Origin of the sequence: Rathayibacter sp. PhB152 (assembly GCF_003751395.1) — a bacterium.
Taxonomy (GTDB): domain Bacteria; phylum Actinomycetota; class Actinomycetes; order Actinomycetales; family Microbacteriaceae; genus Rathayibacter; species Rathayibacter festucae.
Map to the genome: position 1 here is coordinate 1 of NZ_RJUT01000001.1, position 56,656 is coordinate 56,656.

Genomic DNA, 56,656 nt, shown 5'->3' on the forward strand with positions numbered 1-56,656 from the left:
AGAACTCAACACCCGCCCCCGCAAAACCCTCGACTGGGCCACCCCCGCCCAACGCCTCGACCAACTCCTCGTTGCAACAACCACTTGACCACAAGGGGTCTCGATACGCCCCTTCGGGGCTACTCGACCAGCATGCAGCGCCGGGCATACGGGCCCGCGCCGTCCATGCACTCCCGGGCATGCGTCCTCCCTGCTGATCGCGCACTCCCGGGCACGCCCCCTCCATGCTGATCGAGTAGCCCGCGCAGCGGGCGTATCGAGATCCACAACTGCCAGAAGTCCGGTCCATCGAGAGGCCGCCCGCCGCAGCGTCGTACATCAGCCCGATGTACAACGTCGCGCGTGCAACGGGAGCCGGAACGGCGTCCCCCGCGGAATCACCTCCGGAAGGGGGATCTGCAAGGGGGTTCGCCCGGAGCGGCCGCGTTCTACGCTCGGCGCATGCCCCTCCGCAGTGCTGCGAGCGCCCCCGCCGTCCTCCCGCGGATCGCCGCGCCGAGCGCCCGGCAGCGGGCGGCGGCCGAGGTGCTCGGGCACGTCGTGGTGGCTCTCGCGGTCGGATCAGCGCTGCTGCTGCTGGCGTCGGCGAGCGTCGCGGGGCTGCCGTTCCTGGCTGGCGAAGGCCGCCTGCCGCCGTTCGAGGCGTGGTCGCTGATGCGGACCTCGGCGACCGTGCAGATCGGCGCCGCCGTGCTCGCCGCCGGCCTCGCCGCGCTCGCCCGAGCGGGCGGCTGCCGCCTCCGCGCCGACCGCTGGTGCCTCGTCGCAGCCCTGAGCGCCGCCGCCGGCGCCGTGCTGCTGGCGGCGCCGCCGCTCTAACGCCGCCGAGGCGTCCTCGAACGGTCGAGACGTCCAGGTGGAACGGGACGCCTCGACCGGAACGGGACGTCTCGGCGAGCGCCCCTACGCCGGGGCCCCGATCGTCGAGTCCTCGTAGTCCTCCGTGAGGCCGTGGGGCGTCTTCTCCCACTTGTGCGGGCTGAAGACGATCTGCCAGGCCGCGCGCCAGGCCGAGATGGAGTGCAGCACCCAGTAGACGGGGTTCAGGATCGCGAACGCCGCGACCCGCCAGTTGTAGCGCTTCCAGGCCGCGATCCCCGAGACGACGATCATCAGCGTGTTCGAGAAGAGCATGTTCGTCGTCCCCGCGACGATCAGCCACTCCGGCAGATCCAGCCCGAGGAACTGCACGCCGATGTAGGTGATCACGGTGAAGCCGAGCACCAGCGGGTAGAGCAGGAAGGCGACCGGCGTCCCCATGATCAGCGCCACCAGGCTCAGCGAGCCGAGCACCCCGTTCACCTTGAACCAGCGGATCGGGTGCCGCGTGTTCACTCCCGCGGTCATCATGTAGCCCTTGATCCAGCGGGTGCGCTGCTTGATCCACGCGGGGACCTCGGCGCACGCCTCCTCCCAGGTGTTGGAGTCGACGACGCCCACGCGGTAGCCGTGCGCGGCCACGCGCAGGCCGAGGTCGGCGTCCTCCGTCACGTTGTACGGGTCCCAGGCGCCGAGCTCGCGGAGCACGCGCGTCTCGAAGTGGTTCGAGGTGCCGCCGAGCGGGATCGGCAGGTGCGACTGGTCCAGGCCCGGCAGCATCGCGCCGAACCAGTGCGCGTACTCGACCGCGAACATCCGGGTGAGCACGTTGTAGTCGGCGTTGAAGTAGCTCAGCGCCCCCTGCAGGCAGACGAGCTGCTTCTGCTCCGGATCCACGTGCTCGCGCTCGAACGCGTCCTCGCGGAACAGCCGCACGCACTTGCGCAGCTGGTCGGGGTCGGGCCGGTCCTCGGCGTCGTAGATCACCACGAACTCGCCGCGGGCGAAGCTGAGCCCGTAGTTGCAGGCGCGCGGCTTGGTCTGCGGGCCGCCCGGGGGCACGATCACCATCCGCACGTACTCCGGCGGGCTCATCCGGCGCACCGCCGAGATCGTCTCGTCGTCGTCGGCCTCGAGCAGCACCAGCACCTCGAGCTTGGCCTTCGGGTAGTCGAGGGCGCCGAGGTTCACCAGCAGCTTGCTGATGATGTTGGCCTCTTTGTAGGCGGGGACGAGGATCGTGTAGATCGGCAGCTCCTCGTCGGTCATCCGCGGCGGCGAGACGTCCAGGCCGCGGCGGCCGCGCTCGATCGCCACCTCCTCCTCCCACGCCTTCACCGAGCTCTGATTGAGCGGCGCGCGCAGGCCGGCCAGCGCCTTGAAGGCGATGTTCATCAGGAAGAGCAGGTTGGCCGCGGCGAGCACGATCACGAAGGTCAGGCTCGGCGCGAGAACGGCGCCGACGATCACGATCGCGGCGACGACGAGCGGAGTGATCACCTGCCAGCGGCGCAGCCCCGACTTGGCCGACTCGTCGCCGCTCTGCACCGCGAGCGAGTCGGCCGCGCCGAAGAGCAGGGCGGCGCGGCAGGCGCTCTCGACGGCCTGGAAGATGTCCCAGTCCGTCGTGGTCCGCACGGTGACCACGTCGACCTCGAGCATCGCCCGCGCCTCGGCGAGCATCTCCTCGGTCGGCGGGACGGAGGTCGCGATGACGCCGGTCCCGTCGGGCAGCACCCGCCAGGGCACCCAGCCCGCGCCGACCAGGGTGGAGGCGCCGATGCGGGCGAGCAGCGCGGCCCCCGGCGGCTCCTCGACCAGGTCGAGCATCGGCGCGTCCCACTGCTCCGCGAGCGCCCCGTACATCTCGCGCCGGGTGACGGCGCCGTCGATGACGAGGTGCCGGCCGAGCAGGCCGCCCTCGCGCGCCTGGCGGCGCAGCGCCTCGTCGAGCTGCTCGGCCGTGATCAGTCCGCGGGAGAGCAGGATCTCGCCCACCCGGGGCGTCGTCGTCGCCATGGTCAGCCTCCGAGCCGCTCGTAGATGACGTAGATCCCCTGCGCGAACACCGGCCGGTAGCGGGTGTCGAAGGAGGAGTCGCGGGTGATCGCGTCGTAGACGAGGTCGGCGACGCCGGTCTCGCTCAGCTCGGGGGCGTCCGCGGTGGTCACGAAGACCCACTTCGCGTGCGTGTACGGGGCGGCGAGCGCCTCGTCGAACAGCTCGCCGGCCGAGCGGTTGTAGTACTCGGCGAGCGGCACGCCGATCTCGGGCAGCAGAGCGTTGCCGGCTGCGCTCTCGTCGATCAGGATGCCGCCGCCGTCGTAGTTCTCGCTCAGGAACCGGGCCGCCGCGGTCGCGCCCGACGCCTCCTTGATCGAGACGTAGCCGGTCGCCTCCGCGATCACCGCGTTGCGGTCCAGGTCCTGCACCCACCAGGCCGTCTGCGCGCCGAGCAGCACCAGCACGAGGCCGAGCGCGCCCGCGCCGATCCGCGGCACCCGCCGCAGCGCGTCGACCAGCACGGCGCCGAGCACCGCGAGGAACGGCAGCACCGACAGCGCGTAGCGGTTGTTCCACCAGTTCGTCGGCAGGGTCTGGTCGTTGTTCATGTGCGTCTGGCCGAGGTAGAGGCTCAGCAGCGAGAAGGCGTAGGAGACGATCATCAGCCAGATCACGAGGGCGTCGTCCGAGATCCCGCGCCGCCAGGCCAGCACCAGCGCACCGGCCAGGCCGAGCGCGACCGTCAGCAGGCCCGAGGTCTCGAGGACCGCCCAGTTGTACGACCAGAGCGTGAGCCCCGCGTTGCCCTGGTAGGCGAGCAGCCCCGCGTCGGCGACCGCCTTCTGCAGATTCGCCGCCGAGTACTGGCCGTTCATGAACTCGAGCGGGTTGCTGTAGACCGCGAAGTTGTAGACCAGCCACCAGACGATCGCGATCAGCGGCAGGATCCCGAAGGCGCTCGCCATCTTGATCGCGTAGACGAAGGACCGCTTCTTCCGCCAGGCGACGATCAGCACCACGAACGTGCCGCCGAAGACGAGCACCCAGCCCTCGTAGCGCGAGAGCGTCGCGGCCGCGGCGGGCAGGCCGGAGAAGACCATCATCTCGCCGGCGCTGAGGTTGCGCCGGCTGGTGACCCAGTGCGCCAGCCCGGAGAAGCAGCCGACCATCGTGACGATCAGCACCGGCTCCGTCATCGCCGTCGAGAAGGCGTAGAGCACGCCGGGATTCGCCAGCACCAGCAGCACCGCGGTGAGCCGGCCGGCGCGCAGGTGGCCCACCCGCGCCGAGATCCGGTAGACGCCGCAGGCCGTGCCGGCCAGGCAGATCATCCCGAGCAGCCCGGCCGCCCAGCCCGTGTGCCAGAGCCAGAGCGACTGCACGAACGGGATCAGGATCAGGCTCGGCACCGGCAGCCAGACCGTGCCGAGCTGGGTGAAGCCGGGCGCCTTCGAGTCGAAGATGCGCCGCGAGATCGAGAGGTGGCTCTGGGTGTCCGCGTAGGCGAGGTTGATCCCGGAGGAGGTGGTCACCAGGCAGGCCGCGAAGCCGACCAGCAGCGAGACCACCAGGATCACGACCGTGCCGGGCACCTGCCGCCCGGTGACCGGCCGGCCGAGGCGCTCCCACGCCTCCCGCCACCAGGGGAGGCGGGCGGGCGCGCCGGCCACCGGCGGCGGGGCGGCGATCGTGCTGGTCATCCGCTTGTCAGTCGGTCGAGGAGTGGCGCGCGGCGGGGTGGTCGCCCTCCGCGGCCGGCGCGGAGGCGGGCGCAGCGGCGGAGTCGGCGGCCGCGGGCTCGCCGGCCGCCCGCTCCTGCGCGTCGACGTAGGCGGCGACCTTCCGCGACCGGCGACGGCGCGCCAGCCAGCCGAGGAGGATCAGCAGGCCGATCACCACGACCGCGATCACGAACCAGATCGCGTAGGAGGAGTAGTCGTCCTTCACCTCGTCCTGCGGGGTGATCTCGTTGCTGTCGATCGCGACCGGGTCGGACTCGGTCGAACCGGAGACCGCGAGGTTCCCGGACAGCGAGGTCCAGCCCTCCTCCGCGGCCCAGCCGGCGATCGAGGACTGCAGGGCGGAGGACGCCGTCGCGTCGCCGTCGGCGCTCCAGCCGCCCAGCAGCACGATGTCGCGGCCGTCGGTGGTGAAGGCCTCGAGGGCCGCGTAGGGCGCCTCGGTGCCGACGCCGTAGCTGAGGCGCGAGGCGTCGATCGCGGTGAAGGAGGCGAGGCGCAGCGGCGTCTTCAGCGCCTCGGCCTCGTCGGTCCCGGCACCCACGACGATCCCGGAGCGGTCCGAGTCGACGAACTCGTCGACGCTCACGACCGAGACGGCGAGGGGGTCGGAGTCGACCCGCTGCAGCGCGGTGACGAGGTCGCCGGCGCTGCGCAGCGCGTCGGCACCGCTCGCGGAGCCGCCGAACGCGACGGCGAGCTCGCCGCCGAAGGCCTGCGGGAAGCGGCCGAAGCCGGGCGCCGCGGACTCGCCGCGGACGCCGGTGACACTCGAGCCCGCGCCGTCGACGAAGAACTCGATCGGCACGGAGTCGGCCGAGCCGATGCAGGCGCCGTCGCTCTCGCGCACGGCCGAGAGCGTCACCGAGAGGCCGTTGGACGCACTGAGCTGCCCGGTCGGCACCGGCAGCGTCATCGCGACGTCGGTGTCCTGGCCCAGCACCGTCGAGCCGATCAGGAAGTCGTTCCAGTAGACGTTCGCGGTCGCGGTGATCCCCTCGGGGACGGCGGAGTGCGTGCCGACCAGGTCCAGCTCGACGCTCGAGACCGGCCCGCCGAACGCGGACTGCGTGATGGTCGTGTAGCTCGTCGACGCCCCGGTGCTGCCGAGGGCGATGCGCTCGGTGCCGAAGTCGGCCAGCGTGTGCTCGAGCGAGCTCGAGGGGACGACCTTCTGCGCGAGACCGGTGGTGGTCGCGCTCGAGGCGAGGCCGGCGTACTCGCTGCCGAGCGCCGCACCGGCCGCGGCGAGGTCCGCCTCCGCGCCGGTGAGGGTCAGCTCGGGCACGCCGCCGGCGTCGCCGATCGCGCTGACGACGTCGCCGTCCCCCGACGCGAAGCGCACGATGCGGCCCTGCGCGGCGTCCAGCGCTGGGCGGCCCTCGGTCGCGCTCTCCTCCGAGACGGTGATCGCGGTGCCGGAGGAGTAGCGCGAGGCGAGCGAGGCCGCCGCAGAGAGGCCCGCGGCGCGCAGGGCGTCGTCGGCGCCGTCGGGCACGACGATCGAGACGCCGGTGACCGCGTCCGGGAAGAAGTCGCCGACGGTGGTCGGCGCGGTCGGGGTGCCGTCGACGACGACACCCAGGCCGGAGACGCTCAGCACCTCGCTCCCGACCTCGCAGAGCGCGCCGCCCGAGTCGCCGGAGCCGCCGAGCTGGAAGCCGACCGCGAGCACGCCGTCCACGACGTCGGAGGCCTGGACCGGCGCGTCGATCGCGGTCGCGGTGGCGGCGTCGAGCGTCTGCACGACCCGGCCCGACACGATGACCGAGAGCGTGCCGGTGAGCGGCTCGAGCGGAGCGAGCGACGCGATCACCCGGGTCGGCACGACCCCGTCGGCGACCGGGACGGTGACGAACTGCGGCTCGGAGCCGGCCGAGACCGAGACGACAGCGTCGCTCTCGAGCCCCTGGACGACGCCGCCGGTGGCCGGATCGACGAGGTCGGCGGCGGACGCGGAGGTCGCGCCGCCGAGGACGAGACCGAGGCAGAGCACCGGGGCGAGGACCGGGACGAGGGCGCGTCGAGGCAGGAGCGGAGAAGCCATGGGGCGGGGTTCCGATCGGCATACGGGAGTCCGGGAGGTCCGGCGCTCGAGGATGGAGAGTGGAACGGTCGTGCACGAAAGCTCGGCGGAGAACCGCGGAAGTGCGGGGGAAACGCCCCGTTCTCGCGTCAGTCTAGGCAGTCGCTGACACCCGAACCGGTGGTGAGCAATCGGTGCTCCGCCCCCGTCCGAGTGTCAGGCCGGCCGTAGACGAATCCCTGCACATCGGTCACTCCGAGCTCGCGCAGCACCGCGACCGTCTCCTCGTCCTCCGCCCCCTCGACGATCATCCGCACCCCGACCGCGACCGCGAACGACTGCATCGCCCGGACGATCTCGCGCTGGCGCAGCTCGGTCGTCAGGTCGGCGATCAGGGCGCGGTCGAGCTTCACGACGTCGAGGGGGAACGTCGCCACGGCGAGCGCCGAGGAGCCCTCCGTGCCGAAGTCGTCCAGCGCCAGCAGCACGCCCGCGTCGCGCAGGAGCTGGGCCTGCGCGCGCAGCTCGTCCGTCGCCGCCGCGAGCGACCCCTCGCTGAGCTCGAGGCAGAACCGCAGGCCCGGGAAGCGCTCGGGCACGGCGGCGAAGTACGGGCCGAGCCGCTCGTCGGCGAGCTGCTCCAGGTCCGCGTTGACGCTCATGCACTCCACCCCCGCACCGGAGTCGCGGAAGCAGGCGGCGGCGGACATCGCCTTCTCCACCACCTGCACGGTCAGCTCGTCGAGCAGGCCGGCGTGCCGCACCGTCCGGATCAGCAGGGACGGGTCGATCCGCCCGAGCACCGGGTCCTCCAGCCGCACGAGCGCCTCGTAGGCCCAGATCCGGTCGGTGCCGAGGTCGACGACGGGCTGGAAGGCGAGGTCGAGGGTGCGGTCGCGGAGGGCGCGCGACGCCACCTCGCGCACCGGGTCGGTCAGCACCGAGGTGACGTCGAGGCTGCTCGAGCGCCCGCGGCCGCTGCGGCCCCGCCCGCGCTTGAGCGCGAGCATGCTGCGGTCGGCCTCGATCACGATGGTCGTCGGGTCCGTCTCCTCGTGCGCCGAGAACGCGACGCCGACGGTCACCACCGGGGCGAGGGTGTCGCCGTCGACGGTCGCCGGCTCGCTCACCCGCTCGACCAGGGTCTGCGCCCGCCGGCGCGCGTCCTCGGCCGAGTCGAGTCCGCGCAGCACCAGCGCGAACTCGTCGCCGCCGACCCGCGCGGCGACTCCGCCCTCGTCGGCCACCTCCGCGAGCCGCTCCCCGACCAGGCGCAGCATCTTGTCGCCGACGTGGTGCCCGCGGCCGTCGTTGAGGTCCTTGAAGTCGTCCAGGTCGAGGAAGAGCACCGCGATGCCCTCGAACGGCCGCCGCTCGCGGTTGGCGACGGCGAGCGCCGACTGGAACACCCGCTGGTTCGGCAGCCCGGTCAGCGCGTCGTGGTCCACGGAGCGCCGCAGCGACTCGACGTCGTGGCGGGTGCTCAGCGTGTCCGCGCCCATGTGCGCGAGGGCGTCGAGGATCTGCTCGTCGTCGTCGTTGAACGGGATCGCGCTCACCCGCTTCGACGCGACGACGTACCGGGTCCGGCCGTCGGGCAGGAGCATGGCGGAGGCGATCTCCCGTCCGGAGGCGGGCTCGTCGCGCACCTCGATCGCGTCCGCCTCGATCGAGGTCAGCGCGTGGCGGACGATCTTCCGCTCCGCCTGCTCCACGGTCCCCCAGGGCAGCGCGAGTGCCGCGTCGAGCACGCCGGCGAGCCGGCGCCGCACTCCGCGCACCTCGATCCGCTTCGCCACGCCGAAGACCAGCGCGCCGACCACCAGGACGACCATCGGGCTCTGCTCGATGGCGGGGTCCCCCGCCATCGCCGGCACGACGACGGCGTCCAGGAGCCAGACGGCCGTGCTGAGCAGCCAGACGAGGGCGAGGTAGAAGCCGACCCGCTTGAGCGAGAGGGCGCCGAAGCCCCGCTCCCACTGCATCCCCCAGCGGCCGCGCTGGCGGAGGAGGTCGACGAGCAGGATGACGGCGAGGAAGAGCGCGCTCGCCGCGAGCAGCGCGATCGGCGGCGTCAGCACGGCCCTCCCCGCCTGGAAGACGGTGACGTAGAGGAGCGCGGCGAGGGACCCCAGTCCCGTGACGTAGCCCGCGACCGCGAGGTTCCTGGTCTGCAGCAGCTGGGTGACCAGGCTCGCCGCCGTCCAGACGCCGAGCAGGCGGAACGGGTCGGCCTCCGGCTGCATGATCACGAGGAGGGTGACCGTCAGGCCGGCGACCGGCATGCCCGAACGGCGGCCGAGGGCGATCCGGAACGCCGCAGTGAGGGCGACGGCCACGCCGAACGCGGCGACGAACGCCCAGCTGACCGGCGGCGTGATGATCAGCAGCGCCGTCGCGCGGGCGATGAGCACGAGCGCGAAGAGGCTCAGCACGCCCGCGATCGCCAGATCGAGGAGGCTCAGCTCGCGCGTACGGGGCATGGTGGCATGCTAGGCCGTGGGCCCTTCCGCGCCGCCTCCGCCGGACTGTCGACGATCCCTGCGGCCCCAACGCCCCACTTCGGAGGTCGGCGCCGCCTCCCCGACCGGTCGACTGTGAGCGGATGCCCCCTCTCACCGCACTGACCGCCGACCTCACCCGTCGCAGTCTCCTCGCCTCCCCTCTGGGCGCCGCCGCGGCCGGCACCGCCCCCTCCGACCCCGTCCTGCACTCCGAGATCGCCTCCCCGGGCGGAGTCGCCGGCCTCGACTCCACGGCCACCGTCCCCGTCACCCAGCTCCCCGAGGCGGTGCGCACCGTCTCCGGCGAGCGCCCCGTCGCGAAGGGCGAGCTCGTCTACAACGTCCAGGACTACGGCGCGACCGGCGACGGCAGCACCGACGACCTGCCCGCCATCGACGCCGCGATCGACGCGGCCGTCGCCAGCTACGGCGGTGTCGTGTACTTCCCGCGCGGCATCTACCGCATCGCCGGATCGATCGGCCGCGCCGAGGGCCTGGCGAGCATCGCCTTCCGCGGCGCGGGCGAGCTGTCCACCCGGATCCGCTCGCTGACGAACGCCCCCGTCGTCACCGGTGCCTTCTCCGCCTGCCGCTTCGACAACCTGATCCTCGACGCGAACGGCCTCGGCTCGCCCTGCGTCTCCGCGCACCTGGACAAGACGGTGCTCGACTCGCTGCAGCTCTACGGCTGGACCGACTACGGCATGCGCCTGAACGACGGAACCTTCGGCGACCTCGGCCTGCTCAACCGCATCCAGCGCTGCAGCATCGACCAGTGCACCGGCACCGGCATCTGGACCGGCTACCGGATGATCGACTCCTGGATCGTGGAGAACAACATCGGCGCGAGCTACGCCGACCTCTCGATCGAGGGCGGCCCGATCCGGATCCTCGGCAACCACCTCGACGGCTCGCCGCAGATCAACATCGAGCTGCGCGGCAACCGCCGCATCACCATCGCGAACAACATCATGGAGGGGGCGCGCCGGCAGTCCCTCGTCTACACGATGCCGCCGTGGCTGACCGAGGACCTCGCGCAGATCCAGATCGTCGGCAACGCGATCAGCAACGGCGGCAAGGCGGCCGCGAACACCTACCCCGCCATCGCGATCCTCGGCGTCTCGCCGACCGCCCGCACCGTCGGCTTCAGCATCACCGGCAACATCTTCGCCTGCGAGGACGCCGGCTCCGGCTGGACCCACTGCGTCGAGGCCCTCAACGCCCGCGCCGTCTCCGTCCTCGGCAACCAGTGGGCGACCGGCCACGTCAACGCCAAGCCCGTCCGCGCCGTCGGCAGCACCGCCTACGAGGTCATCGGCAACCACGGCGACAACGCGGTGAAGACCACGTAGCCGCCGATCGAGCGGCTCCGCCGCACAGGGGGCGTGTCGAGCACATGCTGGTCGAATAGCCCGCAGGAGCGTATCGAGCACATGCTGGTCGAGTAGCTCCGCAGGAGCGTATCGAGACCCACCGTCCCCGCAACGCCGGATCTCGATACGCCCGCTCCGCGGCCTACTCGATCAGCATGAAGGGCCCCGCGCCCATGCTGGTCGAGCACCCCCTTCGCATGCTGGTCGAGTAGCCCCGCAGGGGCGTATCGAGACCCACCCACCCCCTTCGCATGCCGGTCGAGCAGCCCCGCAGGGGCGTATCGAGACCCACCCACCCCCTTCGCATGCCGGTCGAGCAGCCCCGCAGGGGCGTATCGAGACCCACCCACCCCCGAACCTCTGCCACCGTGTCCCCATGCCCCGTCTCGCCGCCGCCACCACCGCGCACGTCGACGCGATGCACCACCCGCGCCGCGAGCAGATCGAGCGCACGCGCGAGGCGGTCCTCGCCGCCGACGAGCGCCTGGTCGAGTCGGTGAAGTGGAACGCCCCGAGCTACGCGATCGGCGCCCACCTGGTGACCCTCCGCCTCCGCCCCGGCGACCGCGTCGAGGTGATCCTGCACCGCGGCGCCGCGCCCCTCGCCGGCCCGCCCCCTGCCGACGCGCTGTCCGACCCCGGCCACCGCCTCGACTGGCGCGCCCCCGACCGCGCCGTCCTGGCACTCGCCCCCGGCGAGGACCCGTCCTGGCTCACCCCCCTCGTCGCACAGTGGCTGGCGGCCGTCGCCCCGCACTGACCCGCTCGCCCCTCACCCGACCTCCGGCACGCGAAACCACCTCCGGCACGCCGGAACCGCCCGATCTCACGAGCCCGACCCCGTTCCACGAGCCGAACCCGACCCCCGGTCGACCTTCGGCACGCGGAACCGCCTCCGGCACGCGAGATCTGCGCGATTCCGCGAGCCGAACCTCACCCCGCGAGCCGAACCGACGCCGCCCGACCTCCGGCACGCGAAACGACCTGTGGCATGCCGGAACCGCCCGATCCCGCGAGCCGTACCCGATCCCGCGAGCCCGAGGTCCTCCCGAGCCGCGCACCCGCCCCGCGCGTCAGCGCCAGGCCAGCGCCGACCTCTCGGCCCAGTACTCCCTCGGATCCCGCGCCGGCAGCCCCTCCGGCACCCCGCCGGCCCGCGCGCGCACGTTCTCCCGCAGCTGCGCCGGAGTCGCCGCCCCGCTCAGCACCACGTCGGCCCACGGCTGCCCGAGCGCCGCACCGAGCGCGAGCTCCTCGGGAACCCCCGGCAGCCCCCGCAGCACCGCCGGCGCCCGGTCGCCGACCAGCCGCCCGTTCGCGAGCGCCTCCTTGACCACCACGGTCCACCCCGCGTCGTGCGCCTCGGCGAGCGCCGCGCCGGCCGAGCGCTCGAGCAGGTTCCACGTCGTCTGCACCGTGCTGAACGGCGAGTCCGGGATCGCCAGGGCGAGCCGGATCGTCCGCGCCTGCTCCGGTCCGCTCGTCGACAGTCCGACCGCGACTCCCGACCCGGCGAGCCCGCGCAGCCGGTCGAGCAGCGCCCGGTCCACGAGCGCCGGGCTCTCCGGCGTGATCGAGTGCACGAGGTAGCGGTCGGGCGCGCTGCCCAGCGCCGCGAGGGTCGCCGACCACTGGCGCTCGAGCATCGCGACCGAGTGCTCCTTGCGCTCGTGCACCTCAGCGTCCATCGCCCAGTCGCCGACGTACTCGTAGCCCCACTTCGACTCGACGGTCAGCTCGCCGCGCCGCTCCGGATGCTCCGCCAGCCACCCGCCGAGGAACTCCTCGGCCCGTCCGTACGACCGAGCGACGTCGAAGAAGCGGACGCCGAGACCCCACGCGGTGTCGAGCAGCTCGTGCGTCCGCACGCGGAGGGCGTCGACGCTGCGCCCCTCCGGCGGCCCGAGATCGCCGTCGCGCCCGGCGGTGATGTAGGCCGGTCGCCCGACGGCGGCCAGGCCGAGGCCGAGGCGGGGAGTGCGGGATGCCATGGTGCTCGTTCCGTCCGGGGGGGGTGCCTCCACCGTAGCCACCGCCCGCGCACCCCGCCCGCCCCGCTACCGTCGAGCGGGTGACCACCGCCGACCGCCGCACCCTCGACCGCAGCATCCTGCGGCTCGCCGTGCCCGCGCTCGGGGCGCTGATCGCCGAGCCGCTGTTCCTGCTCACCGACTCCGCCCTCGTCGGCCACCTCGGCGCGGTGCCGCTGGCCGGCCTCGCCCTCGGCGGCGCGGTGCTGCAGACGATCGTCGGCCTGATGGTCTTCCTCGCCTACAGCACCACGCCCCGGGTCGGCCGCGCGCTCGGCGAGGGCGACGAGCGCCGCGCGGTCGCGGCCGGCATCGACGGCGGCTGGCTCGCGCTCGCCCTCGGCGCGGTCATCGCGGTCGCCGGAGCCCTCGCCGCTCCCGCCCTCATCGGCCTCTTCGGCGCGGAGCCCGCGGTCGCCGACGCGGGCGTCCGCTACCTCTCGGTGAGCATGGCCGGCATCCCCGCGATGCTCGGCGTCTTCGCCCTGACCGGGCTGCTCCGCGGCTTCCAGGACACCCGCACTCCGCTCATCATCGCGGGCGGCGGATTCGCGGTGAATGCGGCCCTGAACGCCGTGCTGATCTACCCCGCCGGCCTGGGGATAACCGGGTCCGCCCTGGGGACGGTGATCGCCCAGTGGGGCATGTTCGGTGCCTACGCGGTGATCGCCCTGCGGCTCGCCCGCCGCGTCGGAGCGCCGCTGCGCCCGCACCCGGCCGGGCTGCGCACCTCCGCCGGCTCGGGCGGCTGGCTGCTGCTGCGCACCGCCTCGCTGCGCGCCGCCATCCTGCTCGCCGTCGCGGTCGCCGGCTCTCTCGGCGCGGAGGAGCTCGGCGCGTTCCAGGTCGCGATGACGCTGTTCTCCACGGTCGCCTTCGCCCTCGACGCCGTCGCGATCGCGGCGCAGGCGCTGCTCGGCCGCCTCCTCGGCGAGGGCGACCCGGCGCGCGCCCGAGCGGTCGCGAAACGCTGTGTGACCTGGGGAATCGGCGCCGGAGTCGCCCTCGGAGCGGTCATCGTCGCGACCAGCGGAGTGCTCCCGTTCGTCTTCTCCAGCGACCCCGAGGTGCTCCGCCTGCTCCCCGCCGCCCTCGTCGTGGTCGGCCTGACGGCTCCGCTCGGCGGCTTCGTGTTCGTCCTGGACGGCGTGCTGATCGGCGCCGGCGACGGCCGCTACCTCGCCCTGAGCGGCCTCGTGAACCTCGCCGTCCTCGCCCCGCTGGCCCTCCTCGCGCCCCTCACGCCCGAGGACTGGCGCCTCCTGGCCCTCTGGATCGCCTACGCCGTCGGCTTCCTCGGCGCCCGCGCGCTCACCCTCGGCCTCCGCTTCCGCGGCGACGTCTGGCTCCGCTGACCCTCGAACGAAGTTTCGAACACCCTGTGGACAACCCTGTGGACAACTCCCGGCGCCCCCCCCTCTCTCCCCCCCTCCGCGAGATGCCACTTATGAGCACGACACGCCGCAGAATCCGCTCATAAGTGGCATCTCGCGGGAGGGGTCAGCGCGGCGGTGCGCTCGTGGTGCCGCGGTGGAAGACGGAGGTGAAGCGCACGGGCTCGGCCTCGTCGCCGGCGATCAGCGCGAGGACGGCGCGGGCCGCGGCCCGGCCCTTCTCCACCGCGGGCTGCGCCATCGTCGTCAGGTCGTACTCGGCCGCGAGCCCCGGCACCTGCACCCCGTCGAAGCCGACCACCGACACGTCGGCCGGCACCCGCAGTCCGAGCTGCTCGGCCGCGAGGATCACCCCGGCCGCCAGCAGATCGCTCTGCGCGATCACGGCCGTCGGCGGCCGGGCGGCATCGAGCAGCACCCGCCCGGCGGCGACCCCCTCGTCGACCGTGCTCGCCCCCGCCGCCACGACCTCCGGATCGCCGAACACGTCCCGCGCGCCCAGCAGCCGCTCGACGGCCGTGATGCTCGGGCTCGAGCGCCAGTCGGCCGGGATCGGCCCGCGGCGGCGGTCCTTCGCGAACGGCAGCGAGACGACGGCGACGCGCTCGTGCCCGAGTTCCCGCAGATGCTCGGCGAGCGTCCGGGTCGCCTCCCGGTTGTCGAGCGAGACGACGGCAGCGCCGAGATCGGAGACCCCCTCGACCACCACGACCGGCACGCCGCGGCGCCGCAGCACCGCCACCGAGTCGTCGACGGAGGGACTGCAGCCGACCAGGATCATCGCGTCCACCGGCGCCGTCGCCAGCAGCCCCGAGCCGCCCTCGGTCTCGGTGAGCAGCAGGATGCCCGCGTCGGCCCCGCCGAGCACGTCCGCGATGCCGTCGAGCATCGCGATCTTGATCGGGTCGCGGAAGGCGTGCAGCACGCGCTCGTCGACGACGACCCCGACGATCCCCGAGCGCCCGCGCCGGAGCGACTGCGCCCGCGGGTCCGGTCCGGCGTAGTCGAGCTCGGCGGCGGCCTGCAGCACCCGCTCGCGGGTCGACGGCGCGACCGGTCCGGAGCCGCTGAACACGAGCGACGCCGTCGACGGCGACACCCCGGCCCGGCTCGCGACCCGCGCGAGGGTCGGGCGCGACGTCGGCGATCCACCGCTCTTCGACTCCACGGCCTTGCTCGACTCCACGGTGCTCCTCGTCCCCGACCCGGAGGGCCGGCGCCCGGCGACCCGTCCTTGACCGGTCCCGGCGTTCCGGATAGCTTAGACCGGCCCGCATCGAATCGATTCGATTCCCCTCGATCAGGCCTCTCCGACCGCCCCGCGATCAGCCAGGACCCCGCATGCCCTCGACCACCGCCCTCAGCCGCCCGCAGCTCGTCGCGTGGCGCAACGCCGTCTTCACGATCTTCGTGCTGAGCGGCCTCTCGATCGCGACCTGGGTCTCGCGCACTCCCGCCATCCGCGACGAGCTGCAGCTCCCCACCTCCGGCGTCGGCCTGCTGATCCTGTCGATGTCGATCGGCGCGATCGTCGGCCTCAGCCTCTCCACCGCGATCATGTCGGCGCTCGGCGCCCGCCGCGGCATGGTCGCCGGACTCGTCGTCTGCTCCTCCGGCCTCGCGCTCCTGGGCCTCGCGGCGGACGCGTTCGGCTCGCTCCCCCTCGCCTTCGCGGGCATGGTGCTGCTGGGCTTCGGCAACGGCGCGGTCGACGTGATGATGAACGTCGAGGGCTCCGCGAACGAGAAGGCCTTCGGCAAGACCCTGCTCCCGCTCTTCCACGCCTTCTTCAGCCTCGGCACCGTCCTCGGCGCGATCCTCGGCGCCGCCGCCTCCGCGCTCGCCGTGCCGGTGGCCGCACACCTCTCGGGCGTCGCCGTCGTCGTGGTGATCACCGTCTCCGTCGCGATCCGCTTCGTCCCCGTCCGCGACGAGCTCGACACCTCCGGGGTCGCCGTCGTCGCGAAGGCGCCGGTCCGCGAGCGCGTCGCCGCCTCGCTCGGCGTCTGGCGCGACCGCCGCCTGGTGCTGATCGGCGTGATCATGCTGGGCATGGCCTTCGCGGAGGGATCGGCCAACGACTGGCTGACCCTCGCGATGGTGGACGGCCACGGCACCGACAAGACCACCGCCGCCGTCGTCTTCGGCGTCTTCGTCGCGGCGATGACCGTCGGCCGCGTCCTCGGCGGCCCCGTGCTCGACCGCTTCGGCCGCGTGCCGGTGCTCCGCGCGTCCGCCGGGCTGGCGATCGTCGGCATCCTGCTCTTCATCCTCGCGCCGGTCGACGGCCTCGTCATCGCCGGCGCCGTCGCCTGGGGCCTGGGCTGCTCGCTCGGCTTCCCGGTCGGCATGTCCGCCGCGGCCGAGGGCCCGCACTCGGCGGCCCGGGTCAGCGCCGTGGCGATGCTCGGCTACGTCGCCTTCCTCGTCGGCCCGCCCGCGATCGGCTTCCTCGGCGAGCACTTCGGCCTCCTCAACGCGCTCTTCCTGGTGCTCGCGCTCGTCGTCCTCGCCGGTCTCGCCTCACCCGCCGCCCGCCCGCAGAAGGAGCCCTCGGAGCGCGTGCAGGACGGAGCGTCGGCGTGAGCGCCCCCGGCCTCGAACCCTGCCGCGTCGCCGTCGTCACCGGCGCGAACCACGGTATCGGCGCCGCGATCGCCGAGCGCCTCGCCGCCGACGGCCTGGCCGTTCTGGTCGCCTTCCTCGCCGAGGAGCTGCCGGAGTACGAGCCGGAGCGCCAGCGCCTCGCCCACCGGACCGACGGCGAGCAGGTCGCCGAGCGGATCCGCGCCGCGGGTGGCCGCGCCCGCGCCGTCTCCGCCGATCTGCGCGACGCCGCCTCCGCCGCCCTGCTCCTCGACGCCGCGGAGGAGTCGCTCGGCCCGGTCGACGTCCTCGTGCACAACGCCACCGGCTCCGTCATCGACACCTTCCGCACCCGCCCGAACGACTGGATGGGCCGCCCCCAGCGCCGGGTCGACGCCGCGAGCATCGACCGGGTGCTCGACATCGACGCCCGCGCCGGCGCGCTGCTGATCGCCGAGCTCGCCGAGCGGCTGGAGCGCCGCGGCGGCCACGGCGGCCGGATCGTGACGCTCACCTCGGGCGGCGAGCGCGGCTTCCCCGGCGAGGTCTCCTACGGCGCCGCCAAGGCCGCCCTGGTGAACTACACGATCTCCGCCTCGCTCGAGCTCAGCCCGCTCGGCGTCACCGCCAACGCGGTCCACCCGCCCGTGACCGACACCGGCTGGGTCACCGACGACGTCCATGCCGCCGTCGCCGCGAACGACGCCTTCTTCGACGTCGCCCGCCCCGACGAGGTCGCCGACCTCGTCTCCTACCTCGTCTCCCCCGCCGGCCGCCGCGTCACCGGCAACGTCCTCCGCATGGCCTGACCCGCTTCGACCCCGCAGGGGCCCCCTTCATGCTGGTCGAGTAGCCCCGCAGGGGCGTATCGAGACCCACTGCCCCCAGCACGACGAGCCTGCAATCCGCCCTGCTGACGCCGCCGGATCTCGATACGCCCGCTCCGCGGCCTACTCGATCAGCAAAGACCGCGGCCTCACCCGTCATGGGGAGTCCGCCGCCCCCCTCATGCTGGTCGAGTAGCCCCGCAGGGGCGCATCGAGACCCACCCGTCCGACCGCCCCCGACCACCGCCGTCTATCCTCGACGGGTGCGTCTCGTCATCGCGCGCTGCTCCGTCGACTACACCGGCCGTCTCAGCGCCCACCTCCCCCTCGCCACCCGACTGCTGCTGGTCAAGGCCGACGGCAGCGTCCTCGTGCACTCCGACGGCGGCTCCTACAAGCCGCTGAACTGGATGAGCCCCCCGTGCATCCTCAGCACCGGCGAGCCCGACGAGGACGCCCGCGCGGCCGGCGTCCACGAGCAGTGGACGGTCACGCACCGCAAGACCGGCGACGCCCTCGTCGTCTCGATCCACGAGGTCCTGCACGATTCCGCGCACGAGCTCGGCGTCGATCCCGGCCTGATCAAGGACGGCGTCGAGGCGCACCTGCAGCGCCTCCTGGCCGAGCAGATCGATCTGCTCGGCGAGGGCCACACCCTCGTCCGGCGCGAGTACATGACGGCGATCGGACCGGTCGACATCCTCGCCCGCGATTCGAGCGGCGCCTCCGTGGCGGTCGAGATCAAGCGCCGCGGAGAGATCGACGGCGTCGAGCAGCTGACCCGCTATCTCGAGCTGATGAATCGCGATCCGCACCTCTCTCCGGTCACCGGAGTCTTCGCGGCGCAGGAGATCAAGCCGCAGGCGAGGACCCTCGCGCAGGACCGCGGCATCCGCTGCGTCGTGCTCGATTACGAGTCGATGCGCGGCGTCGACGACTCGCACACCCGCCTCTTCTAGCGCTCGCGTCCCCCTTTCCAGGGGCTCTGCGAGAATCCACGAGCGGTCGTGGAGAACAGCACGCGAAAGGCCCCGTCGACGGATCGACGGGGCCTTTCGACGATGCGGGCGCGACCTCTCGGTGCGCCCGGCGCGGCTCTACTTGTGCGCGGCGGCGTAGGCCGCCTGGACCTCGGCGGGGATGCGACCGCGGTCGGACACCTGGTGTCCGTTGGCGTTCGCCCACTCGCGGACGGCCTTGAGCTGCTTGGGGTCGCTCTTCGACGCCGAGGCGACCGACGTGGCGGCAGCGGGGCGCGAGCCGACGCGGCGGCCGTTCGAGACGAACTTCTCGAGCACGGAGTGCAGCTCGGCGATGTTGTCCGGACCGAGGTCGATCTCGTAGTTGGCTCCGTCGATGCTGAAGCGGACGGTGCCGCCGTCCCCGGAGTCGATAGGGGTTCCGTCGATATCGTCGACAAGCGTGATCTTCTGGGCCACTTTTCCTCCTGGATGTCACTGACAGGAGGAGACATTACCCCTTCTTGTCGGCGGTCGAGCACTTATCGGCGCCATTCGCCCGATTCTCTGTCGTCATCTGCGCCGATACTCAGGATAAGCGTCGCAATCCGCCTGAGAATCGGCTCATCTCTCCGGCATCCGTCGTATAGCGCACTCGGACATCGAATGCGCGCGATTGTCGCGATGGATTCGAGAGATGGCGCGAACCCGGATACCGTGAAGACATGCCACGGAGGAACGGACCCCCTGCCCGCCCGTCGCGACCCGGCCCGTACCGCAACACCGCGGCGCGCGAAGCGCTCGAGGCACTGGTCGCCGACGCGACCGCGGAGGGGGTCGAGCGCCTCCTCGCCGCCTGCCTCGAGGGCTCGCTCGTCGTCGATGTGACCGGCTCGCAGCCCGGTGGCGTGCCGCACGTGCGCGTGGTCGCGACGACCACCGGCGAGCAGGTGCTCCCGCTGTTCACCTCGACCGACGAGCTGCGCGCCGCCGTCCCCCGGCAGCAGCACCCGCGCGTGCAGATGCTGGTCCTGCCCGGCCGCGAGGCGTTCGCGCTGATCCGCACCGCCGACTTCGTCGCCGTCCAGCTCGACGCCGGCTCGATCGCCCAGGTCGTCACCCGGTCGTTCATCGAGCAGTCCCTCGACGCCCCGGCACCGTAGAGTGTTCCCCCCGACGGGGCACACCGCCGGGATCACGACGTCCCTCCGAGGGCAGGAGCCCGCCATGTCCGACACCACTCTCGCGCCCGACGCGCAGCCCGGCATCGCAGCGACCTGGAGCTGCATCCTCTTCGACCTCGACGGCACGATCACCGATTCGGCGCCCGGCATCACCGGCACACTCGTGGACACCTTCGTCGAGCTCGGCCGCCCGGTGCCCACCCCCGTCGAGCTGCTCGCCTACGTCGGACCGCCGCTGCTCGACGCGTTCCGCGAGCTCGGCGGGATGAGCGTCGACGAGGCGCAGGCCGCCCTCGTCGTCTACCGCCGCCGCTACAACGCGGGCGGTCTCTTCGACTCCAGCGTCTACCCCGGTCTGCCGGAGCTGCTGGCGGGCATCGCCGCCGCCGGCATCCCGCTCTCGCTCGCCACCTCGAAGCCGGAGTCCGCCGCGCGCCGGGTCCTCGAGCACTACGGCCTCGCGCAGCACTTCACGATCATCTGCGGCGCCTCCGAGGACGAGGTCCGCAGCGCCAAGGCGGACGTCGTCGAGGAGGCGCTGCGCCGCCTCCGCGAGATCGGCGTCGACCTCTCCACGCCGGTCATGGTCGGCGACCGCGAGCACGACGTGCACGGCGCCGCCGCGCACGGGGTGCCGACGATCATGGTCGAGTGGGGCTACGGCTCCCCGCTCGAGGCGGTCGGCACCATCGCGGTGGCCTCGGGCGCGGGCGAGCTGCGAGCGCTCCTGCTGCCCTGACGCCGGGCGCCCTTCCGCGTCCTGCGCCCCGTACGATGAGGGCATGACTGGTCTGGGCGTCGTCCTCTCTTTCGTGCTCTTCCTCGGCGGGATCCTGGTGCTCGGCAACTCGTTCCTGCTGCCCGACCTGGCCGGGTTCCTCTTCTTCGGCGGGATCCTGATGATCTCGGCGTCGCTCGCGCTCGCCTTCCACCTGCTGCCGAAGTCGGAGTAGCGCCCGGCGCCTCGCCGGCGGCCGGAGCAGCCCCGGGCGACCGGCCGGCGACCGGAGCGGCGTCGGCGCTCAGCCCAGCGAGTTCGCGTCGAGGTTGATGACGTTGCCGATGTAGACCGCCTCGCCCGCCCCCGCGACCCCGGGGTTCATCCGCAGCAGCTGCTGCACGGGGATCCCGAAGCGCTGGGCGATGTCGAAGAACGAGTCGCCCGCGACCACGGTGTAGGTGATGATCTCCCCCGCGCCGTTCGTGGCCGGCTCGCCGGTCGCTCCCGGGACCGCGCCGTTGTCGACGGCGAAGGCCGTCTCCGGGATCACCGGCACGTCATTCGGAGTGAAGGTGACGGTCGCCTCCGGCACCGGCACGAAGACCGTGGCGGTCGACTGCGGGAGCGCGGCCGTGACGGTCGGATCAGGCGTCGGCGTCGCGGTGGCGAAGACCGTCACCGTGGGCGCCGGAGTCGGCGCAGAGCAGCCGGTGAGCACCCCCGCGGCCACCAGCGCGAGCAGTGCGCCTCCCAGAACTCGTGCGCGCATGTGCTCCCCCTCGTCGCGCCCACCCCCGGGCGCACGGATCCACCCTAGGAGACGCGCGGGGCGGGAGGTCGCCGGACGCCGCCGGGAGCGGATCCGCGGCGCGGGTCAGGCGTGCGGCTCGGGCAGCAGGCGCAGCCCGCCGCCGCCGTTCGCCGCGTCCATCAGCACCTCGACCCAGGACGGGTTGATCGTGGGCTGGCGGCTGCCGGCGAAGTGGAACTGCAGCGCGATGTTCGGGTTCATCCAGAACGAGTGGCGGCCGCGAGCCCCCTCGGGCATGGAGTCGAGGGTGAGGCTGAAGCGCTCGTCGCGCCGGAACTTCGCGTAGACGACGATCTGCAGGTGCGCGAGGGTCCGGTCCTCGATCTCGATCACGGCCGGCGGTGTGCCGTAGAGGAATTGACCCATGCCGCCAGCCTATCCCTAGTTCGACTCTTTACTAGAAGGTCTAGCTACTTCCCGGGTTCGTCGTCCGCCGTGGCGTCGGCGTCGATCTCGTCGACCGCGGCACCCATCCGTCGGAGGAAGTTGACGACGACCTCGGCCTCGCCGGCATCGAGGTCCTCCGCGATCTCGAGCATCCGGCGGTGCATCTCCTGCAGCGTCTCGCGGACCTCCTGGTCGCTGTCGACCGTCGCCTCGACGACGATGCCGCGGCGGTCGCTCGGGTGGGGCTTGCGCACCAGGTGCCCGCTGCGGACGAGGCGGTCGATCAGGACGGTGGTCGACGCGGAGGAGATCGAGAGGTGCGCGGCGAGGTCCTTGGCGCTGACGAGGTCGCCCTCCCGCTGGCGCCGCAGCAGGAACTGGATCGCGATCAGGTCGGTCTCGCCCATCGCCATCTTCTCGCGCGTGCGGCGGCGCATCGCCACCTCGGAGACGCGGTACCCGCGCATCGCGCTGAGCACCTCGACGGCACGACGCGTCGAGGACTCGTCCGGGTACCAGTAGCCGGCGCCGCCCCGGACCGTCGTCTCGCTCATCCGGCCATCCTAGACTCGCGTGCAATCAGACCGTCTAGCGACCGGGGCCGGCGCCGGCGGCCCGCCCGCCTACGCTGGAGCGGTGACCGCCACCCTCGTCGCCAAGGGCCTCTCCGGAGGCTACGCGCACCGCACCCTGTTCGACCGCCTCGATCTCACGGTCGCCCCGGGCGACGTGGTCGGCGTCGTCGGCGCGAACGGCGCGGGCAAGTCCACCCTCCTGCGCATCCTCGCCGGCGAGACCGCCCCGCTCGAGGGCAGCGTCGTGCTCGCGCCCGGCGACGCCTTCGTCGGCTGGCTGCCGCAGGAGCACGAGCGCCGCGAGGGCGAGACCGTCGCCGCCTACATCGCCCGCCGCACGGGCGCCGCGGAGGCCTCGGCCGAGCTCGACGAGGCCGCCTCCGCGCTGGCCGAGCCCGACCCCGACGGCCGCATCGCCGACCGCTACGCGCTGGCCCTCGACCGCTGGCTGGCGAGCGGCGCCGCCGACCTCGACGAGCGGACCCCCGTCGTCCTCGCCGACCTCGGCCTCGCGCTCGACGCGACCGGGCGCACGAGCGGTGTGGCCGCCGACTCGCTGATGACCTCGCTCTCCGGCGGCCAGGCCGCCCGCGTCGGCCTCGCCGCCCTCCTGCTCTCCCGCTTCGACGTCGTGCTGCTCGACGAGCCCACCAACGACCTCGACCTCGACGGCCTCGAGCGGCTCGAGGCGTTCGTCCGCGGTCTGCGCGGCGGAGTGGTGCTCGTGAGCCACGACCGCGAGTTCCTCGCCCGCAGCGTCACCCGCGTGCTCGAGCTCGACCTCGCGCAGAACACCACCACCGTCTACGGCGGCGGCTACGACGCGTACCTCGAGGAGCGCGAGACCGCCCGCCGCCAGCGCCGCGAGAAGTACGAGGACTTCGCCGACAAGAAGGAGGACCTGGTCTCGCGCGCCCGCACCCAGCGCGAGTGGTCGAGCCAGGGCGTCCGCAACGCCATGAAGAAGGCGCCCGACAACGACAAGATCCGCCGCAAGGCCTCGGTCGAGTCGAGCGAGAAGCAGGCGCAGAAGGTCCGCCAGATGGAGAGCCGCATCGCCCGGCTCGAGGAGGTGGAGGAACCGCGCAAGGAGTGGCAGCTCGCCTTCACCATCGGCAGCGCCCCGCGCTCGAGCTCGGTCGTCTCGACCCTGAACGGCGCCGTGGCCCGGCGCGGCACCTTCACCCTCGGCCCGGTCTCGCTGCAGGTCGACGCGGGCGACCGCATCGGAATCACCGGTCCCAACGGCGCCGGCAAGTCGACGCTCCTGTCACTGCTGCTGGGCCGCTCCGCCCCGGAGGAGGGCGGCGCCTCGCTCGGCGCGAGCGTCGCGATCGGCGAGATCGACCAGGCGCGCGGGATGCTCGCCGCCGACGTGCCGCTCGCCGACGCCTTCGAGGCGCTCGTCCCGGAGTGGCCGACCGCCGAGGTGCGCACCCTGCTGGCGAAGTTCGGCCTCAAGGCCGACCACGTCTCGCGCCCCGTCGGCGAGCTCTCGCCCGGCGAGCGGACCCGCGCCGCCCTGGCGCTGCTGCAGGCGCGCGGCACGAACCTCCTCGTGCTGGACGAGCCGACCAACCACCTCGACCTCGCCGCGATCGAGCAGCTGGAGCAGGCGCTCGAGGCCTACGAGGGCACGCTGCTGCTCGTCACCCACGACCGCCGCATGCTCGAGACCGTGCAGCTGACCCGCCACTGGCACGTCGAAGCGGGCGTCGTCACCGAGCGCTGACCGTTCCTCCGCTCTCCAGAAGTCGTCGTACTCGACCCTCCGCTACGACAACTTCTGAGGAGTCGGTGCGCCCGGCGTCAGAGCGACGCCGCGCGCGCCAGCAGCAGGGCGCGGGTGCGCTCGTTGCCGGCCAGCGCGGCGGCCGTCGCGAGCTCGGCGCGCGCCTCCTCCCGCCTGCCGAGGCGCGCGAGCAGCTCGCCCCGCACGCTCGGCAGCAGGTGCGAGGCCCGCAGAGCGCCCTCGGACGCGAGCCGGTCGACGATCAGCAGCGCGGAGGCCGGACCGGTCGCCATCGACACCGCGACGGCGCGGTTGAGCTCGACGACCGGGCTCGGCGACACCCGCCCGAGGATCTCGTACAGCAGGACGATGCGCTCCCAGTCGGTCGCGGCGACACTCGGCGCGACCGCGTGGCACTCGGCGATCGCCGCCTGCAGCCCGTAGGACCCGCGACCCTTGCCCACGCGGTCGGCGCGGCGCAGCGCCTCCCGGCCGCGCTCGATCTGCCCGCGGTCCCAGCGGGTGCGGTCCTGATCCTCGAGCAGCACCGGCGAGCCGTCGGGCGCCGTCCGCGCCGCGAACCGCGAGGCCTGCAGCTCCATCAGGGCGAGCAGCCCGAGCACCTCGGGCTCGCGCGGGAGCAGCGCGGCGAGCACCCGCCCGAGCCGCAGCGCCTCCCCCGCCACCTCCGTGCGGAGCCAGCGATCGCCCGACGTCGCGGCGTAGCCCTCCGTGAAGATCAGGTAGACGACCCCGAGCACCGCGTCGAGCCGTCCCCGCCACTCCGCCGGGTCCGGCACCTCGAACGGCACGCCCGACGCCGCGAGCGACTTCTTCGCCCGGACGATGCGCTGCTGGACGGTCGCGACCGGCACCAGGAACAGCCGCGCGATCGCCTCCGTGCCGAGCCCGCCGACGAGCCGGAGCGTGAGCGCGATGCTCGCCTCCCGCGAGAGGACGGGGTGGCAGGCGGTGAAGACCAGCCGGAGCACGTCGTCCTCGATCGGCCGCCACTCGTCGTCGACGCTCTCCTCGAGGGTGCGCGCGAGGAGGCGGTAGCGCTCGTCGAGCGCCGTCCGCCGCCGCCAGCCGTCGATCGCCCGGCGCTTCGCCACGGCCGTCAGCCAGGCCCCGGCGTTGCGCGGGACGCCGGTCGTGGGCCACTGCTCGAGCGCCTCGACGAGCGCTTCCTGCGCCAGGTCCTCGGCCAGGCCGACGTCGCCCGTCACCCGGGCGAGCGTCCCGACGATGCGCGCGCTCTCGATCCGCCAGACGGCGTCGACCCGCGCCCGGGTCTCCTCCCCGGGAGGCGCCGGCGTCATGTCAGCCGTTCTCGGCGCGGGCCTTCTCGTCCTCGCGCCAGCCGGCCTCCTTCTGGAGGTACTCGTTGTCGGCGAAGTCCGCGAAGTCGCTCTCGTCGGTGACGCGGCGCACCTCCAGCTTGTTGCCGGGGACGAGCGGGCAGCGCAGCGCCCACTCCTTCGCCTCCTCCTTCGAGGACACCTGGATGATCCAGAAGCCGTTGAACAGCTCGTGCGTCTCGCCGTAGGGGCCGTCGGTGATCGCGGCGGGCTCGGAGGCGAAGTCGACGACGAACCCCGAGGTCGCGACGTCGTCGGCGAGTCCCTCGCCCGCGAGCAGGACGCCGGCGGTGATCATCGCCTCGTTGTACTGCCCCATCCGGGTGATGATCTCGTCGAACGGGATCGCCTCGTAGGCGGCCTTGGCGGCATCGGTCGCGCGCATGATCAGCATGTACTTCACGGTGGTCTCCTCGGGATTCGCGGGCGCCCTCTGCGCCCTCCTACTATCCCGTCGAACGGCGCCCGCCCACATCGACATCCCCGTGAAAGAAACCCGAACGAGTCGATGCCCCCGTGCTGGTCGAGCAGCCCCGCAGTGCTGACATCGTGCCGGTCGAGCAGCCCCGGACTGCCGTCATCATGCTGGTCGAGCAGCCCCGGACTGCCGTCATCATGCTGGTCGAGCAGCCCCGGACTGCCGTCATCATGCTGGTCGAGCAGCCCCGGACTGCCGTCATCATGCTGGTCGAGCAGCCCCGGACTGCCGTCATCATGCTGGTCGAGCAGCCCCGGACTGCCGTCATCATGCTGGTCGAGCAGCCCCGGACTGCCGTCATCATGCTGGTCGAGCAGCCCCGGAGGGGCGTATCGAGACCCACCACCCCCAGCACCCCGGCTCCGCAGACCACCCCGCGCCGCAGGTCACCCCACCGCGTCCAGCAGCACCCGCACCACGGCGGCCGAGCGGTCCGCCGCGTCGTCCACGTGCGCCTCGAACGACCCGGGCTCGCAGAGATCCGAGATCCCGCGCACCGACACGAACGGCAGCCCGTGCACGTACGCGGTCTGCGCGAGCGACACGGACTCCATGTCCGTCGCCAGCGCCCCGTCGTACAGTCCGCGCACCCGCGCCACATGGTCGCCCGAGACGAAGACGTCGCCCGACACGATCAGCCCGCGCCGCACCGTGATCGCTGCACCGCCCGGCATCGCCGCGTCGAGGTCCGCGGCGAGCGCCGGCGCGTGCCCGGAGTAGCGCGCCGGCATCCCCGGCACCTGCCCCATCGCGTAGCCGAACGCCTGCGCGTCCGCATCGGTCTGCACGAACTCGTCGCCGACGACCACGTCGCCGACGCGCACCTCGGCACCGAGTCCGCCCGCCGATCCGGCGCTGATCACCAGCGGCGCGCCCCCCACCCGGAGGACCGCCGCCGTCAGCCCGCCGGCCGCGTTCACGAGCCCCACGCCGGTGCGCACGAGCAGCACCGAGTGGCCGCCGACCTCGATCGACCACTGCAGGGCGTTGCCCACCGCGACCGGCTCCGGGGCGCCGCCCGCCGCCGCGAGGAACGGCTCGGCCTCCTCGTCCATCGCGACGAGGACGATCGCCTCGACCGCGCTCACGCGGTGACCTGCTCCCACTCGTCGCGCCGCGCGAGGAACGTGCGCGCCGCGTCCTGAGCGCCCTCGAGCGAGTGGTTCGCTCCCCAGCCGCACTGCGTCTCGTTGGCGGCGGGGACCTCGGTGGCCTCGGTGATGTCGCGGAGCGTCGACTCGACCAGGTCCAGCACCTCGGCGAGCTCGGGCTCGCCCTGCAGGATCAGGTAGAAGCCGGTCTGGCAGCCCATCGGCGAGAAGTCGACGACGCGGTCGGAGTGGTTGCGCGACTTCTCCGCGAACAGGTGCTCGAGCGAGTGCACGGTCGGCATCTCGAGGTGGCCGTGGTTGGGCTGAGTGAAGCGCACGTCGTACTTGACGAGGTGGTCCCCGGCCGGGAGCGTCTTCGCGTCGGCCAGGCGCACGTAGGGCGCGGCGACGGTGCGGTGATCGAGGTTGAACGACTCGACGTTCATGCGCGGCTGATCCACGGTGGTCTCCTTCTCCTGGGGTCCGTCCATTGTCCCCCGCGCCTCCGACAGCAGCCCGCGAGCCGATCCACTGCTATCGAGGTGAGGAAGCGCCTGTCGGCATCGGCGGCGAAGGGATGCCGAGCAGCGCCGGCGGCGTGTAGATCCCCGACGGCGTCTTCGGTGCCACCGCGGGTGCGGGGTGGCCGTGCACAGGTGCTTGACCCCTGGCGAGCGCCCCTTCAGTGGTCGTGGTCCGATCCGACATGCGATCCCTCCTTCTGCTGAGGACGAGCGGCGTCGAGCCATTCGACGACGGCTCCCTCCGGGACCGATACCCAGACGCCGCGACTCCCTTCGATCCTTCCACCGAAGGTCCCGTCGGCCAGGACCTCGAACTGCACTTCGACGAAGATGTCGCGAGACTGCGGATAGGTCGAGACGAAGCTCTTCACCGACATCCATCCGCCGACTCGGCGACCGTCGGGAAGCTGCACCTTCACCCAGGTATCGACCATGGTCTGCGCGACCTTGTCCCATGCCGTCGGGATGCTCTCATACGCCGTAGCCCGTCCGACCGGCAAGCGGATCCAGCGCCACTGCGGGCGTGCGAGCCATCGCCAGTCGGGGCGCCACCACCGCGGCCTGAAGTGCAGAACGAACGCCGCCGCGGACGGGATCAGTACCCCGAGCCCCAGCAGGTAGCCGCCGACGAGCCGGGGCTCCCGCTCGAAGGAGGCGCGTGGGTCGCTCGCGAAGGCCACCAGATCGTCGCCGAGGACGACGAGGTACACCGCATCGAGGACGACGCTCACGAGGACCGCATCGAAGACGCGAGTGCTCACGTTCTGGTCGGTCCATCGGAAGCCCCTGAGCCAGAGCCGCACCGCTGCGTAGAGCACGCCCGGCACGACCAGCGCGAGCAGGATCGCCACGCCGATGGCGCTGTCGGGGACGACCATGAGCTGCTCCTTCCGCGAAGTGGACTCCCGCAAGCGTGCCGCCGTTCTTCGGGCGAGGACGATTCCGGGACGCCGATCGGAGGAGAGTTCCTGGTTCCGGACCTTGTTGAGGAGTCTGTCTCGTCGGCGTCCCCCGTCCGACTCCCCACCGCCTCACTCCCTCGAGATCGACGGCGCACGCGCCGCGTCGAGCACGGACGCGGTCGATCAGCGGACCGGAGCACGGGCCGCACTGTTGGCGGCCATCGGCGCCGCAACGCTCGAGGACGCCGTGACCATCGCCCGCGGTCGTCCGCGGCTCGACGCGGCGGAGCCCGCCGGCCCGGTGTGGAAGGTGCGCTCGACCGGAGGGCTGGACCAGAAGGTGAGCCGGCTCGCGAAGAGCCGCGGCGTCAGCACGTCGCAGATCCTCCGCGAGGCCGCTGCCGCCTACGTCGAGGCGTCCTGATCCGGCGTCGCCGACACCGCTACCGCGCCGCCGCGTCCTCGCCCGGCACGAAGCGGTAGCCCATCCCCGCCTCCGTCAGCAGGAACCGCGGGTGCGCCGGGTCGGGCTCGAGCTTCTTACGGAGCTGCGCGAGGTAGAGCCGGAGGTAGCCGGTGTCGGTCACGTGGGTCGGCCCCCAGATCTCGTCGAGCAGCGAGCGCCGGGTGACCAGCTTGCCCGCGTTCCGCACGAGGATCTCCAGCACCTGCCACTCCGTCGGCGTGAGCCGCACCGCGGTACCGTCGCGCATCGCGCTCTTCGCCGCGAGGTCGACGGTCACGTCGCCGATCCGCACCGTCGGCTCGCCCTCGGCCGGCTGCACGCGCCGCGACAGGGCCCGGATGCGCGCGAGCACCTCGTCCATCGAGAACGGCTTGGTCACGTAGTCGTCGGCCCCCGCGTCGAGGGCGCCGACCTTGTCCGCCGAGCCGGTGCGCCCCGAGACGACCAGCACCGGCGCGCTCGTCCAGCCGCGCAGCGCCTGGATCACCTCGACCCCGTCGAGCCGCGGCATGCCGAGGTCGATCATGTAGAGGTCCGGCCGCTCGTCGATGGCGCGGTTGATCGCCTCGGTCCCGTCGCCCGCGGTGACCACGTCGTAGCCGCGGGCGGTCAGGGTGATCCGCAGCGCGCGCAGGATCTGCGGGTCGTCGTCGGCGATCAGGATCTTCATGCGGCTCCTCCCGAAGCATCGGCTCCCGCGGCCCGCCGCTCGGCGGCATCGGGCTCGGCGGCATCGTTCCGGGCGGCATCGGTCCGGGCGGCCGCATCGTCCGCCACCACCGGCAGCGTGACCACCATCGTCAGCCCGCCGCCCGGGGTGTCCTCGGCCTCGAGCGTCCCGCCCATCCCCTCGGTGAACCCCTTCGACAGCGCGAGCCCCAGCCCCAGCCCGGTCGTGTTGTCGTCGTCACCCAGGCGCTGGAACGGCACGAAGACCTCCTCCCGGCGCTCGGGCTCGATCCCGGGGCCGTGGTCGACGATCCGGATCTGCGCCGTGCCGCCGAAGACGCTGGTCGACACGCGCACCCGGGTCCCCTCCGGCGCGTAGCGCACCGCGTTCGCCAGGAGGTTCACCACGACCCGCTGCAGCAGCACGCCGTCGGCGAGCAGCTCCGGCCCGTCCGGATCCAGGTCGAGGTCGACCTCCCCCGGACCGAGCCCCAGCTCGTCGAGCGCGGGCAGCACGACATCGGCGGCATCCAGCGGCGCGAGTGACACAGCGAGCACTCCCGCCTCGAGCCGGGTCACGTCGAGCAGGTCGGTCACCAGCGCGCCCAAGGTGGTGAGGCTCTCGTCCGCGGTCGCGAGCAGCTCCGCCCGATCGTCCTCGCTCCACTCCACGTCGCGCGAGCGCAGCCCCGAGACGGCGGCGGTGGCGGCCGCCAGCGGCCGGCGCAAGTCGTGGCTGACCGCCGAGAGCAGGGCGCTGCGCATCCGGTCGGTCTCGGCCAGCGGAGCCAGCGAGCTCGCCGTCTCGCTCAGCGCCTCCCGCTCGAGCGCGGAGTCGAGCTGCGCGGCGACCACCTGCAGCAGCCGCCGCTCGCTGCCCTCCAGCTCCCGGCCGTGCAGCTCGAGCTCCGCCTGCGCGCCCACCGGGATCCGCACGGGCTCGCCCGCGGCCGTCGGCTCGCCGTCCGCGGCGACCACCGCGCCGTCCCGCACAAGCCGGACGCCGGTGAAGCCGAACGCCTCGCGCGCGCGCTCGAGGATCGCCTGCAGCGCACCCTGGCCGCGGATCACCCCGCCCGCGATCGTCGCGAGCAGCTCCGCCTCGGCTCCGGACCGCTTCGCCGCCCGGGAGCGCCGGGCCGCCCGGTCCACCACGGCGCTGACCAGCACCGCGTTCAGGACGTAGAGCGCGAGCGCGAGCTCGTGCAGCGGCTCGTCGACGGAGACCGTGTAGAGCGGATCGACGAAGAAGTAGTCGAGGGTCAGTCCCGAGAGGACGGCCGCGAACAGCGCCGGCCAGAGCCCGCCGACCAGCGCGACGAGCACCACGAGCAGCTGGTACGAGAGCACGTCGCTGGTGATCGACTCGTCGCTCCGCAGGCTCGCCATCAGCCAGGTGACCAGCGGCCCGCCGACCAGCGCGAGGGCCGTGCCGAGCAGCCGGCGCCGCAGCGTCAGCGCTCCGCCGAGGCGCGGCAGCACCGCCGCGCGACCGGCGGCCGAGTGGCTGACGATGTGCACGTCGATGTCGCCCGACTCGCGGATCACGGTCGCGCCGATCCCCGGAGTGAGCGCCGCGGCGAGGCGGCTGCGCCGGCTCACGCCGAGCACCAGCTGCGTGGCGTCCACGGAGCGGGCGAACGCGACGAGGGTGCGCGGCACGTCCTCGCCGACCACCTGGTGATAGCTGCCGCCGAGCGACTCGACGAGCGCGCGCTGCGCCGCGAGCACCTCGGGGCGCGGCGTCCGCAGTCCGTCCGGCGTCAGCACGTGCACGGCGAGCAGGTCGCCGCCGGAGGCGCGCGCGGCGATCCGCGCACCGCGCCGCAGCAGCGTCTCGCCCTCCGAGCCGCCGGTCAGCGTCACGACCACGCGCTCGCGGGCGGCCCAGGTGCTGTCGATGCCGTGCTCGCCGCGGTAGTCGCGGAGCGCGCTGTCGACCTCGTCCGCGAGCCAGAGCAGCGCCAGCTCGCGCAGCGCGGTGAGCGTGCCGAGGCGGAAGCGGTGCGAGAGCTCGGCGTCGATCCGCTCGGGTGGGAAGACGCGGCCCGCGGCGAGCCGGTCGCGCAGCGCCTGCGGAGCGAGGTCGACGAGCTCGATCCGGTCGGCGGCGCGGAGCACGGCGTCGGGGATCGTCTCGTGCGGCCGCGCCCCGGTGATCGCCTCGACGACGTCGTTCAGCGAGGCGATGTGCTGGATGTCGACGGTCGTGAGCACGGTGATGCCGGCGTCGAGGAGCTCCGCCACGTCCTCCCAGCGCTTCCGGTGCGACGAACCGGGAGCGTTGGTGTGCGCGAGCTCGTCGACCAGCGCGATGTCCGGTCGGCGGGCGAGCACCGCCGCCGGGTCCATCTCCTCGAGTCGCGCACCGCGGTGCAGCACCGCGCGCCGCGGGACGACCTCGAGGCCCTCGATCCTCGCGGCGGTCTCGGCGCGGCCGTGCGTCTCGACGACCGCGATCACGACGTCGCGGCCCTCGGCGGCGAGCCGGCCGCCCTCCTCGAGCATCGTGGACGTCGTGCCGACGCCGGGCGCCGCTCCGAGCAGCACGCGCAGGCGGCCCTTCGTCATGCTCCGGCCCCCACCCTCGGCTCGCGAGATCGGCTCCGGCACGCACGATCGCGGCGTTCCGGCGAGCCGAGGCTGATTCTACGAGCCCGAGGTGCGCCGCGAGCCTCAGCGCAGGCGGTACGCCTTCCAGAACTGGCGCATGGTCAGGCCGTACTCCTTGCGGAACAGCCGGGCTGCGGTCACGTACTCGTGCAGTCCGCACCGGGCGGCGAGCACCTCGAAGCCGTCGGGGTTGTCCGCCGCGCTGATCTCCGCGGCGAGCGCCGTCAGGCGGCTGGTCCGGATGTACTCGGAGAGGGTCGGACCGTCGCTCGCGAAGAGCCGGTGGATCGTGCGGGGACTGGTGTGGAAGACCTCGGCCAGGGTGCCGACGGTGAGGTCGCGCTGGGCGAGGTGGTCGCGCACGTAGCCCTCGACGTGCTCCCGGGAGAGCTTGATCCGATCGAGGTCGCCGACGGCGAGGTGCGACCGGTTCGCCAGCGACGCCTCGATCAACCCGGTCAGCTGCGCGAGCTGCGTGCGGAACGCGTCCGGCGAGATCGAGTCGTGCGAGGCGAGCTCGTGCGAGAGCGTCTGGAACAGGCGCATCAGTCGCGGCGGCGAGATCACCTCCACTCCGTAGAGCGGGACCGAGGCTCGGAAGCGCTCGCTCAGCTGATCGACCGGAATGCTGATGAAGACGCACTCGGTCACGTCGTAGGTCTCGGAGGACACCGGCTCGCCGCCGCCCGCGATGGCGATGGAGCCCCTGGTGAGGCGATAGCGCTGGGTGCCGACGGAGATGAAGCACTCACCCTCGATCAGCGCCACGATCTCGATGCGATTGCTTCTCGGGAATCCGAGGGAACTCGAATCCGGAGAGGTGAAGTAATTGGCGCGGGCAGTCAGCCGCTGAGCACTCACCTGATCGATGACCACTCGCTCCGACTCCGCCTCGAACGCCTCTCGACTCCGCGGATGGAATTCACCGACTCCCATCCACTCGCTGATCGCCTTCTCAGCGCCCGGGCCGCTGAAGCGCTGCCGATCGATGCGGCAGGGCGAGCTCGGCCTGAGGGGGGAGTCCGTGGACGGGAGGGTCTCTTTCATCACTGCTGTTCCATCTCGAGGATCGGCTACGAGCGCCCCGGAACGGGATCCGCTCGCCACACGTCCGCGACGGCAGGACATGTGAATTCTCAAAGCCACCACCTGCTCATCCGCACGGTGAACGGGGACTGCTGCAGGGTGACCGAGCGGTGAGTGTAACAGGAGAGAGGGTGCCGAATTCAAGTCCGGCGCCAATTGAGTGATTCCCCGCCGAATCAGCTGATCTCCGCCATCTTCGATTCCCCGTCTTTCCGCGGATGGATGTCTTTCTATACGCAAGCATCAACCTTTATATACGTCCTCATGAACGAAGAGCACTTTCAGGTTCCGGACATGGATCACTGAGCCTCATCAGCCGTTCCCGCCATCTCCGATGATCCGTGCCAGAGATTTCGGGACGCCGCGCGATCGGCTCACCATCGATGTCGACCCCGCGAAAACCGCTCTGCCGCCCACGAGGCCGGTTCAGATCGTCGTCCGCCGCGACCATCGCTCGCCCTCCCCACCCACGAAAGGGACACCCGAGAATGAGACCACGACTCCGCCGCCGCCTCCTGGCCGCCGCCGCCCTCGCCGCCGCTGTGGCCGTTCCGAGCGCCGTCGCCGTGGGCGGTGCCGCACCGGCCGCCGTCGCCGACACCGCGAGCGCCGTCCCCGACCTCCGCGTCTCCTACCTCCAGCTCGGAGCGACCGGCTCGCTGGCGCAGATCGATCCGGCCGGCATCGCCGCCTCGAACGTGATCGTGTTCGCCTTCGCCGACCCGGCGAGCAGCACGGCCGATCCCGCGACCCTCGCAGCGATGCAGAAGGTCATCGACCAGGAGGCGAAGGGCACGGTGAACCTGCTCAGCCTCGGCGGGCAGACCGTCACCCGGGACACCGTGAACACCGGCACGGCGAGCGCCGTCGGCTCCCGGCTGCTCGCGCAGATCGAGGACTACAACGCGAAGCTCTCCGGCGGGAGCATCACGGGCGTCGACCTCGACCTCGAGAACGGCATCGACGCCCCGACGATCAGCGCCCTCGGCGCGACCGTGAAGGGCGCGGGCCTCTCCCTCGCCGTCGCGCCGCAGGTCTACCTGAGCAGCGGGACCGAGGTGGACCCGGCCGCGCCCACGAACCTGACCCTCACCTCCGGTGTCCACGACGGCGCGAACGACCAGTTCGGTCCGCTCCTGAAGAGCGGCACGGTCGACTACCTGCTCGCCCAGACCTACAACACCGGCGGCTGGACGGTCGGCGGCGCCGCCGAGAAGGACCCCGGCTTCTTCAGCACGATCGCCCGCGCGCTGAACAGCGCGGTGCGGTCCGACTGCTCCGCCGCCACCTCGCTGTGCATCGGCGAGGGCACGAGGATCGTGATCGGCCAGGTCAGCAACGCCGGCGCCAGCGGCACCGCGAACAACGTCTTCGGCGGATCCGGCGCCGCCGCCTACGACCAGGCCGCGGTGCTCGCCGACCTCGCCGCGCAGTGGAAGGCGATGAAGGCGAAGCCCGAGCTCTACGGTCACGTGACCGGCGTGATGCAGTGGTCGCTCAACAACGACTACGCGCCCGCGGCCTGGGGCGACGCCTCGGCCGTCCCCGGCGCCTTCAGCGTCGCGCTCTTCGGGGCGACCGCGCCGGCACCGGCTCCGTACTTCATCCTCCAGGTGAGCAATACCGGCCCGGACAGCCCCGACTCGGGCGCCTACGCCTCGGCCACGCTCGTGGTCGACGGTCAGTACTGGATCTTCGGCAACAAGTGGGGCTCGGCACTGAGCCCGGGCACCAACGAGTCGTTCGGCACCTCGGCGTCCGCCAAGAACCCCGCGACCCCGTACGTGATCAACAGCAGCAGCCTCGACTCGATCTTCAGCGGCGGGAAGAAGTCCTTCACCACCTCGCAGGTGCTGATCAACGGCTACTCCGCGCAGAGCGACGTCGCCTCACCGGGTGAGCAGTACGCCTGCCCGGTCGGATCGGGCTACACGTTCGAGGCCGGGCACTCCTACAACGTGCAGGTCAACGCGAACTCGGGCTTCAAGTCCTGCGCCATCTCGAAGGTCAACTGACCCTTCCCGCACTCCTCGGGCGGGCCGCGCCGTTCCCACACTCCGCTGCGGCCCGCCCGAGGTCGCGACCGGACCCCTTCCGGTCGCCTTCCCGTCCTCCGCGTCGTCTCGACCCGGAGGATCACGAATGAGAGGAACACCCCCATGTCCCGTCACCTGCTCCCCAAGGCGATCGCCGGAGTCGTCCTCGTGGCCGGCGTCCTGACCGGCTGCGCGCCGGCCACCGGAACCGCCTCGCAGTCGTCCACGAGCTCCAGCTCCGCCGCCGCGAAGACCACGGCGCCGTCGACAGTCGCGCCGGCCGGCGAGAGCCGCGAAGGCGCGTTCGAGGGCCTCAACGGCAAGAAGGTCGCCGGCACCGCGACCGTGTCGGGAAAGACGGTCGACCTCAGCGGCTTCTCCTCCGACGAGGGCCCGGACCTGCACCTCTACCTGACGAACGGGACCGACGAGAAGGCCGTGAGCGCCGGAGTCGAGCTGGGCCCGGTCTCCTACGACACGAAGACCCAGAGCTTCGACGTGGGCGACGCCGCCGACTACACCTACGTCGTCGTGCACTGCGACAAGGCGAAGGCCGTCTTCGGCGCGGCGAAGCTCTCGTGACGCGGCCCGGGTGGCGCTGGGCGGCCGCGGCCCTGGGCACCGCCGTCCGCGTCGCTCTGGGCCTGCTCTGGATCAACGAGGGCGCGATCAAGCTGCGATCCGGATTCGGGGCCTCCGACATCCTCCTCGTCGCCGACGGCGCCGCGGAGAACGGGCGGGTGCCCGACTACTTCCAGCTCTTCGCGTCGACGATCCTGCACGATCAGGCCGGTCTCTTCGGCTTCGTCACGCCGCTCGTCGAGATCGGGCTGGGCGTCGCGCTGATCGCGGGGATCCTCACCGCGCCGGCCGCGCTCGCCTCGCTCGCGACGCTGCTGATGTACTGGTCGGCCGATCAGCTCATCGACGAGTACCCGGTGATGGCGCTGCTCTCGGGCCTCGTCCTCGCCTTCGCGGAGACCTGCTCGCGGATCTCCGCGACCGGTCTCCTCGTCCGCATCCTGCGGACCCGGAACCGCACCCTGGCCGGCGTCCTGGAGCGGCCGGGCCTGCGCCGCTGGCTCTGACGACGGCGCTGCAGAACACGGGGACCCCGGAACGAGCTCGCCTCGTGCCCGGGGTCCCCTCTTTCATGTCTCCTCCTGAGAGCGGTCTCACCCAGCACTGGCGCGGAGGCACCGGGGGAAGGTCACGGTTCGGCAACGCCGCGGATCGATCTTCCGTCGCGCTTTACAGACCGGTGCACGCGCAATATGTTGTCTCCGTGGACAAAGCCCCTCGGGGCTCCCCGCCCCTCCCGGGCGACGACACGACGACGTGCTCCCACCTGCACGCTCTCGCGCCGTCCTCATCCTCGGACACTGCTTTCAGAGAGGAATGCACTCCATGAAGTTCTCCCGCAGCATCACCACGCTGGCCGCCGCCGGCATCATCTCCCTCGGCCTCGCGGCCTGCTCCGCCAGCCCCGCCAACTCGGGTGGCGCCGCTGCCGGCGCGGGCGCCGAAGGCGACTGCACCGTCGGCATCTCGATGCCCACCCGCAGCCTCGAGCGCTGGATCAACGACGGCGAGGGCCTCCAGTCCCAGCTCGAGGGCGACGGCTGCACCGTCGACCTGCAGTACGCCGACAACAAGACCGACCAGCAGATCTCGCAGATCCAGAACCAGATCGCCGGCGGCTCGAAGATCCTGGTCGTCGCGGCCATCGACGGCGAGGCGCTCGCCCCCGTCCTCGCCGAGGCGAAGAAGCAGAACGCGACCGTCATCGCGTACGACCGCCTGATCAACGGCACCGCCGACGTCGACTACTACGCGACGTTCGACAACTACAAGGTCGGCCAGCTCCAGGGCCAGTACATCGAGTCGACCCTCGACCTCGCCAACGCCGCGGGTCCCTTCACCCTCGAGCCCTTCGCCGGCAGCCCCGACGACAACAACGCCAAGTTCTTCTTCTCCGGCGCCTGGGACGTCCTGCAGCCCTACATCGAGAGCGGCAAGCTCGTCGTGCCGTCCGGCAAGTCGCCCGCCTCGGACGACGACTGGGCCTCGATCGGCATCCAGGGCTGGGCCTCGGACAAGGCGCAGTCCGAGATGGACAACCGCCTCTCCTCCTTCTACACCGGTGACCAGAAGGTCGACGTGGTGCTCTCCCCCAACGACAGCCTGGCGATCGGCATCGAGGCCTCGCTGAAGTCCGCCGGCTACGCGCCCGGCGCCGACTACCCGATCATCACCGGGCAGGACGCCGACAAGGCCAACGTCAAGGCGATCCTCGCCGACGAGCAGTCGATGACGGTCTGGAAGGACACCCGCACCCTCGGCGACCGCGTCTTCCAGATGGTGCAGTCGATCGTCGCGGGCGAGGAGCCCGAGGTCAACGACACCGAGACGTACGACAACGGCGAGAAGGTCGTCCCGTCCTACCTCCTCGAGCCGCAGGTCGTCGTCAAGGACGACGTGCAGTCGGTCCTCGTCGACTCCGGCTTCCTCACGGCCGGCGACGTCGGACTCTGATCGGTCGGGCGGGGCAGGGGAGGAGTGATCCTCCCCCACCCCGCCCTTCTCCCCCTTCTTCCCCTCGAAGCCCATCCTCTGCACAACGAAGTGAGGCCCTGTTGGCCAGTCCCATCCTCATCATGCGCGACATCGTCAAGGAGTTCGGCGGCGGTGTCCGCGCCCTCGACGGCGTCTCGCTCTCGGTCCAGCCGGGCGAGGTCCACGCCATCTGCGGCGAGAACGGCGCCGGCAAGTCGACGCTCATGAAGGTCCTCTCGGGCGTCTACCCCGTCGGCAGCTTCGAGGGCTCGATCGAGTTCGAGGGCCGCCAGGCGCAGTACCGCTCGATCAACGACAGCGAGGCCGACGGCGTCGTCATCATCCACCAGGAGCTCGCGCTGAGCCCCTACCTCTCGATCGCCGAGAACATCTTCCTCGGCAACGAGAAGTCCACCCGCGGCGTCATCAACTGGAACGCCACGAACGCGGAGGCGGCCAAGCTGCTCGCCCGGGTCGGCCTCGCCGAGAGCCCGGCGACGAAGATCCTCGAACTGGGCGTCGGCAAGCAGCAGCTCGTCGAGATCGCCAAGGCCCTCGCGAAGGAGGTGAAGCTCCTCATCCTCGACGAGCCCACCGCCGCGCTCAACGACGAGGACAGCGACCACCTGCTCGGCCTGATCGACCAGCTGCGCCGCCAGGGCATCACCTGCATCATCATCAGCCACAAGCTGAAGGAGATCCGCGCCATCGCGGACACCGTGACGATCATCCGCGACGGCCGCACCATCGAGAGCTTCGCGATGGCCGGCGAGGACGCCTCGGAGAGCCGGATCATCCGCGCGATGGTCGGCCGCGACCTCAACAGCATGTTCCCGCCGCGCGATCCGCAGATCGGCGAGGAGAAGCTCCGCGTCGAGAACTGGACGGTCCACCACCCGGTCGACATCAATCGCGTGGTCGTCGAGGACGCCTCCTTCACCGTGCGGGCCGGCGAGATCGTCGGCTTCGCGGGGCTGATGGGCGCCGGGCGCACCGAGCTCGCGATGAGCATCTTCGGCCGCAGCTACGGCACCGGCATCTCGGGCCGCGTCTTCAAGGACGGCAAGGAGATCCAGACGCGCACCGTCGAGGAGGCGATCCGCAACGGCCTCGCCTACGCGACCGAGGACCGCAAGCGCTACGGCCTCAACCTCATCGGCGACATCACCGTCAACGTGTCGGCCGCGGCGCTCTCGCGACTCGCCCGCCTCGGCGTGATCGACAAGCACCGCGAGTACAAGGTCGCCGACTCGTACCGCTCGAAGATGAACATCAAGGCCCCGAGCGTCTCCGCCGTCACCGGCAAGCTCTCGGGCGGCAACCAGCAGAAGGTCGTCCTCTCGAAGTGGATCTTCTCGGGCCCGGACGTGCTGATCCTCGACGAGCCCACCCGCGGCATCGACGTGGGAGCCAAGTACGAGATCTACGGCATCATCAACGAGCTCGCGGCCCAGGGCAAGGCGGTCGTCGTCATCTCGTCCGAGCTGCCCGAGCTGATCGGGCTGGCCGACCGGATCTACACCATCTCCGAGGGGCGCATCACGGGCGAGATCGACCGTGCCGACGCCACCCAGGAGCACCTCATGCACTACATGACCGCCGGAAAGGAACAGGCCCGATGAGCGCCACGACCACGACAGCCCCGAGCGGAACGCCGGCGAGCACGCCGTCGACGCCGCCCAAGCGGGCGCGCCGACTGAACATCAACCTCCGCCAGTACGGCATCCTCGCCGCCCTCGCGATCATCATCCTGCTCTTCCAGGTCCTGACGAACGGCCGGCTGCTGCTGCCGGGCAACGTCAACAACCTGATCCAGCAGAACGCCTACGTGCTGATCCTCGCGATCGGCATGGTGATGGTGATCATCGCCGGCCACATCGACCTCTCGGTCGGCTCGGTCGTCGCGATGGTCGGCGCCATCTCCGCGATCGCGATGAACAACTGGGGCCTGCCCTGGTGGGCCGCCGTGATCGTCGCCCTGGTCACCGGTGCCGCCGTCGGCGCCTGGCAGGGCTTCTGGGTCGCGTTCGTCGGCATACCGGCGTTCATCGTGACCCTCGCGGGCATGCTGATCTTCCGCGGCTTCACCCTGGTCCTGCTCACCGGCGGCACGATCAACGGCCTGCCCACCGAGTTCACCGCGATCGGCGCGGGCTGGCTGCCGGGCGTCCTCGGCGGCATCGCCGGCCGCGACGCGCTCACCCTGGTGCTGGGGCTGCTCGTCTGCGTCGCCCTCGTCGTGCAGCAGGTGCGCACCCGCGCCACGCTGCGCCGTCTCGAGCTCCCGCGCGAGCCGATCGCGTCCTTCTATGTGAAGGCCGTCGTCGCGGTCGTCGCGATCATGGCCCTCGCCTGGCTGCTCGCGGGCTACAGCGGCACGCCGATCATCCTGATCGTGCTCGCGGTGCTGATCCTCGCCTACAGCTTCGTGCTCGGCCGGACGGTCTTCGGCCGCCACATCTACGCGATGGGCGGCAACCTGTTCGCCGCGATGATGTCGGGCGTGAAGACGAAGTGGGTCAACTTCTTCATCTTCGTCAACATGGGCGCGCTGGCCGGTGTCGCCGGCATCGTCAGCACGGCACGCGCGGGCGGCGCCGTCGCCTCCGCCGGTCAGAACTACGAGCTCGACGCGATCGCCGCGGTCTTCATCGGCGGCGCGGCCGTCCAGGGCGGCGTCGGCACGGTGGTCGGCGCGGTCATCGGCGGTCTGGTGATGGGCGTGCTCAACATGGGCCTGTCGATCCTCTCCGTCGACGCCGCGTGGCAGATGGCGATCAAGGGCTTCGTGCTCCTGCTGGCCGTCGCGTTCGACATCTTCAACAAGAGGAGGGCGGGCGGGCGCTAGCCTTCTCTCCTCCCTGCACCGTGCTCGGGCGCGTGCTCTCTCCACGGAGGGCCCGCGCCCGAGCGCATCCCCGGACCGGTGCCCCATCGCGCCGACGAGAGGCTGAGCAGCATGGCAGGAGCAGTCGGAGCATCGAGCAACGCTCTGCTCCGTCGGCACAACCTCGCCGCCATCGCGACCCTGGTGCACCGCTCCGGACCGATCAGCCGCGCCGAGCTGGGCCGCCTGACCGGCCTGAACCGCTCGGCGGTCGCCAACCTCGTCGGCGAGCTGAGCGAGCTCGGCTGGGTGGAGGAGGAGACCACCGCCTCCGACGGCCGCATCGGCCGCCCGAGCGCGACCGTCGTCCCCGGCCTCACCTTCGCGATGGTCGGCGTCCACCTCGACACCGACGCGATCATCGTCGGCCTGGTCGGCCTGCACGGGGACCTCCTCCGCCGCGTCCGCTTCGACACCCCGAAGCCGGCGAGCCCGTCGACCGTCGTCCGCGTGGTCAGCGGCATCGTGGCCGGCTTCCGCGCCGAGCGGGAGACCCATCGCGTCCTCCTCGGCGCCGGCGTCGCCGTGCCGGGCCTCGTGCAGGCCGACTCGGGCTTCGTGCACCGCGCGCCGCACCTGGGCTGGCGCGACGTCGACCTCGCGTCGCAGCTCAGCCGCGCGCTCGACCTCCCCGTCTCGGTCGGCAACGACGCCACGCTCGGCGCGATCGGCGAGTCGCTGTTCGGAGCCGCACGGGGCGTCGCCGACGTCGTCTACGTGACCGGCGGCGCCAGCGGCATCGGCGGCGGCGTGATCATCGGCGGCGTCCCGCTGCAGGGCTCCTCGGGGTTCGCCGCCGAGCTCGGCCACACCCTCGTCGCCGCGAACGGCCGCCTCTGCGGCTGCGGGCGGCACGGCTGCCTCGAGGCGGAGGTCCGGATGCGCTCCCTCCTCGACGTGCTCGGCGCCCGCGTCCTCGATCAGGACGAGCTCGACATCGCGCTCGGCACCTCCCGCGACCCCGCCGTCCTCGGCGAGGTGGCCCGCCAGGTCGACCTGCTCGCCGAGGGCCTCTCGACCTACATCAACCTCTTCAACCCGACCGCGGTCGTCCTCGGCGGCTTCCTCGGCTCGCTGCTCACCGTCGACCGCGAGCGCCTGGCGGCCCGCGTCTCGGCGCGCGCCCTCAGCGACCTCGCCCGCGGCGTCCGGATCGAGCGCGCGGCCCTGCGCTCGAGGCTGGAGCTGGTGGGGGCCGCGGAGCTACCCTGGCGTCGCGCGCTCGCGGATCCCGCGGCGGCGGTCGGCGGCTCGGAGCCGCCTCCCGCGTCCGGCCCTGGCTCGCGGACGGACGCCCTCGGCGCCCGCGCCTGAAACCGACGTCGAGGAGCACGAGCATGGCCGACTTCAACGAGCAGATCATCGCGGAGTTCCGCGCGAACGGCGGGACGGTGACGACCGCGGGCTTCGGCCGCAGCCTCGTCCTCGTGCACCACACCGGCGCGCGATCCGGCGAGGAGCGCATCGCCCCGCTGATGGGCCTGCACCCCTCCGACGACGTCTGGCTGATCGCCGCCTCCGCCGCCGGCGCCCCGAAGCACCCGGCCTGGTTCCACAACCTCGAGGCGAACCCCGACACCGTGATCGAGACCCCCGACGACGGCACCGTCCCCGTCCGCGCCCGCACCCTCGAGGGCGCCGAGCGCGACGCCGGCTGGAAGCGCTTCACCGACGCCTCCGAAGGCTTCAAGGGCTACGAGGCCAAGACCACCCGCACCATCCCCGTCGTCGAACTCACCCGCCGCTGACCCCGTCCTTCCCTCTCGCGAGATGCCACTTGTGCACGCGACACGCCGTGAAAAGCGTGCACAAGTGGCATCTCGCGGGGGGCGCCGGGCGTCAGCGGAAGGGGACCGGGACCGCGTCGGGGGTCGACCAGCGGAGGGCGAGCCGCTCGCGGAAGCCGTCGCGCCGCAGCTCCGCCTCGAGGGCGTCGATGACGATCGGCAGCAGCGCGCGGCGCTCCACCAGCACGTCGAGCACCAGCTCGGCGCCGTCCGTGAGGAGCACCGAGCCGACCTCGGGCAGCACCGCGATCCACTGACGCCCGCCCACCTGCACGTGCCGGTGCCGGCGGAGTCGGCGCAGCAGCTCGGGCAGCGCCCTCGAGTCGAGGCCGCCGACGTCGGCGCGGAGAGCGATCATGCGCCGACAGTGCCCGCCCGCGGCATCCGCCCGGTGAACACGCGCCCCTCCCCCGGTGTCCCGGCGTCGTCGGCATTCCCTGACGGCCGTCATCGGCTTTCGCCCTGCTCCCCCGATCGCCCTGTGGTCTCGACGGAACCGGGATCGTCCGACGTGTCCGCGGACGAGGAGGCGAATGCACGACCCCGTTAGGAGAAAGGCACCTCCTGGTACAGACCCAGGGTCGGCTGCCGGTTCATGTGATCGGTCACTCGCACGCCCCCAGCCCGTTCACCTGCCGGTCCGAGGTAGCGGTGCTCCAACAGCCTCAATCGCGCTCCGTACCGCAGGCGAACGGCCTCGAACTCCGGGGTGATGTGGACGTTGTCGAGGAGGGAGGAGCAGTACCCCGCGCAGGCCATGGGGAAGAGCAGAGCGGAGACGACGATGTCCGAGAGCTGCAGAACGACGTGCGCATCACTGTGGCCGAACAGCGGCGACTCCACCAGGTGCGGGAAGGAGTCTCCGCCCGACTTGAAGCGCTTGGTCGTGATCCGGTGAACACTCGGCACGTTCTTGCTCTTCGTGCGGGCGTCGAGGATCACCTGTCCCGGTGTCTCCGCAGCCCGCAGCGCGACTTCGAACTGCTCCGTGATCCATGCGATGGAGTCCGAGTACACCCATCGCCGCAGAGGCTTCTCGCCCTTGACGCTCACATCGCCGACGATCGTCACATGGTGCTCCTCCAGCAGCTCGAGCACATCGTCGAGAACTCCGAAGGCGCGACGACGCGGGCGCCTGGACCCGGAGCGGATGTCCTTCCGGAGCTCGCTCCCCTTCATCTCGAAGCGGATGACGTCCGAGAGCTTCGCATCGTCGGCACTGAGACTGGTGTTGTACTTCTTCTTGATCTGGAGGAACCGCCAGATCAAGGACTTCGCCATCCGATGCTCGACGACCAGGCCGGCGATCACCAGTACAGGCGGATCCGTCGACGTCCTGAGCGCCGCTTCATCCCCGGACTCGTCGATGTAGCAGAGCAGCAAGCGATTCCCTCCCTGGAACCATCGACGCGGAAACAACTACAGCCACCTCGCGGACGAGATGGCTGTAGGACTTGCCGCACTGAGTGCGGCGGACGCTTGACGCACCGGTCACACTGCCATGGTCGGCATCTCGGATCAAGCTCATGCCGCGGTGGAGGCGATTCCGGCGCGCGATGACCGGCCCGCGTCGCGTCGTCGAGCCGTCCCTGACCACAGCCCGGAAGTGACACGGCCCGCGGGAACGACACAGCCCCCGGTGAACAGCACAGCCCCCGGTGAACAGCACAGCCCCCGACCGGATTCCGATCGGGGGCTGTGTCTCTGGTGCGCGAGGGGGGAGTTGAACCCCCACGCCCTTTCGGGCACACGGACCTGAACCGTGCGCGTCTGCCTATTCCGCCACTCGCGCTCACCAACGGCACCGAAGCACCGACGAGAAAGACTAGCACCCCCGCGGCCGAGACCAGAAACCGGGCGGCGCGCGGCTCGGCCGTCACGTGCCACCTCCGGCACGCGGAACGGCCCTCGGCTCGCAAGATCGGCAGACCCGCGCGTGCCGGACGCGGTTCCACGAGTCCGAGCCCGCCCGCCCGGACCGGCGCGGTCCGCACCCCGAATCCCGCTCGGGGAGGCCGTATCCAGAGCATCCCAGTAACATGCCCGTAGCCGTGCGCGGCGCAGACACGAGATCGGAAGCGGACCGGGCGCGCAGACACCTCGATCCCAACGCGACCGCCGAGAGGCGAAGAAACGGAAGATCGGAAGACTGTGGGCATTCTGGACAACTTCGAGAAGGGACTCGAGCGCGTCGTCAACGGCGCTTTCGCTCGGACCTTCAAGTCGGGTCTGCAGCCGGTCGAGCTCGCCTCCGCTCTCCGCCGCGAGCTCGACACCACGGCGGCCGTGGTCACCCGCGAACGCATCCTCGTGCCCAATCAGCTGACCCTGCGCATGTCCGCCGCCGACCTCGACCGGATGGAGCGGATGGGCCCGACCCTCATCGACGAGCTCACCACGGTCGCCACCGAGCACGCCAAGAAGCAGGGCTTCCGCTTCTCCGGCCCGATTGACATTTCGCTCGCCGCCGACGAGTCGCTCAGCGCCGGGATGGTCGAGGTCGACTCGCGCAGCGTCAAGGGCGTCGTCGCCTCCACGCCCGCGCTCGAGATCGACGGCAAGCGCTACCCGATCACGAAGTCCAGGACGGTCATCGGGCGCGGCAGCGACGCCGACATCACGGTCGACGACTCCGGCACCTCCCGCAAGCACGTCGAGATCCTCTGGGACGGCGTCCGCGCCCAGGTCCACGACCTCGGCTCCACCAACGGATCCAAGCTCGACGGCAAGCCCGTCACCCAGGCGCCGCTCTCGCCCGGGCAGACCATCTCGATCGGACGCACGCGGATCGTCTTCCGCGTCGTCCAGGGCGCCGCACCCGCGCGCGCCGACCGCTCGCCGTCCGGTCCGTCCGGGCGCTCCTCCGAGGGATTCTGGGACGACCGGCTATGAGCGAGCTCACTCTCTTCCTCCTGCGCATCGCGTTCCTCGCGCTGCTGTGGTTCTTCGTGTTCGGCATCGTCTACGCGCTGCGCTCCGACCTGTTCGGCCAGCGGGTGCGCAAGCTGCCCGCCGGCCAGCAGCCTGCGACCGGGCAGGACGCCGCTCCGTTCGTCACCGCCGCGCAGCCCGTCGTGACCGCCGCGGCGGTCCCCGCCCCCGCGCCCCAGCCGTCGGCCCCCTCCGCGCGGCGCCCCCGCGAGGAGCGCACCGACTCCGGCGGCGTCGCCACCGTGCACACCGCGCAGCGCCTCGTCATCACCTCGGGCCCCAAGCGCGGCACCGAGCTCGAGCTCAACGGCGAGCCGCTCACGATCGGCCGCTCCTCGGAGTCGGCGCTGGTGATCCGCGACGACTACACCTCGACGCACCACGCGCGCCTGCTGATCTGGAACGACGAGTGGATGATCCAGGACCTCGACTCCACCAACGGCACGTTCCTGGACGGCCGCCGCGTCGGCGCCCCCACCAAGGTGCCGCTGAACACCCCGGTCAAGGTCGGCACGACGACCTTCGAGCTGCGGCGGTCGTAGCGCGTGGCAGCCACACCCGACAGCGCCGCGGAGACGGGCGTCACGCGCGAGAGCGCCGCCGTCTCGCACGTCGGCCGCATCCGCTCCAACAACCAGGACTCCGGCTACGCGGGCCGGCAGCTCTTCGTCGTGGCCGACGGCATGGGCGGGCACGCGGGCGGCGACGTCGCCTCCTCCATCGCGATCAAGCGCATCGCGCAGGCCGACCGCACCTACGCCTCCACCTACGAGGCCGAGGACGAGCTCAAGCGCACGCTGCTCGCCGCGAACACGATGCTGGCCGACGCCGTCGTCGACCACCCCGAGCTCACCGGCATGGGCACCACCGTCAGCGCCATCGTCCGCGTGGGCGAGTCGGTCGCCATCGCGCACATCGGCGACTCCCGGATCTACGTGCTGCGCGACGGCAAGCTCGAGCAGGTCACCACGGACCACACCTTCGTCCAGCGCCTCGTCGACTCCGGCCGCATCACCGAGGAGGAGGCGATGACGCACCCGCGCCGCTCCGTCCTCATGCGGGTCCTCGGCGACGTGCACACGAATCCCGAGATCGACACCCTCACCCTCGAGACCGAGCCGAACGACCGCTGGCTGATCTGCTCCGACGGCCTCTCCGGCGTCGTCCCGCACGACGAGATCCAGAAGGAGCTCTCCCGGGACGAGACGGCGCAGCAGGTCGCGGACCGCCTGATCCGCGACAGCCTCTCGCACGGCGCACCGGACAACGTGACGGTCGTCATCCTCGACGTCCCGGGCGCCGGCGACACCGCGCAGATCCTCGCGCCGACGGCCGAGCCCGTGATCGTCGGCTCCGCCGCCGCGCCGACGCCGCTCAGCACCGACGACTCGCAGAACCGGATCCGCATCCCCGGCCTCCGCCTGCACACCCGCGCCCCGGCCGCCCAGGGCCCGACCCACTTCGAGCCCGCGTCCGAGGACTACCTCGACGAGCTGATCGAGGAGGACCGCCGCCGGCACCTGCGCCGCCGGATCACCTGGCTCGTCGGCCTCTCGCTCGTGCTGATCGCCGGCTTCCTCGGCGTCCTGCTCGCCTACGACTGGACGCAGTCGCGCTTCTACGTCGGCACCGACGGCCAGAACGTCATCATCTATCAGGGCATCCAGCAGTCGGTCGGGCCGCTCTCGCTCTCCGGAGTGAAGGAGGACACGGGGATCCCCCTCGACTCCCTCCGCGACTACGACGTCGAGCAGCTCGAGCAGACGATCAGCGCCGACTCCTACGCCGGCGCCGTCGACATCGTCGAGCGCCTGACGGACGCGAACGGAGCACCGTGACCGCCACCGCCACTGCCCCCGCCACCCGGGAGCGCCCGCGCTTCCTCCGCCAGCGCCTGCGCAACCTCGAGCTGCTGCTGCTGATCGGCGCGTGCCTGATCGACGCGTCGGCGATCGTCCTGGTCCAGCTCGGCGCCCTCGGCGCGGTCGACACGACCCTCGTCTCGCTCGGCGCCGGCCTCTCCGGTCTCGTGCTGGTCGTCCACGTCGTGCTGCGCTTCGCGGCGCCCGAGGCCGATCCCTTCCTCCTCCCGATCGCCACCGTCCTCAACGGGCTCGGCGTCGCCGAGATCTACCGGATCGACATCGCCGACGGCGCGACGGGCTGGGAGTCGGTCGCCGTCCGGCAGATCATCTGGAGCGGCCTGGCGATCGTCGCCGCGATCGTCGTCCTGCTGGTGATCCGCAACCACCGCGTCCTCTTCCGCTACACCTACGTGGCCGGATTCGCGGCGATCGTGCTGCTCCTGCTCCCCCTCCTGCCGTTCATCGGCAAGGAGGTCAGCGGCGCCCGCGTCTGGATCGGCATCGGCGACTTCTTCAGCTTCCAGCCCGGCGAGATCGCCAAGATCGCGCTCGCGGTCTTCTTCGCCGGCTACCTCGTCCGCAACCGCGACTCGCTCTCGATGGTCGGCAAGACCTTCCTGAGGATGCGCTTCCCGCGACTGCGCGACCTCGGCCCGATCCTCGTGGTCTGGGCCGTGACGATGGGCGTCATCGTCTTCCAGCGCGACCTCGGCACCGCGCTGCTCTACTTCGGCCTGTTCCTCGTGATGCTCTACGTGGCGACCGGCCGCACGAGCTGGGTGCTGATCGGCGTCGGGCTCTTCCTCGGTGGCGCGATCCTCGCCAGCCAGACCCTCGGCTACGTCGGCAACCGCTTCGCGAACTGGCTCGACGCCTTCAGCTCCGACCGCTACGGCGCCGACCCCGGCGGCAGCTACCAGCTCGTGCAGGGACTGTTCGGCCTCGCCCACGGCGGCCTGCTCGGCACCGGCCTCGGCCAGGGCATGCCCGACATCACCCCGGTCCCGCAGTCGGACTACATCATCGCGAGCCTGGGCGAGGAGCTCGGCCTCGCGGGCCTGTTCGCGATCTTCGGCCTCTACCTCCTGCTGGTCTCGCGCGGCTTCCGAATCGGCTTCGCCGGCCAGGACGACTTCGGCCGGCTCCTCGGCGTCGGGCTCTCGTTCGTGATCGCCCTGCAGTGCTTCATCGTCATCGGCGGCGTCACCCGCGTCATCCCGCTCACCGGCCTCACCACGCCGTTCCTCGCGGCCGGCGGCTCGTCGCTCGTCGCGAACTGGATGATCGTCGCCGTCCTGCTCCGCCTGTCCGACACAGTGCGCAATCAGCCGCGTCTGGTGGTGTGACTCCCCGATGAACCGAGAACTCAAGCGCGTGAGCTTCGTCGTCCTGGCGATGTTCGTGGCCCTCTTCGTGTCCACCTCCACCATCCAGGTCCTCCAGGCCGACACCCTCTCCGAGGACTCCCGGAACACCCGGACGCTGTACGAGAGCTTCTCGACGGAGCGCGGCGTCATCCTCGCCGGCGGGGAGCCCATCGCCTCCTCGACGCCGTCGGACGACATCTACAAGTTCCAGCGCCAGTACGCGAACGGCCCGCTCTACTCGGCCGTGACCGGCTACTTCACCCTGAACCAGGGCACCACCGGCATCGAGCGCTCGCTGAACGACTACCTCTCCGGCACCTCGAACTCGCAGTTCTTCGACGAGATCAACAACCTCGTCACCGGCCAGGACCCCAAGGGCGCCTCGGTCGAGCTCTCGATCGACCCGGTCGCTCAGCAGGCCGCGTTCGACGCCCTCGGCGACTACACCGGAGCGGTCGTGGTCACCGAGCCGGCCACCGGCCGCATCCTCGCGATGGTCTCCAAGCCGACCTTCGATCCGAGCGCCCTGGCGTCGCACGACACGGACGACGTCCTCGCGGCGTACCGCGCGCTGAACGACGACCCGACCGACCCGCTCATCAATCGCGCCATCGGCGGCTCGCTCAACCCGCCCGGCTCGGTCTTCAAGCTCGTCGTCGCCTCGGCCGCCCTCGAGTCCGGCCGCTTCACGCCGGATTCGAGCTTCCCGAACGTCCAGGCGTACACCCTTCCGGGCTCGAGCTCGCAGGTCACGAACTCCGGCGGCGGCCTCTGCGGCTCGGGAGACACGGTCACCCTCGCCACGGCGGTCTCGCTCTCCTGCAACGTGCCGATGGCCGAGATGGGCGTGCAGCTCGGTGCCGCCGCGATCCGCGCGCAGGCCGAGAAGTTCGGCTTCGACACCGAGCTCGAGATCCCGATGTCGGTCGAGGCGAGCACCTACCCGCAGACCACGGACGACGCGCAGACGGCGCTGACCGCCTTCGGCCAGTACGAGGTGCGGGCGACCCCGCTGCAGATCGCGATGGTCTCCGCGGCGATCGCGAACGGCGGCGAGGTGATGCAGCCGAACCTCGTCGACGTCATCCGCTCGCAGGACCTCAGCGTGCTGCAGCGCTTCGAGGAGAAGTCGCTCGGCCGGGCCGTGAGCACCGAGACGGCGGACGCCGTGAAGGCCATGATGGTCGCCAGCGTCCAGGGCGGCGCGGCGACGAATGCAACAATAGGTGGCGTCACGGTGGCCGGTAAGACCGGCACCGCTGAGAACGGCGGGGACGACCCGTACACCCTCTGGTTCACCGGATTCGCTCCTGCGGACGATCCGCAGTACGCCATCACCGTCCTCGTGGAGGACGGCGGGGGGCTCGGCCAGACCGGGTACGGCAACCTGATCGCCGCACCCATCGCACAACAGGTACTAGAGGCGGTGCTGAACAAATGAGACCCACATCAGGCCTCACCTTCGGGGGACGCTACGAACTGCAGTCCCGGATCGCCATCGGCGGCATGGGAGAGGTGTGGCAGGCGACGGATCTCGTCATCGGCCGCACGATCGCGATCAAGATCCTCAAGGACGAGTACCTCGGCGACCCCGGGTTCCTCGAGCGCTTCCGCGCCGAGGCCCGGCACGCGGCGCTCGTCAACCACGAGGGCATCGCCAACGTCTACGACTACGGCGAGGAGGACGGCTCCGCCTACCTCGTGATGGAGCTGGTGCCCGGCGAGGCGCTCTCCACCGTCCTCGAGCGCGAGCGCGTGCTGTCGACCGACAAGGTCCTCGACATCGTGGCGCAGACCGCGCTGGCCCTGCACGCGGCACACGCCGCGGGCCTGGTGCACCGCGACGTGAAGCCCGGGAATCTCCTGATCACGCCCGACGGCCGCGTGAAGATCACCGACTTCGGCATCGCCCGCATCGCCGACCAGGTCCCACTCACCGCGACCGGCCAGGTCATGGGCACCGTTCAGTACCTCTCCCCGGAGCAGGCGAGCGGCCAGCCCGCCTCCCCCGCGACGGACATCTACTCTCTGGGCATCGTCGCGTACGAGTGCCTCGCGGGCCGCCGGCCGTTCACCGGGGAGTCGCAGGTCGCCATCGCAATGGCCCAGATCAACGACACCCCGCCCGAGCTGCCGGTCACGGTCGCCGAGCCCGTCCGCAACCTGGTCTACTCCTGCATCGCGAAGAAGCCGGTCGACCGGCCGGCGACCGCCGCGCACCTCGCCCGCGCCGCGCAGGCCCTGCGGTCGGGCGACGTCCGCGGTGCCGCCCTCGCGGTACCCGCCGTGGCCGCCGACCTGCCGAACACGCAGGCCACCACCGTCCTGCCCTCCGCGGCGGGCAACGCGACCCAGGCGACGACGATCCTGGGCGCCGGAGCGACGAACGTCTTCGCGGCGAACCCGCCGACGGGCGCCCTGGACGAGCCGATCGAGGTCGAGGAGCCGCGCAAGCGCAGCCCCTGGACCTGGCCGCTCGTCGCCCTGATCGTGATCCTCGCCGTCGTGATCGGCGGCACGATCTTCGCGCTGACCAGCAACGGCAGCACCGAGGCCGAGCCGACGCCGAGCCAGACGGTCAGCCAGACCCCGTCGCAGGCGCCATCCCCCTCGCAGACGCCGTCGGCGACGCCGAGCTCGAACATCGTGGTCATCAACTCCTCCGACTACGTCGGCCGACCCTTCGACGACGTCGAGGCCGAGCTCACCGAGCTCGGGATGGGCGTCCAGCGCGAGGAGGGCTCCAGCGCTCCCAGCTCGGACCAGATCGGCACGGTCGAGGAGGTCAACCCGACCGCCAACGTGATCAAGGGCACCACGATCGTCGTCACGACCTACACCGAGGTCGCCGTCCCCGGCGCCCCGACCGCCGTCCCGACGGTCACTCCCGCCGCGTCGAGCGTTGAGCCCGGCGACACTTTCAACGTCACCTGGAGCAACTACAACCAGTGCCCGAGCGGAACCTCCGTGACCGGTTACCGGGTGACCGTCGCCGGCGAGGGCGCGACAGTGACGAGCACCAACCCGTCGACGTCGACCACTGCGACGATCCAGGCCGGCGAGTCCGCAGGCTCGATCGACATCACCTACACGGTGCTCTGCGGCGAGCCCGAGTCCCCCGCCTCGCCGACCCTCTCGGTCCCCGTCGTGGCTCCTACCCCGTCGCAGACCCCGACGGCGACGGCCACCCCGACCTCGTCGGCGCCGGCCTCGAACGCCCCCGACGAGCGCTGACCCTCCCGAGAGGCCGAGAGCCGCCCTTCCACCGCACGCGGCAGGAGGGCGGCTCTTCCTCTCACTGGCCGGAGCCACTCCTGGCACGCGCGATCACGAGCGTGATCGTGGCAGCGATGAGTCCCGAACCGACCGAGACGGCCACCCGCACCACCGGATGCAGGTCCGTGCCGAGAGCGACACCGATGCCGACGACGAGAATCGTCGCGAACAGCGCGACTCTGGCGAGCCGCTCGGGTGTGGGCCGATGTGACGAGGTCATGGTGCTCCTTCGTTGCGTGAACGTGATGGTCGATCCGGGCGTTCGCGGTTCGTCTCCAGCCCGACCCTGGTCAGAATTCCCGCCGTCGTCGCCGAGCCGCGATGCCCGGAGCCGCCGCGCACACCGCGCTGCTGAGTCGGGTATCGATGGAGCTGGACGTCGTGAGAGCCGTCAGAGCGCGAGGCCGACCCGCCAGGTAGTGCGCCCGGACGAGGTGCGACGGGCAGGCCCCAGCGAGTGCCACCGCTGTCGTCAGGCGGAGGGCGCCGGCCGCCACGACCTCGTCCTCATCCGCTGCGGCCCGAACCCGGCGGATGAGGAAGCCGTCGTCGAGCCGGAGTCTCGCGGAGATCAGGCGAGCCAGCGCTGGCATCGTCAGGAAGGCGCTCACCGCGAGAAGGAAGGCGAACCAGACCGGAACGACCGAGCTCGCGAGGAGACAGAGGACGGACGGCGAGGTGATGACGATCGAGGCGACCAGTGCCCGCGTGATCGAGCGGTGTCCCTCGGTCGACAGCATCGTCGACGAGCAGTCCGCGCCGAGACTCTCCACGAGGACGGCCGGAAGACCCGCGCGGGGCAAGGACGGCAGGACGATACTCGACGCGCTCCGCCCCGCGGAGTCCGTGCTCAAGACGTTGACGCGCACTCGATCGAGTGCCATCTCGATCACGTTCCTTCGCAGACGTACGCCGATGATCGACGAAGCATGTACTTCTCGCTCACGGCGACCCACCAGACCGAAACGGATTACGAGCCCGCCTTCGCGCTGCAGAACCTCGAACGCATGGAAGCGCACCACCATGACACCGCAGCCGACGAGGGCAGAGGTGAGGACCAGCGCCACCGACGCGACTGCGGAGCCTCTCTGAAGGAGGAGGCGAAGAGCGGGAGCAGACCGAGCTCGTTCATGACGTTCAGCGCCGTGGAGGCGCACATCGCTGCGAGGACGAAGAGCTTCCCCTGCGTGAAGCCGGCGAGGAGAAGATCTGTCGCGCTCGACCGATACAGGACCTCGACCCGATCGAGGGCCGAACGGCGCGACAGCGGAGAAGGATCACGCGCGATCGACGGCCGCGCACCTCGACTTCCTGAGGAATCACAGGGGTGTCGTGCCTCTGTCCGGATCCCAGAGGTCCTCCCGAGCTCCGCGATCTCCTCCGCCCTGGATTCGTCGAGTCCGGGCAGAACGACAGCCGACTCTCCCGCACTGGCTACCGTCAGACGCTCGAGCCCGAGAAGACGGTCGGACCAGGTGGACCGCGCGTCGACGGAGACGACGTCGTGCCACGTCACCGTCCGGACTCGACGGAAGACGAGTCCGCTCCTCACCTGAAGTCCGTCGCTCTCGATGACCACGAGCATGGAGAGCCAGGTGTGAACGGGGTGAACGAGTCGCACGCACAGAAGGAGGAGGAGAGCCGGCCGAAGCCAGAGGCCCAACCCGGCGCTCTGCTCAGCACCGGCGACGACGACGGCGAGAAGAAGCCCCGCCGAGGAAGGCAGTTCTGCGAGATACGTGGCGCCGATGGACCGCAGCGGCAGTCGTCGCCCATCAGTCATCGTTCGGTCCGTGGACGGATTCAGCGCCCAGAAGATTCAGCGCGACAGATCTGACACGCTGCGCCTCCTCCTTGCCGAGAGGCCCCAGTCGCTCCGTGGTCGTAGCGCAGACGAAGACGACGACCACGAGCCCGAACCGGCGGAGAAGAGGACCCTCGACGAGCGTCACCGCCACGAGCTGCGCTGTGGACAGCACCACGGAGCGTTCGACGAGGACACCGCGCCGGATGCGCACTGCGCACTCGTCGACCTGGTACGACGTCGACCGGATGAGCGCTCGATCCACCAGAGGTATCTCGACGGCGATCGCGAGAACGAGGAGAGCGCAGAGAGCGGTCATCGCGACGGGTCGGAGGTCCTCCCGCACGCCGACGACGAGTCCTGAAGCGAGGAGGACACCGCCGATGACCGCCTCGATGCAGGAACGAACGACTCTGTAGCGGAGCGCCTCCCGGGGCAGGGTCGACGAGCAGCTGGGAGTCCTCGACATCGGTTCGCTCTCGTCCTCTCGTCGTAGGCCGACGGGGCCTGCTCTCCGGCACAGCCCTCGGAAGGATCCCTGTCTGATCGGTCACCGGGCTAGGAGAACGACGACAGAATAAGGATACGAGATTCACTCAAGAACTTGGCGGTGTCGCTTGCTCGTGGTCCGATGCACCGACCGTCTGCTCGGGACCGAGCGCCGAGCCTTCGAATCGCAGGAGCGGGCAGGAGTACTCGTCGGAGCAGACTCGAGGACGCACCACGAGGCGTGGGACGCCGCGCCGGGCTGCCGGGAGGCGCCCGGGTACACTTGCCGTGGCTCCCCGGGGGCCGTGCCACACGGAAGTACAGGGCGGGAGCGTGCGCGTGACGGATGAGGGACGCCTGATCGCAGGACGGTACCAGGTCGGGCCCCGGCTCGGTCGCGGCGGGATGTCCGAGGTCTACCTCGGCACCGACACCCGCCTGGGGCGCACGGTCGCGATCAAGGAGCTCAAGCTCTCGCTGTCCTCCGACTCCGCCTTCCGCCTGCGCTTCCGGCAGGAGGCGCAGTCCGCGTCCCGCATGTCGCACCCGACCATCGTCCGCGTCTTCGACGCCGGCGAGGAGGTCTCGCTCGACGACACCGGCGCGGAGTCGCGCCGTCCGTTCATCGTGATGGAGCACATCGAGGGCCGCCTGCTGAAGGACGTCATCGCGGAGGGACCGGTCGAGGTCGACGAGGCCGTCCGCATCACCGAGGGCATCCTCACCGCGCTCGAGTACTCCCACCGCGCGGGGGTCGTCCACCGCGACATCAAGCCCGGCAACATCATGCTGACCCCCTCGGGCCAGGTGAAGGTGATGGACTTCGGGATCGCCCGCGCCGTCTCCGACTCCGCCGCGACCGTGGCGCAGACCACCGCCATCCTCGGCACCGCCGCCTACTTCTCGCCGGAGCAGGCGAAGGGCGAGCAGGTCGACGCGCGCAGCGACCTCTACTCCGCCGGCATCGTCCTCTTCGAGCTGCTCACCGGCCGCGCTCCCTTCCGCGGGGACACTCCGGTGGCCGTCGCCTACCAGCACGTCAGCGAGACGCCCCCGGCGCCCAGTTCGATCAATCCCGCCGTCTCGCCCGCCCTCGACGGCGTCGTCGCCCGAGCGCTGTCGAAGGACCGCTACGAGCGCTTCCAGGGAGCGGCCGAGTTCCGCGACGACCTGCGCGACGCCGCGGCCGGCCGCCTCCCCGACCACCGCCCGATCGACGAGCTGACCACGTCTCTCTTCGCCGCACGCAGCGGCGGCGGCATGAACGACTCCGAGCTCGCGCTGCGCCAGCTCGCGGAGGACAACTCGATCGTCCGCACCCAGCGCCGCCCGCCGGTGCTCTGGATCTGGTCGTCGATCGTCGTGCTCGCCGTCATCGTGGCGGCGCTGGTGATCTGGGTGCTCACGCTCCAGCCGACGACCACCCTGCCCTCGCAGTCGCGCGAGGTCCCCGTGCTGACGGGCACCAGCTACGACAGCGCGCAGTCGACGCTCACCGAGCTCGACCTGGTGGCGAGTCAGCTCGCCGAGTTCAGCGACACGGTCCCGGCCGGCGAGGTGATCCGCACCGACCCCGGCTCGGGCACCATCGTCGCGCCCGAGACGGTCATCCGGGTCTACGTCTCGCAGGGCGCCCAGCCGGTGGCCGTCCCGGAGACGGCAGGGTCGACCCTCGAGGAGGCGATCGCCGCCCTCACCGGGGCCGGCTTCTCGGAGGGATCGCAGACGCGCCAGAACTCGCCCACCGTGCCGGGCGACGTGGTGCTCTCCAGCACTCCCGCCGGCGGCCAGCAGCTCGCCCCGGGGACGCCGGTCGACCTCGTCGTCTCCTCGGGCCAGGTGACCCTGCCCGACCTCGTCGGCCAGACGCTGAGCACCGCCCTGGCGACCCTGGCGTCCGAGCAGCTCCAGCTGATCGGCGAGGAGGCTCCCGACGAGACCTGCGAGTCCGTCCGGGCCAACCCGCCGATCACCACCCAGTCGATCGCCCCGGGCGACGTCCCCCAGGGCTCGACCGTCGAGCTCGGCTTCTGCGCCGGCTGACCCTCGCTCCCGGAGGGGCGCATCGAGACCCGCCAGCCCCGACACGGGGATCTCGCGGGGCACCCACCGTGAAAGAGACGCCCGCACCCATGCTGGTCGAGTAACCCCGCACGGGCGTACATGCTGGTCGAGTAACCCCGCACGGGCGTACATGCTGGTCGAGTAGCCCCGCAGGGGCGTATCGAGACCCGTCGTCGTCAGCAGGACAGGTCCGCAGACTCGCCCTTCCGGCGCTGGTGGATCTCGACACGCCCGCTGCGCGGGCTACTCGATCAGCAAGGACGGCCCGGGCGGTGGGCGCCGGACTCGGGCGTCCTACGCGCGCCGGGCGGCGTCCGCGAGCGGCGGCGCGAGCCGCAGCACACCGTCGTCCGGCGAGCCGGCGTCCAGCGACGTCCCCACCCGCCCGCGGATGTCGCTCGGGGTGAGACCCTCGCGACGCTTCAGGGCCCGGCGGAGGTGATCGGCGGACGAGAAGCCCGACGCCGCAGCGATGGTCTCGAGCGGCACCTCGCGCGGGCGGCGCCGGAGCAGCTCGACGGCGCTGGCGACCCGGGCGCGCTCGATCTCGCTCGCCACCGTCGTCCCCGCGTCCTCGAAGAGCCGCTGCAGCGAGCGCGTGGACACGTTGACCGCGTCCGCGACCGCCTCCGGGGTGCAGCGCGGGGTCCGGTGGGTCCGGTCGATCACGGTCCGCGCTCGGCCGAGGGTCGCCGCGCGCACACTCGTCGTCCCGGGCTGGGAGCCGGCCGAG

52 protein-coding genes and 1 tRNA gene (1 of these 53 cut by a window edge) are annotated in these 56,656 nt (G+C 71.7%); 27 read left to right on the forward strand and 26 right to left on the reverse strand.

The genetic code is table 11. The features are described from left to right. The first annotated feature begins 441 nt into the window (after positions 1-441). On the forward strand, positions 442-819 hold the full coding sequence (locus EDF36_RS00005; protein WP_123731402.1) for a hypothetical protein: 378 nt from the start codon (positions 442-444) through the stop codon (positions 817-819). Between the two features lie 84 nt (positions 820-903). Here EDF36_RS00005 and EDF36_RS00010 read toward each other — a convergent pair whose 3' ends face one another. From EDF36_RS00010 to EDF36_RS00025, 4 genes are all read right to left on the reverse strand, one after another. After that, complete coding sequence (locus EDF36_RS00010; protein WP_123731403.1) at positions 904-2,838, reverse strand: glycosyltransferase; 1,935 nt, start codon at positions 2,836-2,838, stop codon at positions 904-906. Between the two features lie 2 nt (positions 2,839-2,840). After that, positions 2,841-4,523 carry a glycosyltransferase family 39 protein gene (locus EDF36_RS00015; RefSeq protein WP_123706076.1) on the reverse strand — a complete coding sequence of 561 codons (1,683 nt, stop codon included), beginning with the start codon at positions 4,521-4,523 and terminating at the stop codon, positions 2,841-2,843. 7 nt (positions 4,524-4,530) lie between these two features. After that, the gene (locus tag EDF36_RS21035; protein WP_185020310.1) at positions 4,531-6,609 is read right to left on the reverse strand and encodes a hypothetical protein; all 2,079 of its coding nucleotides are present in this window, start codon (positions 6,607-6,609) and stop codon (positions 4,531-4,533) included. A 128-nt stretch (positions 6,610-6,737) separates the two neighbouring features. Continuing rightward, complete coding sequence (locus EDF36_RS00025; RefSeq protein WP_123731404.1) at positions 6,738-9,071, reverse strand: bifunctional diguanylate cyclase/phosphodiesterase; 2,334 nt, start codon at positions 9,069-9,071, stop codon at positions 6,738-6,740. Between the two features lie 122 nt (positions 9,072-9,193). On the opposite strand from EDF36_RS00025, the gene EDF36_RS00030 reads away from it, so the two are divergent. Together EDF36_RS00030 and EDF36_RS00035 are read left to right on the forward strand one after the other, a co-directional pair. Further along, positions 9,194-10,444, forward strand: a complete 1,251-nt coding sequence (locus tag EDF36_RS00030; protein ID WP_123731405.1) for a glycosyl hydrolase family 28-related protein — start codon at positions 9,194-9,196, stop codon at positions 10,442-10,444. 397 nt (positions 10,445-10,841) lie between these two features. Then, positions 10,842-11,225 (forward strand): DUF1801 domain-containing protein, encoded by a 384-nt coding sequence (locus EDF36_RS00035; RefSeq protein ID WP_123706079.1) that lies wholly within the window; start codon positions 10,842-10,844, stop codon positions 11,223-11,225. A gap of 313 nt (positions 11,226-11,538) precedes the next feature. On the opposite strand, the gene EDF36_RS00040 is transcribed toward EDF36_RS00035, so the two are convergent. Continuing rightward, positions 11,539-12,456 (reverse strand): aldo/keto reductase, encoded by a 918-nt coding sequence (locus EDF36_RS00040; protein WP_123731406.1) that lies wholly within the window; start codon positions 12,454-12,456, stop codon positions 11,539-11,541. A gap of 80 nt (positions 12,457-12,536) precedes the next feature. Between EDF36_RS00040 and EDF36_RS00045 the strand changes: the two genes are divergently transcribed. After that, on the forward strand, positions 12,537-13,850 hold the full coding sequence (locus EDF36_RS00045) for an MATE family efflux transporter (RefSeq protein ID WP_260300463.1): 1,314 nt from the start codon (positions 12,537-12,539) through the stop codon (positions 13,848-13,850). Between the two features lie 145 nt (positions 13,851-13,995). On the opposite strand, the gene EDF36_RS00050 is transcribed toward EDF36_RS00045, so the two are convergent. Then, a complete protein-coding gene (locus EDF36_RS00050; RefSeq protein WP_260300464.1) occupies positions 13,996-15,075 on the reverse strand; it encodes a LacI family DNA-binding transcriptional regulator in 1,080 nt (359 codons plus the stop codon). Positions 15,076-15,230: 155 nt separating this feature from the next. On the opposite strand from EDF36_RS00050, the gene EDF36_RS00055 reads away from it, so the two are divergent. From EDF36_RS00055 to nucS, 3 genes are all read left to right on the forward strand, one after another. After that, positions 15,231-16,475, forward strand: coding sequence for a sugar MFS transporter (locus EDF36_RS00055; RefSeq protein ID WP_123731407.1), 1,245 nt, complete (start codon positions 15,231-15,233; stop codon positions 16,473-16,475). Continuing rightward, positions 16,472-17,284: an SDR family NAD(P)-dependent oxidoreductase gene (locus EDF36_RS00060; protein ID WP_123731408.1), complete on the forward strand. Its 813-nt coding sequence runs from the start codon at positions 16,472-16,474 to the stop codon at positions 17,282-17,284. Before EDF36_RS00055 ends, EDF36_RS00060 begins: the two co-directional genes overlap by 4 nt. 281 nt (positions 17,285-17,565) lie before the next feature. Then, positions 17,566-18,261 (forward strand): endonuclease NucS, encoded by a 696-nt coding sequence (gene nucS, locus EDF36_RS00065; RefSeq protein WP_123706083.1) that lies wholly within the window; start codon positions 17,566-17,568, stop codon positions 18,259-18,261. 138 nt (positions 18,262-18,399) lie between these two features. On the opposite strand, the gene EDF36_RS00070 is transcribed toward nucS, so the two are convergent. Beyond that, positions 18,400-18,741 carry an Lsr2 family protein gene (locus tag EDF36_RS00070; protein WP_123447211.1) on the reverse strand — a complete coding sequence of 114 codons (342 nt, stop codon included), beginning with the start codon at positions 18,739-18,741 and terminating at the stop codon, positions 18,400-18,402. A gap of 245 nt (positions 18,742-18,986) precedes the next feature. Here EDF36_RS00070 and EDF36_RS00075 point away from each other — a divergent pair, with 245 nt between their 5' ends. The 3 genes from EDF36_RS00075 (at position 18,987) to EDF36_RS21040 (ending at position 20,398) form a co-directional block, all read left to right on the forward strand. Next, positions 18,987-19,424, forward strand: a complete 438-nt coding sequence (locus EDF36_RS00075; protein ID WP_123706084.1) for an SseB family protein — start codon at positions 18,987-18,989, stop codon at positions 19,422-19,424. A gap of 64 nt (positions 19,425-19,488) precedes the next feature. After that, positions 19,489-20,184: an HAD hydrolase-like protein gene (locus EDF36_RS00080; RefSeq protein ID WP_123731409.1), complete on the forward strand. Its 696-nt coding sequence runs from the start codon at positions 19,489-19,491 to the stop codon at positions 20,182-20,184. Between the two features lie 43 nt (positions 20,185-20,227). After that, on the forward strand, positions 20,228-20,398 hold the full coding sequence (locus EDF36_RS21040; RefSeq protein WP_164874567.1) for a hypothetical protein: 171 nt from the start codon (positions 20,228-20,230) through the stop codon (positions 20,396-20,398). Between the two features lie 69 nt (positions 20,399-20,467). Here the strand turns inward: EDF36_RS21040 and EDF36_RS00085 are convergent, their stop codons facing one another. From EDF36_RS00085 to EDF36_RS00095, 3 genes are all read right to left on the reverse strand, one after another. Continuing rightward, entirely contained in the window at positions 20,468-20,935 is a 468-nt protein-coding gene (locus tag EDF36_RS00085; RefSeq protein ID WP_123706086.1) for a LysM domain-containing protein, read from the reverse strand. Positions 20,936-21,040: 105 nt separating this feature from the next. Then, positions 21,041-21,343: an ATP-dependent DNA ligase gene (locus tag EDF36_RS00090; protein WP_123447216.1), complete on the reverse strand. Its 303-nt coding sequence runs from the start codon at positions 21,341-21,343 to the stop codon at positions 21,041-21,043. A 44-nt stretch (positions 21,344-21,387) separates the two neighbouring features. Next, entirely contained in the window at positions 21,388-21,918 is a 531-nt protein-coding gene (locus EDF36_RS00095; protein ID WP_123706087.1) for a MarR family winged helix-turn-helix transcriptional regulator, read from the reverse strand. Between the two features lie 82 nt (positions 21,919-22,000). Between EDF36_RS00095 and EDF36_RS00100 the strand changes: the two genes are divergently transcribed. Continuing rightward, the gene (locus EDF36_RS00100; RefSeq protein ID WP_123731410.1) at positions 22,001-23,671 is read left to right on the forward strand and encodes an ABC-F family ATP-binding cassette domain-containing protein; all 1,671 of its coding nucleotides are present in this window, start codon (positions 22,001-22,003) and stop codon (positions 23,669-23,671) included. A gap of 77 nt (positions 23,672-23,748) precedes the next feature. On the opposite strand, the gene EDF36_RS00105 is transcribed toward EDF36_RS00100, so the two are convergent. From EDF36_RS00105 to EDF36_RS00130, 5 genes are all read right to left on the reverse strand, one after another. Then, positions 23,749-24,993, reverse strand: coding sequence for an RNA polymerase sigma factor (locus EDF36_RS00105; RefSeq protein WP_123731411.1), 1,245 nt, complete (start codon positions 24,991-24,993; stop codon positions 23,749-23,751). Position 24,994: 1 nt separating this feature from the next. Next, positions 24,995-25,435, reverse strand: coding sequence for a YciI family protein (locus EDF36_RS00110; protein WP_123706090.1), 441 nt, complete (start codon positions 25,433-25,435; stop codon positions 24,995-24,997). A gap of 461 nt (positions 25,436-25,896) precedes the next feature. After that, positions 25,897-26,598, reverse strand: coding sequence for a 5'-methylthioadenosine/S-adenosylhomocysteine nucleosidase (mtnN, locus tag EDF36_RS00120; RefSeq protein ID WP_123731413.1), 702 nt, complete (start codon positions 26,596-26,598; stop codon positions 25,897-25,899). Continuing rightward, positions 26,595-27,047, reverse strand: coding sequence for an S-ribosylhomocysteine lyase (locus EDF36_RS00125; RefSeq protein WP_123706246.1), 453 nt, complete (start codon positions 27,045-27,047; stop codon positions 26,595-26,597). The genes mtnN and EDF36_RS00125 overlap by 4 nt, the downstream gene beginning before the upstream one ends. A gap of 236 nt (positions 27,048-27,283) precedes the next feature. Continuing rightward, positions 27,284-28,003 (reverse strand): DUF6338 family protein, encoded by a 720-nt coding sequence (locus EDF36_RS00130; RefSeq protein ID WP_123706092.1) that lies wholly within the window; start codon positions 28,001-28,003, stop codon positions 27,284-27,286. 271 nt (positions 28,004-28,274) lie between these two features. Between EDF36_RS00130 and EDF36_RS21045 the strand changes: the two genes are divergently transcribed. After that, a complete protein-coding gene (locus tag EDF36_RS21045; protein WP_185020311.1) occupies positions 28,275-28,451 on the forward strand; it encodes a ribbon-helix-helix protein, CopG family in 177 nt (58 codons plus the stop codon). A 19-nt stretch (positions 28,452-28,470) separates the two neighbouring features. On the opposite strand, the gene EDF36_RS00140 is transcribed toward EDF36_RS21045, so the two are convergent. From EDF36_RS00140 to EDF36_RS21050, 3 genes are all read right to left on the reverse strand, one after another. Then, positions 28,471-29,163: a response regulator gene (locus EDF36_RS00140; protein WP_123731415.1), complete on the reverse strand. Its 693-nt coding sequence runs from the start codon at positions 29,161-29,163 to the stop codon at positions 28,471-28,473. Next, positions 29,160-31,733 carry an ATP-binding protein gene (locus EDF36_RS00145; protein WP_123731416.1) on the reverse strand — a complete coding sequence of 858 codons (2,574 nt, stop codon included), beginning with the start codon at positions 31,731-31,733 and terminating at the stop codon, positions 29,160-29,162. Before EDF36_RS00145 ends, EDF36_RS00140 begins: the two co-directional genes overlap by 4 nt. A gap of 105 nt (positions 31,734-31,838) precedes the next feature. Next, positions 31,839-32,903: a helix-turn-helix domain-containing protein gene (locus tag EDF36_RS21050; RefSeq protein WP_123731417.1), complete on the reverse strand. Its 1,065-nt coding sequence runs from the start codon at positions 32,901-32,903 to the stop codon at positions 31,839-31,841. Positions 32,904-33,349: 446 nt separating this feature from the next. Between EDF36_RS21050 and EDF36_RS00155 the strand changes: the two genes are divergently transcribed. The 8 genes from EDF36_RS00155 to EDF36_RS00190 all read left to right on the forward strand — a co-directional run bounded on the left by EDF36_RS00155 (position 33,350) and on the right by EDF36_RS00190 (position 42,088). Next, positions 33,350-34,876 (forward strand): hypothetical protein, encoded by a 1,527-nt coding sequence (locus EDF36_RS00155; RefSeq protein WP_123731418.1) that lies wholly within the window; start codon positions 33,350-33,352, stop codon positions 34,874-34,876. Positions 34,877-35,020: 144 nt separating this feature from the next. Beyond that, positions 35,021-35,479, forward strand: a complete 459-nt coding sequence (locus EDF36_RS00160) for a DM13 domain-containing protein (RefSeq protein ID WP_123447228.1) — start codon at positions 35,021-35,023, stop codon at positions 35,477-35,479. Continuing rightward, positions 35,476-35,985: a DoxX family membrane protein gene (locus EDF36_RS00165; protein WP_185020312.1), complete on the forward strand. Its 510-nt coding sequence runs from the start codon at positions 35,476-35,478 to the stop codon at positions 35,983-35,985. Before EDF36_RS00160 ends, EDF36_RS00165 begins: the two co-directional genes overlap by 4 nt. Positions 35,986-36,304: 319 nt before the next feature. Further along, positions 36,305-37,432, forward strand: coding sequence for a multiple monosaccharide ABC transporter substrate-binding protein (chvE, locus tag EDF36_RS00170; RefSeq protein ID WP_372487834.1), 1,128 nt, complete (start codon positions 36,305-36,307; stop codon positions 37,430-37,432). 122 nt (positions 37,433-37,554) lie between these two features. Next, positions 37,555-39,075 (forward strand): multiple monosaccharide ABC transporter ATP-binding protein, encoded by a 1,521-nt coding sequence (gene mmsA / locus EDF36_RS00175; RefSeq protein WP_123447230.1) that lies wholly within the window; start codon positions 37,555-37,557, stop codon positions 39,073-39,075. Then, complete coding sequence (gene mmsB / locus EDF36_RS00180) at positions 39,072-40,301, forward strand: multiple monosaccharide ABC transporter permease (RefSeq protein ID WP_123447231.1); 1,230 nt, start codon at positions 39,072-39,074, stop codon at positions 40,299-40,301. Before mmsA ends, mmsB begins: the two co-directional genes overlap by 4 nt. 111 nt (positions 40,302-40,412) lie before the next feature. Further along, positions 40,413-41,654 carry an ROK family transcriptional regulator gene (locus tag EDF36_RS00185; RefSeq protein ID WP_123447232.1) on the forward strand — a complete coding sequence of 414 codons (1,242 nt, stop codon included), beginning with the start codon at positions 40,413-40,415 and terminating at the stop codon, positions 41,652-41,654. 23 nt (positions 41,655-41,677) lie between these two features. Next, on the forward strand, positions 41,678-42,088 hold the full coding sequence (locus EDF36_RS00190; protein WP_123731420.1) for a nitroreductase/quinone reductase family protein: 411 nt from the start codon (positions 41,678-41,680) through the stop codon (positions 42,086-42,088). 91 nt (positions 42,089-42,179) lie between these two features. On the opposite strand, the gene EDF36_RS00195 is transcribed toward EDF36_RS00190, so the two are convergent. From EDF36_RS00195 to EDF36_RS00205, 3 genes are all read right to left on the reverse strand, one after another. Continuing rightward, the gene (locus tag EDF36_RS00195; RefSeq protein ID WP_123706100.1) at positions 42,180-42,485 is read right to left on the reverse strand and encodes a hypothetical protein; all 306 of its coding nucleotides are present in this window, start codon (positions 42,483-42,485) and stop codon (positions 42,180-42,182) included. Positions 42,486-42,673: 188 nt separating this feature from the next. After that, a complete protein-coding gene (locus EDF36_RS00200) occupies positions 42,674-43,510 on the reverse strand; it encodes a DUF3800 domain-containing protein (protein WP_185020313.1) in 837 nt (278 codons plus the stop codon). A gap of 322 nt (positions 43,511-43,832) precedes the next feature. Beyond that, positions 43,833-43,919: transfer RNA gene (locus tag EDF36_RS00205), tRNA-Leu, on the reverse strand. Positions 43,920-44,278: 359 nt separating this feature from the next. On the opposite strand from EDF36_RS00205, the gene EDF36_RS00210 reads away from it, so the two are divergent. From EDF36_RS00210 to EDF36_RS00235, 6 genes are read left to right on the forward strand one after another with little or no spacing between them, the layout of a single operon-like run. After that, positions 44,279-45,019 (forward strand): DUF3662 and FHA domain-containing protein, encoded by a 741-nt coding sequence (locus EDF36_RS00210; protein ID WP_123731422.1) that lies wholly within the window; start codon positions 44,279-44,281, stop codon positions 45,017-45,019. Then, a complete protein-coding gene (locus tag EDF36_RS00215; protein ID WP_123731423.1) occupies positions 45,016-45,600 on the forward strand; it encodes an FHA domain-containing protein in 585 nt (194 codons plus the stop codon). Before EDF36_RS00210 ends, EDF36_RS00215 begins: the two co-directional genes overlap by 4 nt. A gap of 3 nt (positions 45,601-45,603) precedes the next feature. Further along, a complete protein-coding gene (locus EDF36_RS00220) occupies positions 45,604-46,896 on the forward strand; it encodes a Stp1/IreP family PP2C-type Ser/Thr phosphatase (RefSeq protein ID WP_123447238.1) in 1,293 nt (430 codons plus the stop codon). After that, entirely contained in the window at positions 46,893-48,269 is a 1,377-nt protein-coding gene (locus EDF36_RS00225) for an FtsW/RodA/SpoVE family cell cycle protein (RefSeq protein WP_123731424.1), read from the forward strand. The genes EDF36_RS00220 and EDF36_RS00225 overlap by 4 nt, the downstream gene beginning before the upstream one ends. A gap of 7 nt (positions 48,270-48,276) precedes the next feature. After that, the gene (locus EDF36_RS00230; RefSeq protein ID WP_123731425.1) at positions 48,277-49,731 is read left to right on the forward strand and encodes a penicillin-binding protein 2; all 1,455 of its coding nucleotides are present in this window, start codon (positions 48,277-48,279) and stop codon (positions 49,729-49,731) included. Next, positions 49,728-51,524: a protein kinase domain-containing protein gene (locus EDF36_RS00235; protein ID WP_123731426.1), complete on the forward strand. Its 1,797-nt coding sequence runs from the start codon at positions 49,728-49,730 to the stop codon at positions 51,522-51,524. The genes EDF36_RS00230 and EDF36_RS00235 overlap by 4 nt, the downstream gene beginning before the upstream one ends. 61 nt (positions 51,525-51,585) lie before the next feature. On the opposite strand, the gene EDF36_RS00240 is transcribed toward EDF36_RS00235, so the two are convergent. The 4 genes from EDF36_RS00240 to EDF36_RS00255 all read right to left on the reverse strand — a co-directional run bounded on the left by EDF36_RS00240 (position 51,586) and on the right by EDF36_RS00255 (position 53,839). Next, positions 51,586-51,786 (reverse strand): hypothetical protein, encoded by a 201-nt coding sequence (locus EDF36_RS00240; protein WP_123731427.1) that lies wholly within the window; start codon positions 51,784-51,786, stop codon positions 51,586-51,588. Between the two features lie 70 nt (positions 51,787-51,856). Then, positions 51,857-52,633 (reverse strand): hypothetical protein, encoded by a 777-nt coding sequence (locus tag EDF36_RS00245; protein WP_221181602.1) that lies wholly within the window; start codon positions 52,631-52,633, stop codon positions 51,857-51,859. Continuing rightward, positions 52,537-53,349, reverse strand: coding sequence for a PH domain-containing protein (locus EDF36_RS21980; protein ID WP_123731429.1), 813 nt, complete (start codon positions 53,347-53,349; stop codon positions 52,537-52,539). Before EDF36_RS21980 ends, EDF36_RS00245 begins: the two co-directional genes overlap by 97 nt. Further along, positions 53,342-53,839, reverse strand: coding sequence for a PH domain-containing protein (locus EDF36_RS00255; RefSeq protein ID WP_123731430.1), 498 nt, complete (start codon positions 53,837-53,839; stop codon positions 53,342-53,344). The genes EDF36_RS21980 and EDF36_RS00255 overlap by 8 nt, the downstream gene beginning before the upstream one ends. Positions 53,840-54,198: 359 nt before the next feature. Between EDF36_RS00255 and pknB the strand changes: the two genes are divergently transcribed. After that, positions 54,199-55,902, forward strand: a complete 1,704-nt coding sequence (gene pknB, locus EDF36_RS00260; RefSeq protein WP_123447243.1) for a Stk1 family PASTA domain-containing Ser/Thr kinase — start codon at positions 54,199-54,201, stop codon at positions 55,900-55,902. 315 nt (positions 55,903-56,217) lie between these two features. Here the strand turns inward: pknB and EDF36_RS00265 are convergent, their stop codons facing one another. After that, positions 56,218-56,656 carry the final stretch of a helix-turn-helix domain-containing protein gene (locus EDF36_RS00265; RefSeq protein WP_185020314.1) on the reverse strand. Its footprint extends 464 nt past the window's final position, so only the last 439 of its 903 coding nucleotides appear in the window; the start codon falls outside the window, past its right edge — the gene reads right to left on this strand; it ends in the stop codon at positions 56,218-56,220.

Coding starts and splice junctions, on each gene's coding strand:
- EDF36_RS00005 (WP_123731402.1), top strand. CDS start 442: ATGCCCCTCCGCAGTGCTGCGAGCGCCCCCGCCGTCCTCCCGCGGATC.
- EDF36_RS00010 (WP_123731403.1), bottom strand. CDS start 2,838: ATGGCGACGACGACGCCCCGGGTGGGCGAGATCCTGCTCTCCCGCGGA.
- EDF36_RS00015 (WP_123706076.1), bottom strand. CDS start 4,523: ATGACCAGCACGATCGCCGCCCCGCCGCCGGTGGCCGGCGCGCCCGCC.
- EDF36_RS21035 (WP_185020310.1), bottom strand. CDS start 6,609: ATGGCTTCTCCGCTCCTGCCTCGACGCGCCCTCGTCCCGGTCCTCGCC.
- EDF36_RS00025 (WP_123731404.1), bottom strand. CDS start 9,071: ATGCCCCGTACGCGCGAGCTGAGCCTCCTCGATCTGGCGATCGCGGGC.
- EDF36_RS00030 (WP_123731405.1), top strand. CDS start 9,194: ATGCCCCCTCTCACCGCACTGACCGCCGACCTCACCCGTCGCAGTCTC.
- EDF36_RS00035 (WP_123706079.1), top strand. CDS start 10,842: ATGCCCCGTCTCGCCGCCGCCACCACCGCGCACGTCGACGCGATGCAC.
- EDF36_RS00040 (WP_123731406.1), bottom strand. CDS start 12,456: ATGGCATCCCGCACTCCCCGCCTCGGCCTCGGCCTGGCCGCCGTCGGG.
- EDF36_RS00055 (WP_123731407.1), top strand. CDS start 15,231: ATGCCCTCGACCACCGCCCTCAGCCGCCCGCAGCTCGTCGCGTGGCGC.
- EDF36_RS00075 (WP_123706084.1), top strand. CDS start 18,987: ATGCCACGGAGGAACGGACCCCCTGCCCGCCCGTCGCGACCCGGCCCG.
- EDF36_RS00080 (WP_123731409.1), top strand. CDS start 19,489: ATGTCCGACACCACTCTCGCGCCCGACGCGCAGCCCGGCATCGCAGCG.
- EDF36_RS21040 (WP_164874567.1), top strand. CDS start 20,228: ATGACTGGTCTGGGCGTCGTCCTCTCTTTCGTGCTCTTCCTCGGCGGG.
- EDF36_RS00085 (WP_123706086.1), bottom strand. CDS start 20,935: ATGCGCGCACGAGTTCTGGGAGGCGCACTGCTCGCGCTGGTGGCCGCG.
- EDF36_RS00090 (WP_123447216.1), bottom strand. CDS start 21,343: ATGGGTCAATTCCTCTACGGCACACCGCCGGCCGTGATCGAGATCGAG.
- EDF36_RS00095 (WP_123706087.1), bottom strand. CDS start 21,918: ATGAGCGAGACGACGGTCCGGGGCGGCGCCGGCTACTGGTACCCGGAC.
- EDF36_RS00105 (WP_123731411.1), bottom strand. CDS start 24,993: ATGACGCCGGCGCCTCCCGGGGAGGAGACCCGGGCGCGGGTCGACGCC.
- EDF36_RS00125 (WP_123706246.1), bottom strand. CDS start 27,047: ATGAACGTCGAGTCGTTCAACCTCGATCACCGCACCGTCGCCGCGCCC.
- EDF36_RS00130 (WP_123706092.1), bottom strand. CDS start 28,003: ATGGTCGTCCCCGACAGCGCCATCGGCGTGGCGATCCTGCTCGCGCTG.
- EDF36_RS00140 (WP_123731415.1), bottom strand. CDS start 29,163: ATGAAGATCCTGATCGCCGACGACGACCCGCAGATCCTGCGCGCGCTG.
- EDF36_RS00145 (WP_123731416.1), bottom strand. CDS start 31,733: ATGACGAAGGGCCGCCTGCGCGTGCTGCTCGGAGCGGCGCCCGGCGTC.
- EDF36_RS21050 (WP_123731417.1), bottom strand. CDS start 32,903: ATGTCCTGCCGTCGCGGACGTGTGGCGAGCGGATCCCGTTCCGGGGCG.
- EDF36_RS00155 (WP_123731418.1), top strand. CDS start 33,350: ATGAGACCACGACTCCGCCGCCGCCTCCTGGCCGCCGCCGCCCTCGCC.
- EDF36_RS00160 (WP_123447228.1), top strand. CDS start 35,021: ATGTCCCGTCACCTGCTCCCCAAGGCGATCGCCGGAGTCGTCCTCGTG.
- chvE (WP_372487834.1), top strand. CDS start 36,305: ATGAAGTTCTCCCGCAGCATCACCACGCTGGCCGCCGCCGGCATCATC.
- mmsA (WP_123447230.1), top strand. CDS start 37,555: ATGCGCGACATCGTCAAGGAGTTCGGCGGCGGTGTCCGCGCCCTCGAC.
- mmsB (WP_123447231.1), top strand. CDS start 39,072: ATGAGCGCCACGACCACGACAGCCCCGAGCGGAACGCCGGCGAGCACG.
- EDF36_RS00185 (WP_123447232.1), top strand. CDS start 40,413: ATGGCAGGAGCAGTCGGAGCATCGAGCAACGCTCTGCTCCGTCGGCAC.
- EDF36_RS00190 (WP_123731420.1), top strand. CDS start 41,678: ATGGCCGACTTCAACGAGCAGATCATCGCGGAGTTCCGCGCGAACGGC.
- EDF36_RS00195 (WP_123706100.1), bottom strand. CDS start 42,485: ATGATCGCTCTCCGCGCCGACGTCGGCGGCCTCGACTCGAGGGCGCTG.
- EDF36_RS00215 (WP_123731423.1), top strand. CDS start 45,016: ATGAGCGAGCTCACTCTCTTCCTCCTGCGCATCGCGTTCCTCGCGCTG.
- EDF36_RS00230 (WP_123731425.1), top strand. CDS start 48,277: ATGAACCGAGAACTCAAGCGCGTGAGCTTCGTCGTCCTGGCGATGTTC.
- EDF36_RS00235 (WP_123731426.1), top strand. CDS start 49,728: ATGAGACCCACATCAGGCCTCACCTTCGGGGGACGCTACGAACTGCAG.
- EDF36_RS00240 (WP_123731427.1), bottom strand. CDS start 51,786: ATGACCTCGTCACATCGGCCCACACCCGAGCGGCTCGCCAGAGTCGCG.
- EDF36_RS21980 (WP_123731429.1), bottom strand. CDS start 53,349: ATGACTGATGGGCGACGACTGCCGCTGCGGTCCATCGGCGCCACGTAT.
- EDF36_RS00255 (WP_123731430.1), bottom strand. CDS start 53,839: ATGTCGAGGACTCCCAGCTGCTCGTCGACCCTGCCCCGGGAGGCGCTC.